The organism is Rhizobium sp. 21-4511-3d (genome assembly GCF_053522545.1).
On the sequence record NZ_JBNWCF010000010.1, the window covers coordinates 170,152 to 226,386 of the forward strand.

Annotated in this window: 54 protein-coding genes (1 of these 54 only partly in view); 28 read left to right on the top strand and 26 right to left on the bottom strand. The window is 58.1% G+C overall.

All coding sequences use genetic code 11. The annotated features are described in order from the left end of the window. The 3 genes from ACQZ5H_RS22005 to ACQZ5H_RS22015 all read right to left on the bottom strand — a co-directional run. A protein-coding gene (locus tag ACQZ5H_RS22005) for an alpha-1,4-glucan--maltose-1-phosphate maltosyltransferase (protein WP_203431239.1) crosses the window boundary here: on the bottom strand, nucleotides 1-2,379 show its 5' portion. Its footprint begins 828 nt before the window's first position; the window shows 2,379 of its 3,207 coding nt (coding positions 1-2,379); its start codon is at nucleotides 2,377-2,379; its stop codon lies beyond the left edge, outside the window. 724 nt (nucleotides 2,380-3,103) lie between these two features. Then, the gene (locus ACQZ5H_RS22010; protein ID WP_449099009.1) at nucleotides 3,104-3,352 is read right to left on the bottom strand and encodes a hypothetical protein; all 249 of its coding nucleotides are present in this window, start codon (nucleotides 3,350-3,352) and stop codon (nucleotides 3,104-3,106) included. 43 nt (nucleotides 3,353-3,395) lie between these two features. Beyond that, the gene (locus ACQZ5H_RS22015; RefSeq protein WP_203431632.1) at nucleotides 3,396-3,866 is read right to left on the bottom strand and encodes an Hsp20 family protein; all 471 of its coding nucleotides are present in this window, start codon (nucleotides 3,864-3,866) and stop codon (nucleotides 3,396-3,398) included. A 316-nt stretch (nucleotides 3,867-4,182) separates the two neighbouring features. On the opposite strand from ACQZ5H_RS22015, the gene ACQZ5H_RS22020 reads away from it, so the two are divergent. The 3 genes from ACQZ5H_RS22020 to treY all read left to right on the top strand — a co-directional run bounded on the left by ACQZ5H_RS22020 (nucleotide 4,183) and on the right by treY (nucleotide 8,263). Then, nucleotides 4,183-4,506: a hypothetical protein gene (locus ACQZ5H_RS22020; RefSeq protein WP_112715777.1), complete on the top strand. Its 324-nt coding sequence runs from the start codon at nucleotides 4,183-4,185 to the stop codon at nucleotides 4,504-4,506. A 264-nt stretch (nucleotides 4,507-4,770) separates the two neighbouring features. Beyond that, on the top strand, nucleotides 4,771-5,349 hold the full coding sequence (locus tag ACQZ5H_RS22025) for a hypothetical protein (RefSeq protein ID WP_203431240.1): 579 nt from the start codon (nucleotides 4,771-4,773) through the stop codon (nucleotides 5,347-5,349). A gap of 406 nt (nucleotides 5,350-5,755) precedes the next feature. Continuing rightward, entirely contained in the window at nucleotides 5,756-8,263 is a 2,508-nt protein-coding gene (gene treY, locus ACQZ5H_RS22030; RefSeq protein ID WP_203431241.1) for a malto-oligosyltrehalose synthase, read from the top strand. 284 nt (nucleotides 8,264-8,547) lie between these two features. Here treY and ACQZ5H_RS22035 read toward each other — a convergent pair whose 3' ends face one another. Together ACQZ5H_RS22035 and ACQZ5H_RS22040 are read right to left on the bottom strand one after the other, a co-directional pair. Next, nucleotides 8,548-9,030, bottom strand: a complete 483-nt coding sequence (locus ACQZ5H_RS22035) for a DUF2243 domain-containing protein (RefSeq protein ID WP_112715773.1) — start codon at nucleotides 9,028-9,030, stop codon at nucleotides 8,548-8,550. Beyond that, the gene (locus ACQZ5H_RS22040; RefSeq protein ID WP_112715772.1) at nucleotides 9,027-9,287 is read right to left on the bottom strand and encodes a DUF982 domain-containing protein; all 261 of its coding nucleotides are present in this window, start codon (nucleotides 9,285-9,287) and stop codon (nucleotides 9,027-9,029) included. Before ACQZ5H_RS22040 ends, ACQZ5H_RS22035 begins: the two co-directional genes overlap by 4 nt. A gap of 191 nt (nucleotides 9,288-9,478) precedes the next feature. On the opposite strand from ACQZ5H_RS22040, the gene ACQZ5H_RS22045 reads away from it, so the two are divergent. The 8 genes from ACQZ5H_RS22045 (at nucleotide 9,479) to ACQZ5H_RS22080 (ending at nucleotide 16,642) form a co-directional block, all read left to right on the top strand. Then, a complete protein-coding gene (locus ACQZ5H_RS22045; protein WP_449099010.1) occupies nucleotides 9,479-9,868 on the top strand; it encodes a DUF4142 domain-containing protein in 390 nt (129 codons plus the stop codon). A gap of 181 nt (nucleotides 9,869-10,049) precedes the next feature. Continuing rightward, a complete protein-coding gene (locus tag ACQZ5H_RS22050; RefSeq protein WP_203431242.1) occupies nucleotides 10,050-10,238 on the top strand; it encodes a hypothetical protein in 189 nt (62 codons plus the stop codon). Between the two features lie 302 nt (nucleotides 10,239-10,540). Then, entirely contained in the window at nucleotides 10,541-10,741 is a 201-nt protein-coding gene (locus ACQZ5H_RS22055) for a hypothetical protein (RefSeq protein WP_130279568.1), read from the top strand. 826 nt (nucleotides 10,742-11,567) lie between these two features. Then, nucleotides 11,568-12,110 (top strand): MOSC domain-containing protein, encoded by a 543-nt coding sequence (locus tag ACQZ5H_RS22060; protein ID WP_199629720.1) that lies wholly within the window; start codon nucleotides 11,568-11,570, stop codon nucleotides 12,108-12,110. Nucleotides 12,111-12,173: 63 nt separating this feature from the next. Continuing rightward, nucleotides 12,174-12,659: a hydrolase gene (locus tag ACQZ5H_RS22065; RefSeq protein ID WP_449099011.1), complete on the top strand. Its 486-nt coding sequence runs from the start codon at nucleotides 12,174-12,176 to the stop codon at nucleotides 12,657-12,659. A gap of 212 nt (nucleotides 12,660-12,871) precedes the next feature. After that, nucleotides 12,872-13,090, top strand: coding sequence for a hypothetical protein (locus tag ACQZ5H_RS22070; protein ID WP_130279569.1), 219 nt, complete (start codon nucleotides 12,872-12,874; stop codon nucleotides 13,088-13,090). A gap of 924 nt (nucleotides 13,091-14,014) precedes the next feature. After that, complete coding sequence (gene glgX / locus ACQZ5H_RS22075) at nucleotides 14,015-16,099, top strand: glycogen debranching protein GlgX (protein ID WP_203431243.1); 2,085 nt, start codon at nucleotides 14,015-14,017, stop codon at nucleotides 16,097-16,099. Between the two features lie 126 nt (nucleotides 16,100-16,225). Then, on the top strand, nucleotides 16,226-16,642 hold the full coding sequence (locus ACQZ5H_RS22080; protein WP_203431244.1) for a CBS domain-containing protein: 417 nt from the start codon (nucleotides 16,226-16,228) through the stop codon (nucleotides 16,640-16,642). A gap of 142 nt (nucleotides 16,643-16,784) precedes the next feature. On the opposite strand, the gene ACQZ5H_RS22085 is transcribed toward ACQZ5H_RS22080, so the two are convergent. Further along, nucleotides 16,785-17,972 (bottom strand): flavin-containing monooxygenase, encoded by a 1,188-nt coding sequence (locus ACQZ5H_RS22085; RefSeq protein ID WP_112718974.1) that lies wholly within the window; start codon nucleotides 17,970-17,972, stop codon nucleotides 16,785-16,787. Nucleotides 17,973-18,108: 136 nt separating this feature from the next. On the opposite strand from ACQZ5H_RS22085, the gene ACQZ5H_RS22090 reads away from it, so the two are divergent. Then, nucleotides 18,109-19,149: a phosphatidylglycerol lysyltransferase domain-containing protein gene (locus ACQZ5H_RS22090; protein WP_112718975.1), complete on the top strand. Its 1,041-nt coding sequence runs from the start codon at nucleotides 18,109-18,111 to the stop codon at nucleotides 19,147-19,149. Between the two features lie 205 nt (nucleotides 19,150-19,354). Here the strand turns inward: ACQZ5H_RS22090 and ACQZ5H_RS22095 are convergent, their stop codons facing one another. The 4 genes from ACQZ5H_RS22095 to ACQZ5H_RS22110 all read right to left on the bottom strand — a co-directional run bounded on the left by ACQZ5H_RS22095 (nucleotide 19,355) and on the right by ACQZ5H_RS22110 (nucleotide 22,062). Beyond that, nucleotides 19,355-19,555 carry a response regulator transcription factor gene (locus tag ACQZ5H_RS22095; RefSeq protein ID WP_112718976.1) on the bottom strand — a complete coding sequence of 67 codons (201 nt, stop codon included), beginning with the start codon at nucleotides 19,553-19,555 and terminating at the stop codon, nucleotides 19,355-19,357. 107 nt (nucleotides 19,556-19,662) lie between these two features. Beyond that, complete coding sequence (locus ACQZ5H_RS22100) at nucleotides 19,663-20,640, bottom strand: magnesium transporter CorA family protein (RefSeq protein WP_199629725.1); 978 nt, start codon at nucleotides 20,638-20,640, stop codon at nucleotides 19,663-19,665. A gap of 240 nt (nucleotides 20,641-20,880) precedes the next feature. Beyond that, a complete protein-coding gene (locus tag ACQZ5H_RS22105; protein WP_203431245.1) occupies nucleotides 20,881-21,633 on the bottom strand; it encodes an exonuclease domain-containing protein in 753 nt (250 codons plus the stop codon). A 210-nt stretch (nucleotides 21,634-21,843) separates the two neighbouring features. Next, entirely contained in the window at nucleotides 21,844-22,062 is a 219-nt protein-coding gene (locus tag ACQZ5H_RS22110; protein ID WP_112719044.1) for a YMGG-like glycine zipper-containing protein, read from the bottom strand. A gap of 456 nt (nucleotides 22,063-22,518) precedes the next feature. On the opposite strand from ACQZ5H_RS22110, the gene ACQZ5H_RS22115 reads away from it, so the two are divergent. Then, the gene (locus ACQZ5H_RS22115; RefSeq protein ID WP_203431246.1) at nucleotides 22,519-22,824 is read left to right on the top strand and encodes an ArsR/SmtB family transcription factor; all 306 of its coding nucleotides are present in this window, start codon (nucleotides 22,519-22,521) and stop codon (nucleotides 22,822-22,824) included. A 50-nt stretch (nucleotides 22,825-22,874) separates the two neighbouring features. Here ACQZ5H_RS22115 and ACQZ5H_RS22120 read toward each other — a convergent pair whose 3' ends face one another. Beyond that, complete coding sequence (locus ACQZ5H_RS22120) at nucleotides 22,875-24,149, bottom strand: cation:proton antiporter (RefSeq protein ID WP_203431247.1); 1,275 nt, start codon at nucleotides 24,147-24,149, stop codon at nucleotides 22,875-22,877. Between the two features lie 282 nt (nucleotides 24,150-24,431). Beyond that, nucleotides 24,432-25,307, bottom strand: a complete 876-nt coding sequence (locus ACQZ5H_RS22125; protein ID WP_203431248.1) for an alpha/beta fold hydrolase — start codon at nucleotides 25,305-25,307, stop codon at nucleotides 24,432-24,434. Nucleotides 25,308-25,553: 246 nt separating this feature from the next. Between ACQZ5H_RS22125 and ACQZ5H_RS22130 the strand changes: the two genes are divergently transcribed. The 5 genes from ACQZ5H_RS22130 to ACQZ5H_RS22150 all read left to right on the top strand — a co-directional run bounded on the left by ACQZ5H_RS22130 (nucleotide 25,554) and on the right by ACQZ5H_RS22150 (nucleotide 30,213). Beyond that, nucleotides 25,554-26,429, top strand: a complete 876-nt coding sequence (locus ACQZ5H_RS22130) for an SDR family oxidoreductase (protein ID WP_246777766.1) — start codon at nucleotides 25,554-25,556, stop codon at nucleotides 26,427-26,429. A gap of 1,037 nt (nucleotides 26,430-27,466) precedes the next feature. After that, nucleotides 27,467-27,643, top strand: a complete 177-nt coding sequence (locus ACQZ5H_RS22135) for a DUF3606 domain-containing protein (protein WP_203431250.1) — start codon at nucleotides 27,467-27,469, stop codon at nucleotides 27,641-27,643. 3 nt (nucleotides 27,644-27,646) lie between these two features. Next, on the top strand, nucleotides 27,647-28,447 hold the full coding sequence (xth, locus tag ACQZ5H_RS22140; RefSeq protein ID WP_203431251.1) for an exodeoxyribonuclease III: 801 nt from the start codon (nucleotides 27,647-27,649) through the stop codon (nucleotides 28,445-28,447). Further along, nucleotides 28,444-28,662, top strand: a complete 219-nt coding sequence (locus tag ACQZ5H_RS22145) for a hypothetical protein (RefSeq protein ID WP_148194603.1) — start codon at nucleotides 28,444-28,446, stop codon at nucleotides 28,660-28,662. Before xth ends, ACQZ5H_RS22145 begins: the two co-directional genes overlap by 4 nt. Nucleotides 28,663-29,610: 948 nt before the next feature. Beyond that, nucleotides 29,611-30,213, top strand: a complete 603-nt coding sequence (locus ACQZ5H_RS22150; protein WP_148194602.1) for a J domain-containing protein — start codon at nucleotides 29,611-29,613, stop codon at nucleotides 30,211-30,213. On the opposite strand, the gene ACQZ5H_RS22155 is transcribed toward ACQZ5H_RS22150, so the two are convergent. Beyond that, entirely contained in the window at nucleotides 30,210-30,911 is a 702-nt protein-coding gene (locus tag ACQZ5H_RS22155) for a DUF72 domain-containing protein (protein ID WP_203431252.1), read from the bottom strand. The two genes, ACQZ5H_RS22150 and ACQZ5H_RS22155, sit on opposite strands and share 4 nt — an antisense overlap. 137 nt (nucleotides 30,912-31,048) lie before the next feature. On the opposite strand from ACQZ5H_RS22155, the gene ACQZ5H_RS22160 reads away from it, so the two are divergent. Next, nucleotides 31,049-31,264 carry a DUF3072 domain-containing protein gene (locus ACQZ5H_RS22160; protein ID WP_203431253.1) on the top strand — a complete coding sequence of 72 codons (216 nt, stop codon included), beginning with the start codon at nucleotides 31,049-31,051 and terminating at the stop codon, nucleotides 31,262-31,264. A 244-nt stretch (nucleotides 31,265-31,508) separates the two neighbouring features. On the opposite strand, the gene ACQZ5H_RS22165 is transcribed toward ACQZ5H_RS22160, so the two are convergent. Further along, nucleotides 31,509-31,688 carry a DUF3309 family protein gene (locus tag ACQZ5H_RS22165; protein WP_112719047.1) on the bottom strand — a complete coding sequence of 60 codons (180 nt, stop codon included), beginning with the start codon at nucleotides 31,686-31,688 and terminating at the stop codon, nucleotides 31,509-31,511. 1,124 nt (nucleotides 31,689-32,812) lie between these two features. Between ACQZ5H_RS22165 and ACQZ5H_RS22170 the strand changes: the two genes are divergently transcribed. Further along, a complete protein-coding gene (locus ACQZ5H_RS22170) occupies nucleotides 32,813-33,103 on the top strand; it encodes a hypothetical protein (protein WP_130279572.1) in 291 nt (96 codons plus the stop codon). A 683-nt stretch (nucleotides 33,104-33,786) separates the two neighbouring features. On the opposite strand, the gene ACQZ5H_RS22175 is transcribed toward ACQZ5H_RS22170, so the two are convergent. After that, complete coding sequence (locus tag ACQZ5H_RS22175; RefSeq protein ID WP_130279573.1) at nucleotides 33,787-34,209, bottom strand: hypothetical protein; 423 nt, start codon at nucleotides 34,207-34,209, stop codon at nucleotides 33,787-33,789. Between the two features lie 344 nt (nucleotides 34,210-34,553). Between ACQZ5H_RS22175 and ACQZ5H_RS22180 the strand changes: the two genes are divergently transcribed. Continuing rightward, nucleotides 34,554-34,751 carry a hypothetical protein gene (locus ACQZ5H_RS22180; protein WP_112718990.1) on the top strand — a complete coding sequence of 66 codons (198 nt, stop codon included), beginning with the start codon at nucleotides 34,554-34,556 and terminating at the stop codon, nucleotides 34,749-34,751. Between the two features lie 154 nt (nucleotides 34,752-34,905). Here ACQZ5H_RS22180 and ACQZ5H_RS22185 read toward each other — a convergent pair whose 3' ends face one another. From ACQZ5H_RS22185 to ACQZ5H_RS22195, 3 genes are all read right to left on the bottom strand, one after another. Then, nucleotides 34,906-35,331, bottom strand: coding sequence for a sulfocyanin-like copper-binding protein (locus ACQZ5H_RS22185; protein ID WP_112718991.1), 426 nt, complete (start codon nucleotides 35,329-35,331; stop codon nucleotides 34,906-34,908). Nucleotides 35,332-35,481: 150 nt separating this feature from the next. Further along, the gene (locus tag ACQZ5H_RS22190) at nucleotides 35,482-36,795 is read right to left on the bottom strand and encodes a sensor histidine kinase (RefSeq protein ID WP_449099012.1); all 1,314 of its coding nucleotides are present in this window, start codon (nucleotides 36,793-36,795) and stop codon (nucleotides 35,482-35,484) included. Nucleotides 36,796-36,841: 46 nt separating this feature from the next. Further along, nucleotides 36,842-37,504 (bottom strand): response regulator transcription factor, encoded by a 663-nt coding sequence (locus tag ACQZ5H_RS22195; protein WP_203431255.1) that lies wholly within the window; start codon nucleotides 37,502-37,504, stop codon nucleotides 36,842-36,844. Between the two features lie 133 nt (nucleotides 37,505-37,637). On the opposite strand from ACQZ5H_RS22195, the gene ACQZ5H_RS22200 reads away from it, so the two are divergent. From ACQZ5H_RS22200 to ACQZ5H_RS22215, 4 genes are all read left to right on the top strand, one after another. Beyond that, entirely contained in the window at nucleotides 37,638-38,138 is a 501-nt protein-coding gene (locus tag ACQZ5H_RS22200) for a hypothetical protein (RefSeq protein WP_449099013.1), read from the top strand. Nucleotides 38,139-38,221: 83 nt separating this feature from the next. Then, on the top strand, nucleotides 38,222-39,379 hold the full coding sequence (locus tag ACQZ5H_RS22205) for an efflux RND transporter periplasmic adaptor subunit (protein WP_203431257.1): 1,158 nt from the start codon (nucleotides 38,222-38,224) through the stop codon (nucleotides 39,377-39,379). Then, nucleotides 39,376-42,513 (top strand): efflux RND transporter permease subunit, encoded by a 3,138-nt coding sequence (locus ACQZ5H_RS22210; RefSeq protein ID WP_449099014.1) that lies wholly within the window; start codon nucleotides 39,376-39,378, stop codon nucleotides 42,511-42,513. Before ACQZ5H_RS22205 ends, ACQZ5H_RS22210 begins: the two co-directional genes overlap by 4 nt. Nucleotides 42,514-42,532: 19 nt before the next feature. Further along, nucleotides 42,533-43,780: an arsenic transporter gene (locus tag ACQZ5H_RS22215; protein ID WP_449099015.1), complete on the top strand. Its 1,248-nt coding sequence runs from the start codon at nucleotides 42,533-42,535 to the stop codon at nucleotides 43,778-43,780. A 34-nt stretch (nucleotides 43,781-43,814) separates the two neighbouring features. Here the strand turns inward: ACQZ5H_RS22215 and ACQZ5H_RS22220 are convergent, their stop codons facing one another. Beyond that, nucleotides 43,815-44,147 carry a hypothetical protein gene (locus ACQZ5H_RS22220; protein ID WP_203431260.1) on the bottom strand — a complete coding sequence of 111 codons (333 nt, stop codon included), beginning with the start codon at nucleotides 44,145-44,147 and terminating at the stop codon, nucleotides 43,815-43,817. A 164-nt stretch (nucleotides 44,148-44,311) separates the two neighbouring features. Here ACQZ5H_RS22220 and ACQZ5H_RS22225 point away from each other — a divergent pair, with 164 nt between their 5' ends. Then, nucleotides 44,312-44,755: a PRC-barrel domain-containing protein gene (locus tag ACQZ5H_RS22225; RefSeq protein WP_199629738.1), complete on the top strand. Its 444-nt coding sequence runs from the start codon at nucleotides 44,312-44,314 to the stop codon at nucleotides 44,753-44,755. Between the two features lie 499 nt (nucleotides 44,756-45,254). Beyond that, on the top strand, nucleotides 45,255-47,075 hold the full coding sequence (locus tag ACQZ5H_RS22230; protein WP_246777767.1) for an ABC transporter ATP-binding protein/permease: 1,821 nt from the start codon (nucleotides 45,255-45,257) through the stop codon (nucleotides 47,073-47,075). 250 nt (nucleotides 47,076-47,325) lie between these two features. On the opposite strand, the gene ACQZ5H_RS22235 is transcribed toward ACQZ5H_RS22230, so the two are convergent. The 4 genes from ACQZ5H_RS22235 to ACQZ5H_RS22250 form a co-directional block, all read right to left on the bottom strand. Next, nucleotides 47,326-47,871: a response regulator transcription factor gene (locus ACQZ5H_RS22235; protein WP_449099016.1), complete on the bottom strand. Its 546-nt coding sequence runs from the start codon at nucleotides 47,869-47,871 to the stop codon at nucleotides 47,326-47,328. A gap of 73 nt (nucleotides 47,872-47,944) precedes the next feature. Continuing rightward, nucleotides 47,945-48,871: an SDR family NAD(P)-dependent oxidoreductase gene (locus ACQZ5H_RS22240; RefSeq protein WP_348652531.1), complete on the bottom strand. Its 927-nt coding sequence runs from the start codon at nucleotides 48,869-48,871 to the stop codon at nucleotides 47,945-47,947. Nucleotides 48,872-49,131: 260 nt separating this feature from the next. Next, nucleotides 49,132-49,524, bottom strand: a complete 393-nt coding sequence (locus ACQZ5H_RS22245; RefSeq protein ID WP_246777682.1) for a hypothetical protein — start codon at nucleotides 49,522-49,524, stop codon at nucleotides 49,132-49,134. A gap of 424 nt (nucleotides 49,525-49,948) precedes the next feature. Continuing rightward, nucleotides 49,949-53,068, bottom strand: a complete 3,120-nt coding sequence (locus ACQZ5H_RS22250) for a response regulator (protein WP_203431634.1) — start codon at nucleotides 53,066-53,068, stop codon at nucleotides 49,949-49,951. A 158-nt stretch (nucleotides 53,069-53,226) separates the two neighbouring features. Here ACQZ5H_RS22250 and ACQZ5H_RS22255 point away from each other — a divergent pair, with 158 nt between their 5' ends. Then, on the top strand, nucleotides 53,227-54,225 hold the full coding sequence (locus tag ACQZ5H_RS22255; protein ID WP_203431263.1) for a sensor histidine kinase: 999 nt from the start codon (nucleotides 53,227-53,229) through the stop codon (nucleotides 54,223-54,225). Between the two features lie 135 nt (nucleotides 54,226-54,360). On the opposite strand, the gene ACQZ5H_RS22260 is transcribed toward ACQZ5H_RS22255, so the two are convergent. From ACQZ5H_RS22260 to ACQZ5H_RS22270, 3 genes are all read right to left on the bottom strand, one after another. Then, complete coding sequence (locus ACQZ5H_RS22260; RefSeq protein WP_203431264.1) at nucleotides 54,361-55,353, bottom strand: sensor histidine kinase; 993 nt, start codon at nucleotides 55,351-55,353, stop codon at nucleotides 54,361-54,363. 136 nt (nucleotides 55,354-55,489) lie between these two features. Beyond that, nucleotides 55,490-55,765, bottom strand: coding sequence for a hypothetical protein (locus tag ACQZ5H_RS22265; RefSeq protein ID WP_112719002.1), 276 nt, complete (start codon nucleotides 55,763-55,765; stop codon nucleotides 55,490-55,492). A 66-nt stretch (nucleotides 55,766-55,831) separates the two neighbouring features. Next, nucleotides 55,832-56,212, bottom strand: coding sequence for a DUF6481 family protein (locus ACQZ5H_RS22270; RefSeq protein WP_112719003.1), 381 nt, complete (start codon nucleotides 56,210-56,212; stop codon nucleotides 55,832-55,834). Between the last annotated feature and the right edge of the window lie 23 nt (nucleotides 56,213-56,235).

Here is a 56,235-nt window from a genome sequence, read left to right on the forward strand (position 1 = left end):
GAGCTTGACGCCCTCGTCCACCCAAAGCTGGACGATATCGCGCAATTCTTCCCAAAGCGCTGGCACGGCATCCTGAGAGTAAAAGTCGACATTGACAATGTCCTCGTATTTCTTAGGCGGATTTTCCGCGTAGCGGATCGTTCCGTCCGGTCTCCACTCGAACCAGCCAGGGTGCTCGGTCAGCCAAGGGTGATCAGGAGAAGCCTGGATTGCGAGATCGAGTGCCAGTTCCAGCCCTTCGTTACGCATTGCTTCAACAAGACGCCGAAACGCGTCAATCCCGCCCAGTTCCGGATGGATTGCATCGTGACCGCCATCCGGCGAACCGATCGCATAGGGACTGCCTGGATCACCAGGGCCCGCTACCAAGCTGTTGTTTCGGCCTTTACGATTGGTGGTGCCAATTGGATGGATCGGTGGGAAATACAAAACGTCGAAGCCCATCTCGCGGATCGCCGGCAGTCGGGCAACAACGTCGTCGAAGGTTCCGTGACGATGAGGATCTCCACTTTGTGACCGAGGAAAGACTTGATACCAGCTTGAGAACGCGGCCTCCGCGCGCTCTGAATCGACGCTATAGGTGCCCGACCGAGTTCGGAACGGTCGCTCGTCAGCCTGCGACATCAGTACCGAGAGATGAGGTGACAAGAGCAGCCGGGTCTTTTCGGCCGCGTCGCTGCGCTCTATCGCTTCCAGCAGTTCCACAAGTTTATCATGAAGGCCGGGGTCGGCATTCCCCGCGGTTCTCTCGGCCGCGCGTCGTACCAGCGCTGCCCCCTCGGTCAGTTCCAGGCTGAGGTCAAGCCGGGCTTCGGCTTTTTTCGACAGCTCGTAGCGGAATATAGCAAACGGGTTCTTCCAAGCCTCGATGCAGTAGTGATAGCGGCCGATCCTTTCGAGGGAAAAGGCACCGGCCCAACGATCATTGCTGTCGGAACTCAGCGGCACCTCATGCCACTCCGCTTCATCTATTGCCCGGTACAATATCGCCGCCTCCAAGCGGTCGTGCCCGTCGGCAAATATATCGGCCGTTACGGCAACCCTGTCCCCGACGACGCGTTTGACAGGGAAACGCCCAAGGTCGACCGACGGCTCGATATTTTCAATCGCGATACGTCCGGACGGGTCGGTTGCCGTCCCTGGTGACGTCAGGCTTTGTGTTGCGATCACGGCGCCCGCCGCGACAGCGACCGTTCTAACCTCTCCGGGAGCAAGTCGGTTCGACCGGAGATGCGACTCGGAAACAAGGAAGGGTGCGGCAGCACGCGAAATGATGTCGTCTGGAAAAGCACACGGCCGGCGCAGGTCCCGGTTAACCACAAGCAGACGCTTTCGCTCCGCAACACGTGGGTCTGGTGCGTCAGTTAGGGTCATGACGATCACCTGCGCCGCGGCCTCATATGCCGTCGGCGTCAGCGCATCTTTAGCAGCAATAGCCGCGTTGGCTTCACGGACCGCTGCCGAAAGATCGAAAGCACCATTCGACCGAATCATGCGCAGGTCTTGACCTGAACCGCGGGTGGCATCCAGTGGCAGGACCGCGCCAAACTCGAAGCCCATAGGAATGAGCATTCCATCGCCAAGCTCGGCCGAAAGTCGCAGCGCCCGGATCGACTTCCGCTCGCGGATCTCCCGGCTCTCGGTCCCATGGGCGAGCCGCCTTGCGAACGGAGCTTCGGGAAAGGCGACCTGCAGCCCAAGTGCTCGCTGCAGACGCAGCTCCTCGAAAAGCCACGCTTCCTGCAAGTCCCACCAGGCAAGCGATGAAAATGTGCCATCAAAGCCCAGGCCGGCGAGCCGTCGGCGAAATGAGAAGTCGGTCCCCGGGGTGTAGACCAGCCGTAAAGGATCCGCACCGCCCGTCTCAGCCACTGCCAATCGCCTCAGATCAGCCTCGCCCAGGGCGTCAAGCCCCAGATAACGGAATCCTGAGACTCCAAGGGTGGTTAATTTGCGCAACAGTTCACCGAAACGGTCGATGTCGCCGCCGGCTGCGCCGTTTCGCGCGGGCGCGGATGGTGAAGGACGGGGATCGAGCGCATCACTTTCACCAGTGGTTTCTGCCTGCCCTGCCGGAAGCACGACGTCGATCATGAAGTCCATCCCTTGCGATTTCGCTCTTTCGCACAGGAATGCGACACCCTCTTCCAATGGACGCTGGAGCCCGAAGGCGGGATCTATGGAACTGGCATCGAATGCTTTGAAAATGCTGGCGTCCTGGAAGTGGCGCCGAAAGATCGGCGCGGACATGACCGTGTCGAAATTCAAAGATGCGGCGTGATCGAAGATCTCCAGCCAACGTCTTTCCGTTGGCAAATCGAGAGGATTGACATAATAGATGCGGGGCCTTGAGATCTTCGAGCGACGCGCAGGCATCATCTGTATTTCTCCACGCACGGGCAGGTCGAGCCGCAGGTTCTTTACGCAGGAGCGATAGAAACTTTCGGACCTGGCCGTTGTTCCCGACAATCTGCGGTTTGTGATTGACGAGCAAACGCGGCAGCAGGCCCCGCGGCTAACCCCGGAAATCGATCGAGCAACTTGCTCGGCGGCCGGTTGCCGAGTCCTCGGGATTGCGATCGTTATCGGCCAAGTTTCAGCCCGCCCTTCGCCGAGGCGGTTCGGCGGACGGCGCATAGCGCGCCGGCGAGGTCACGCGCTCCCGCCGCTTCCTAGATCAGCGCGCTGCATACGACGTTAGTCAGGGTTTGCCGCCCCGGCACCCGGTCCCGCCAAGCATCAAGACGTGGCAAGCCGCGTCGCGCCTTGCAATGCCATGGGTCAGGACTTTAAAGCTTCGCGTGCTGCCTTCAGCCGCTCGGTCTTTCGCCGGCGCGCCTCCGCTTCGGCTTCGATCGTTGATATTGCTATGACATGGGTCTCTTCCGCACGAGACCGGCGCTCGGTCATAGTCATCGATTTACGGCGGCGTGATATCGGTCGTTCTTCGTTTTTGCTCATGCCTGCTAATTGCGTCGTGAAGCGCTCAAGGCAACACTACCGTCCGGAAACGTACACGATTGGCAACCACACCCGTTGTCACTCGCGTACGTTCATCGCCACCGTCCAAACAGGATCGGACCTGCAACAGACCCGGTCTAGCCTATTGCTTGGAGGGCTCGCGCTTTGCAAATATACCGCGGGCAGCACTCACCATCGCGTCAAGGTGTTGAGGATCGTGCACGCCTTGCCGATAAAGCTGCACCAGGATCGAAGCGATCCGCTCGCCTTCTTCCGATCGACGGTCAACGCCGGCCTTGGACGCGACGGCATCGAAGACACGTTGACAGGCCTCCAAGTCGCCGACGTAAAAGCCGTCGTGCTTATCAATTTGAAACGCTTCCATAGCCATTGCAGACGGCGCATGCTACGCCGCCCGCTCCCCTGTGTTGAAATCAAGCGACCTGCTTGTCGCCTTCGATCTGGAGCGGAGCCGAAGCCTCGCTGTCACCGCCGATCGAGATCTTGCGCGGCTTCATAGCTTCGGGGATTTCCCGTTTGAGATCGATGGAAAGCAGCCCGTTTTTCAGGCAAGCGTTCTCGACGCTAACATGATCTGCAAGTTCGAACCGACGCTCGAAGCTGCGCGCCGCAATGCCCCGATGCAGGTACTCAGCCTTGCTGTCATCGGCCTTTCCACCCTTGACGACGAGAAGGTTGCGCTCCTGCGTAATGTCGAGATCGCCATCCTCGAACCCGGCGACAGCCATCACGATCTTATACTCATTGTCGCCGTTCTTGATGATGTCGTAAGGCGGCCACGCGTCGACTGGCTGGAGACGCTGTGAATTATTGAGCAGCGAAAATACCCGATCGAAGCCGATGCTGGACCGATAGAGTGGCCCGAAGTCGAATTCTGTTCTCATGACCAAAACCTCTTTAAAGCGAGTTGGAAGCGGAACGCTGAGAAAGGGCGTTCCCTGTTCTCCGGCCCCCATCTGGGCTACCGGCGTGCGCAAATCTGGTTTTTTTGATTTTTGTTTTCAAGGCAGCCGAACAAAATTTTTTGCACACTCCTGGAGCGACGTTTGCATATGCGATCGCCGGGCTTCACGCGAAAAGAGGCGGAGGTTCAGAGGCGTTCAGCGGCGCGCATCGCTCCTTGGCGAACCGGGTGAACGAGCCGTGGAACCATTTCCATATTCTGATGTTAGACGGCGTCACCAACAGGATCAAACTTTCATGCGCGCAGTTTTATTGACTTTGGCCGCCCTCCTCGCCGGCTCGCCGTGCTACGCAATTTCGAGACTAAGCCCATTGTCCATGACCTGTGAGCAGGCCCGAGAGGCAGTCCACTCACAGGGAGCAGTCATCTTCCGATGGAAGTCGCCGCGGGGTCTGCCGCTCTATGACCGCTTTGTGCGCAATAGTCGGTTCTGCGAGGCCAACGAATACGCTGAGTGGAAGAGCATACCGACCAGAGACAACAGGAGCTGCCGGGTACTGAATTGCCAGAACATCGACAACCTGGATGGCACCTTTATTGTTCCCGATCACTCCCTTTAGACTGAGCGCCATTTTAGCCGAAGGGAGGCGCGGGATTGGAGGACGAAATGAGAGACCATTGCGTTGTAGGCCTCCAGGCCGTCTCAGCCGGAAAGCCGTCCTCTTGAGCCCTCGTGTGATCTGGCTTGGCAGGCTAGGCAAATGCGCTTCTCGGCGTCGAGGACGCAGGCGCGACAGCCTAAGTCACGTCGTTGCCGATTGTGTGTTTGTCAGGGAACTTGTCTCAGAAATCAGCGTTCGATCCAGTTGCTTGAGGAGTGGGACATGCAGCCGGCTGACTTTCGAATGGCTTTTCTTGAGACGCTTCAGGAGCTCTCTGACCTTGCGGGCGACGATCCCGTGGATGGCCGGGCCGCTTGGAGCGTTGATTACCTCACCAGGCGCAAGACGTGGTTCAGCTTTTCCGGCACCAGCCGTGCGGGTATGCTTTTTGCCAGAGGACGAGCGCTTGACACGATCAGCGGCGCAATGATCGATGACGAAGCTATTATGATGACGTTCCGGCTTCTGGATTTTACGCACAATCAGCTTATTTCGGCTTATATGGGGAAGAAGCGCCTTGCCACGCAGATTGCAGGGGATCTTTCCAGAGGTTTCATTCGCGCCCCCGAATTCGTGAGTGTCCAGATCGACCACGAAGTTAGCACGTGCCCAGACACGATCCACCGCTCTTCGACGCGTTTCATCTTTGTGGGCTTTGAGCGAATGGATGATGCAGACGATGTCGGCTCGGGGAAGGGCCTGGCCGGATCCCGAGACAGCATTTCCCCTCACTGGTATCGCAATCGGATACGTTTCCCTGAAAAGCGAGGCGTCCGCTTAACGCCAAAAAGGGCGGCCTGAGTGGCGCTTGCATTAATCGTCCGTCGGAAAGATGCTCCAGTTAAACGGGCTTTGAGGGCTTGGACAACTCAAGCTCAATCATGTTGCGCAAGCGTCCGCGGAAGCGAGGGACAAACCGCATGCTCTTTTCGTCAGGGCGGGTTGCCTCAAGCCATACCCGTGGACGGAAAACTCCACTTCAGACGCATAACGGCACCGCGACCCGTTCCAAGCCGTTCAACTCAAGAGATATTGGGACGTCGCGTACAAAATCTGCCGAAGCCAGGTCGGCCAGGGTGAGAACGGGGTCGGTGACTGGAACCGGCGGTGGTCTTCGGAGTTTAAAGGGCGCCTTTCAAACGACGGCGCTCTCGAGTCGTCATGCCAGGCGGGCGATCCAGAGCCTATACAACAGCCGGAAAGATCTATGAGCGTACCAACAGCAACCTATCGCATTCAGTTCCGCAACGGCATGACGTTCGATCGTGCTGCCGAACAGGTGCCCTATTTGAAGCGTCTTGGGATCAGCCATCTCTACGCCTCACCCATCTTCACCGCGACATCCGGCTCCAGCCATGGCTACGATGTCACGGATGCCACTGAAATCGATCCGGCGATCGGTGGTCGGATCGGGTTCGACCGAATGGTGAGAAGCTTAAAGGGAGCCGGCCTCGGTCTCATCCTCGATATCGTACCGAACCATATGGCGGCATCGCTTGAGAATGCGTGGTGGCGCGACGTCGTCGAACACGGCGCAGCCAGCCGCTACGCCGGGCACTTCGATATCGACTGGTCGCGCAAACTCACGCTTCCCTTTCTGGGAGGCTCATTCGATGAGGCGCTGCATGCAGGCGAGATCACGATTGAGCGAGATCCGAAAACTGGAAACCCTGCGTTCGCTTTTTACGAAGCGTTCTATCCCCTGGCGCCCGAGACCTATTCCGGTCGCAAGGACGAGATCCTGAGCCTCTCCGACAAGACCGAGATCAAGAGACTGCACGATCTTCAGCCTTACCGATTGATGTCGTGGCGTGATGCTCCACGAGATTTGTCCTATCGCCGGTTTTTCGAGATCACTGGCCTGGCCGGTGTTCGCGTTGAGGACGCTACAGTTTTTGCAGACACCCATCGTCTTATCCTTGACCTCGTCCATTCTGGCGCCGTGGATGGTCTGCGTATCGACCATGTCGACGGCCTTGCCGACCCAAAGAGCTATCTTGAGCGACTGCGTGAACAAACCGGGCCAGCGTGTTACATTACTGTCGAAAAAATCCTCGGTGAAGGCGAGATGCTTCCTCCAGACTGGCCGGTCTCCGGAACGACGGGCTACGAGTTCATCGCAGCTCTGAGCGATGTTTTCGTGGACAACGACAAGATGGAGGTTCTAAGGGGCGCCTACCAGAAGCTTGTCGGCCCCCTCGACATGAAAGAAGAACTGCGTTCGGCTAAAACGCTGATGGTAGACAACAACTTCGCGGGGGAGTTTGCTGTACTGATACAACTCGCTCGCCGGATCGGGGAGACGGATGATAGCCTCGCCTTGCCGGAAGAAGCGCTTGCGGAAGCCCTGCGCGAATTGCTGATCTGCTTCCCGGTGTACCGCACCTATGGCACGGGCGCAGGGTTGCCGGGGGAAGACAGACTCAGGCTAGCGTCAGTCATGGCGACGGTCCAAAACGCCACCAATCGCCCCGATGCCCGGGCGCTCGCTACCCTCGAGCGCATACTTCTCGGTGACGTCGATCACACTGTTGGTGAGCTCGCTTCGACATTTCGAACGCGCTTCCAGCAGCTGACTGGTCCGCTGATGGCAAAGTCTGTCGAGGACACGCTCTTCTTTCGCCAGGGCGCGCTACTCGCGCTGAACGAGGTTGGAGCAGACCCCCTTCCCCGCACCTATCGGCTGGATCGATTTCACGAGGAGATGAAGTCTCGCCTTTTGCGCCAGCCCGATGCACTTTCCGCATCGTCCACACATGATACCAAGCGCGGAGAAGACGCTCGCGCACGACTCTACGCGCTCACCGAGGCGCCGGAGGCCTGGAGCCGCGGCGTTGATCGTTGGCGGGAGATGAATAGAACGTTCGTTCAGAAGCTCGACGACGGTCTTGCCCCCGAGCCTTCCGTCGAGTGGATGCTTTACCAGGCACTTGCCGGCGTGTGGCCAGCAGATCTGGAGCACGAAGACGCCGCTTCTTTGGGTGCCATCGAAGATCGCTTCGTTGCCTACACGGAAAAAGCCTTGCGCGAAGCAAAACTTCGTACGACGTGGAGTGAGATTGACGAGGCCTATGAGAGCGCCGTCATCGCCTATGTGCGCCGCCTACTGTCACCAGACAACCGTGCTTTCCTTGACGATTTCACCAAGACCCTTCGTCCCTTCGTTCGTTCGGGCCTTGTGAATAGTATTACCCAGGCGATCATCAAGCTGACTGCTCCCGGCGTACCGGATATCTATCAGGGAAGCGAAGGCCTCGACTTCAGTCTCGTCGATCCCGACAACCGGAGGGAGCCGGACTTCGAGACCCTCCAGAGGCACCTACTGGGAGCTGGAGATGAGGTCTGGGCCGAGGACAATGGGCGACTGAAGCAGCATGTCATCACCACTCTTCTGCATGTGCGTCAGCAAGTTCCGACGCTCTTTCGCCGGGGAGATTACCTGCCACTCATAGCTTCCGGTCCTCGAGCAACTAATGTTCTCGCTTATGCTCGCGCTGATCAGACAGATGTCGTTGTAGTCGTTACGCCCCGCTTGTGGCTCGGCGTTGACGACCTGAGCGCTCCCATTCCATGGGCCGGAACGCGCATAGCCCTTCCGGCGGCCTTTCAAGATCGTTCATTCATCGATCTGTTGACGGGGCGACTTGTTCATGTGCACGATGCGCTTCAACTCGAAGCGTTCACGAAGCCTTTCGTGGTTCTCAAGTCCACCTGAAGCAGGCATCGCTCAGTCGCCAGTGACCGTCTGTGCGGAGCTTGTGAATAGTGTTGCGCCATTGCGGCAACCAGATGGTTACGGCTGGTCGCAATCGAGGGCGGCCAGCAGGGGCGATGCAGACGGAGGGTCAGGTTGGCAGTCCAAAGCACCGTAGCGCCAAAATATCGTCCAGCGTGACACTGGATCCAAACATCAGATAAGACCAGACCGGTCGAGTGGCGAAGACGAGCGCAGCGCCAAAAGCGACCCAGATCACTGCCGCTCGGAGCTCACGAAATACCTCAGCCATGCCGCCGGATCCAGATAAAGGCTCCCGCAGCGACCATCGTTCCGCCCGCTGCGAGAAAGCCGAGATCCCAGAGCAGCCAATAACCGCGAGCGACCGTTTCGTTGACGTGGTGGAGCCCCAGAATCTGATGGTCGACGATCCCCTCGACAAGATTGAAGCCCCCAAAGCCGATAAGCATTAGAGCCGCGAGCTCCGCCGTCGACCAGCGGAAGTGACTAAGCCTGCTCGACCTCCAGAGAATGAATAGCCCGGCAAGGACCAGGACATAGGTTGCCGAATGAAAAACCCCATCCCACAGCGTGTTGAGCTCGAGATTTGCGATAGTGTTGATCGGATACCAAGAGCTTATCATGTGATGCCACTGAAGCAATTGATGCAGCACGATTCCGTCGAAAAAGCCCCCGAGCCCAATTCCAAGCAGCAAGCCCGCAGATAGCGGGACGCCACTTCTGACGTTGCGTCTGATTATTGTCATGCGAGAACTTTCGCTGCGGCTGCAGCCTCTACAAACGCGCTTCGCGCGAGCGCGGGGCTACCGTGCCGAGACACTGCATTCATGCAGTGGCGCTTGGCAGCGAGATATTCAGAGTTATTCCCGGTAGGCCATCGGTGGAGCAGTGCAGAAAGCGCTGCATCAGGCCCACCGATCCGTTCGCGCATCCCGCTGCCTATTCTTATAAAGACCGGTGACGGCCAGATAACGTGAAAGTCGACATCGATAACATTTTCCATTGAGGGCCTCCTGCTTCCCATAACAATAAGCGTATCGCAGGGTTCCACTGGCCTTGGCTGTGTGCGCTAGCGAACCTTCGCTGGGCGTCTGGAACTTCTAGCCGAGGCTGTGGTTGTGACCCGCTCTGCCCTGGAAGGGCAACTTCAACATTTTCGGTGGGCTGCAACCACCCTCGCCCGGAGGCTTCACGATGAAAAGACTGGCTCTCAGCCTAGTTGTCTGCCTGATCACGCTTCCAGTACGCGCCGGCGACGGGGAGGGCGCGAAGCAGGATTTCGCGCAAAAAGCCGCGGTGTCGAACATATTCGAGATCGAGGCCGCGAAAATCGAAATCTCCCAAGGGCGAGCGGTCGCCGCTAAGCAATTCGCTCAGGATATGCTGCGGGACCATGGCCGCGCCGCAGGGTTGCTATCATCGGCCGCCAGAAACGATGGCGTCACCGTTTCACAGTCGCTCGATGCCCAACATCAGCAAAAGATCGACGCTCTTAAAAACAGCGATCCCGCAAATCTCGACCAAGCTTACCTGTCGACACAGGTAACCGCGCATCAGCAGACATACGAGCTGTTTGTGGCCTAAGCGAAAGAGGGTCCTGATGGCCCATTGAAAAACGCGGGTGTGACGATGTTACCCGACCTCCACATGCACCTGACCCGTGTCCAGGGCATTTCTAACAAATAGCCGACAGCCTGCCGCCCACGCCGCTGCCAAAATCGCTCGCAATAGGATGGCTATGCCAATCTTCTGCGGAAACGATAATGTGAACGTCGCTTCTGTCGCCGGGGCAAACGCCTTCTATTTTAGCCGCCGTGGCCAGCCTGCAGCTTCGAGAGCTGGCGCAACCTCTGCACTCGTCGCACTCGGAGCCGCCTTGGCTATCTCCCGTCCTAAAGAAAAGATCGCTCTTCTTCTCGACATCGAAGACATCGCCTTGAAGAAAGCCCGCTGACGATTGGAGATTAGCTTCGTTCATCACTCGTACGCCAGTTCCCCCTTTCAGCATTGCCACATCGATAGGGCCGCCCACATTTCATCTCTAAATCCCCGGGACGCGGGAACTCTTGCACTCTGGGAATGTTCGGGCCCGGTCGCCCGGCACGTGCTTACTTGCAAAGCCTTCTGTCTCCTGGTCGTGTTGGGCGACACCTGTCCAATAGTCTGAGCAAGCGGCGAAAAAAGCGGAACAACATCGCCGCACGCAGGTTAAGTTTGCGAGGCATCTGGGCCTCTTCAAACAATGGAGACTATGTCATGGCAAATCAGGGCGGCTCGCACGAGCAGCACGTAAAGGCAGGCCAGCAGAGCCACAAGAATTCTGGCTCGAAGCAGGCTTCTTCGAGCAAGACTTCCGAGGCTTCTTCTTCTGCCAAAAGCGCCTCCTCTGGCAAGCAGGGCGGCTCGCACGAGCAGCACGTCAAGGCTGGCCAGCAGAGCCATAAGAACAGCCACTGATAACAGCTTGTTCTACGACGAGGAGGCCGCCACGGCGGCCTGTTTCTTTTTTATGCTCGCCTTTTGCGCCATTCCTTCCACCTGACGGTTGCGCAAGTCGCCAGCTATGAAGCCCGTTCTTACCCCCGAGTCTCGGCTGCTGAATTTGCGCTATCAACGACCAATCGTCTATTCGGCGTTCTCGATGTGGAAAGATGCGCCGCGACGAATTTCCTTGCAGGGTCACCCGATCACAGGTCCGATGGTCATGGTGTGAACACAGCAGTCGTTGAGTGACCGCCGCTATACTCCGCCCAGGCAGAAAAGTTCTCACTGATCAAACCATAGGTCAAAGCTTCCGACGGAATCTCGTGCGTCTAGTCGCTGGAACCGCATATCGGGCAAGCCGTGACGACAGACGCGGGAATGGCCCTTCCACTTTCTGTGCGACCGGCAGCATGAAGGCATATTATGCCGGCCCGATGAACCCAGCCGTGGACGTTGTTGGTCCTCCGGGCCTGGCGGCGCAGCTCGCATTTCCACGCCTGGGAAACAACGAGGGCTTCGGCCGTTTAGTCGGCAGACAATCGCTCACGTCCATAATGACCGGCGCTAGCTCCGCGTCGTGAACCAGCTCGACGGTCGGGTCCACATTCTAAGGAAAGGCCTCGCCAAGAAACGGCGAGGCTTTCTCGCTGGTTGCTTGAGTTGAAACAGGGGAACGCTAAGGGAGCAACGTTCCAGCCACCAACGAGAGCGGCAATCGACGCAGCCATCTTAGGTCGTGCTTTACATCCGGGCAAACAACGTTATGAACACGCCACGAACGAATGCGAAGGTTGGCCCTATGGGCGGCGTGGTTATTGCGGTCGCCTGCGACCACCAACATCGATTTTCAAAGATGCTTGTACCAAGGATAACTATGTTGCAAGGCTTGGGCGTTGAAGGCGACGCCCATCTTGGCGTCACTATCAAACATCGCTACCGCGTGAGGACCGATCCAAGCCAGCCGAACCTTCGTCAGGTGCATTTGATCCAAGCGGAACTTCTGGACGAACTGGCCAGTAGTGGCTTTGCCGTCGCTCCGGGCGACCTCGGCGAAAATGTCACCACCCGCGGGGTCGACCTCCTTGCACTTCCTCGCGGGACGATCCTCAAGCTCGGCGCAGACGCGGTATTGCATGTAACCGGCCTTCGCAATCCATGCTCCCAGATCGAAAAGTTTCGCTCCGGTCTTCTCAAGGCGGTTCTGCTAAAAGCGCCGAGCGGCGAAGTCGTCAGGAAGACTGGTGTGATGGCCGTTGTTTTGGCGGGTGGCGTTGTCGTTCCCGGTGATCCTGTCGTGGTCGAACTCCCCCAACCTCCACTTTTTGGGCTCGAGGCTGTGTAAGATTTCGTGCACTGCGGATACGCCGCCCCTAGAAATTCCGGCAAGAGCCTGCAGATAACGCTGATGATCCATTTTACCGCTGACACGCATTTCGGCGACCCGCGCGTTTTGCGCCTCGATCGGCGACCGTTTTCAAGTACAGCCGAGCATGACGCGGCGCTTGTTCGCAGCTGGAATGAAACCGTTGGCCCCAGCGACGAGGTCTGGCACCTGGGAGACGTCATGTCGGCAAACGCGGGTGATTGCACAGTGCTTCTGTCAAAGCTGCATGGGCGCAAGCACCTGATCATCGGCAACAATGACCCGCCGACGACGACCAGTTCTTCCGCATGGGAAAGTGTGCAACACTACGCTGAAATCAGGCATGATGGGCATCACCTGGTCCTATGCCACTACGCTTTCAGGACATGGAACCACATGGGCAGGAAGTCGATCAATCTACATGGCCATTCGCACGGCAGGCTGAAACCCTATTTCCGCCAATTCGACGTCGGCGTCGATGCGCGCGGCCTGCGTCCCGTGACACTCGCGAGCATCTTGGGGCAGTAAGCCCGTCACTTCCGGCGGCGTGGCATTCGCTGAAGATCAGCGCCTGCCAACTTTTATGGCTCTCAAGAATTTCCCTCGGGTTTTGATTGGCCTTGCCAACCTGCCCCGGGCCCGAACATTCCTACAAGAAGATACACACCAGATCCAGACGGACACAAAGGCGATACACCAGCGTGCGATCTGTCGCCGCGATCACCTTTGAGGAATTCAACATGCTTCAGCTCGCGCAATTGGCCGTTCTGGCCGCTTTCGTCGTTTTGTTTGCCGCCTTAAGCCTAGCGGCCTCACCGATGATTTTCATCGCTCACCATCGAATGCCTGTGATGATGGCCGGTATTGCGGCGATGGTCTGTCTAACTTTGCTCACCGCGATCCTGCTTGCGGCATCGTCGGTCCTGGACCGGGTCCGCAAAGCGAGAAATTCAGCTTAGAAGCCGCTGGGCGGAGCTTGATCTCCAATGCCATGGAACCACAACTGAGCTTCCACGTCAGCCTCCAATGGCGGTTCGGTTCCGGCCCTTCCGTTCACCGCAGATGTCCGGTCCAGGCGATTATCTGGTCCGCCGGCATCATGACAGTCTGTTTTCAGCTAGGAATGAGCAACGCAGTAGCAATGGTCAATGTTCTCGAGAGCGTGGAGGGAACAATCTTTGGATCAGGAGGTTCTAACTCGCAGGCAGCACTCGATTCTCCCATCGGGCAACCGCTCTCCGCGGAGGCTGCGACAGCATGCAAACCCCCGGTCTCCTCCCTCCCGGACCGGGGGTTTTCATGTGGGCGCTCTTCGATTTCATCTGTTGTGACCAGGCTAAGCGCTCGCGGCTCGACGCTGTCCTGCTGAGCAGAGTTCAGTCAAATCCTTGAGGCGCTGGCGCTGTCGGGAGAAGCCCCTTAGAACTGGAAGCGCAGCGCTCCTTCTTGTGAAGACTGGCGCCGCCCGTCAGGGACCAAATCTCCAAGTCTGCAATCTGATACAAGCTGGCGCGTCACCGTGGTGCGACATCCAAAGGTGCTGTCTGCAATTGCAATATCTTCCGACCGCTCGCCGGAACGACGAGCGTTGCGACGGCTATCAGTCGAGACACGTTTCGGCCGCCATGGCACGGAGCCTTGTAAACAGCGCTTATCGACGCTGTCTGAGCCCGGTCATCCTTTTATCCTCCCCGACATAGGCCATCGCCCAACCACCGGTCCACCTTGGACGAAGATCAGAACAGGCGCAGTTGGATCCTCGCTCCTCCGACCCAATCCGCTGATGGCCTGTTCGTGATGCAGCGTCGCGATAATTGCCGGACGGAACTGGAACCATTCACGTGCCTCCAAGTTTTCATCGCGCCATTGCTTTGGGGTTTGACATGACAGCTTCTCATAACAGTAAAGACGTGCTTGCCGGCGACTGGACGCGTCTTGGTGCAACCGTTGACAAGGACGGCGTGAATTTTTCGATTTTCAGCGCTCATGCAGAGCGCGTCGAGCTTTGCCTGTTTGACGAGAGCGGCAAGGTCGAGACCGACCGGATCACGCTTCCGGAGTTTACCAACGAAATCTGGCATGGCTATGTTCCTGGCCTCAAAGCCGGGTCGCTCTACGGGTACCGGGTTTACGGACCATATGATCCCGAAAACGGGCATCGCTTCAATCCAAACAAGTTGCTGGTCGATCCCTACGCTCGCGAACTCGTCGGGGACATCCGGTGGGGGCAGGAGCAATTTGCCTACCAGATGGACAGCGAGGACAAAGATCTGTCGTATGACGAGAGCGACAGCGCAGCAGCGATGCCGAAGTGCCGCGTCATCGACACTTCCGCCGCAGAGTGGAAGCATGCGAAACAGCCCCAGATCCCCTGGTCGAAAACGATATTTTATGAAACTCATGTGAAAGGCTTCACCAAGCTCCACCCCGCGGTTCCCGAAGAGCTGCGTGGGACTTACGAGGGCCTCGGACACAAGAAGATCGTCGAGTATATCCGCAGTCTGGGCGTCACGTCCGTCGAGCTTCTTCCGGTCCACTGGTTTCCAGACGATGCGCATCTTCTCGACAAGGGGCTAAGAAATTACTGGGGCTACAACTCACTCGGGTTTTTCGCCCTCGCCTCACGCTATTACGGCCCCCGCGGCATGGCCGGCTTTAGGGACATGATCCGTGCGTTTCATGATAACGGCATCGAGGTTATTCTGGATGTCGTCTACAACCACACCGCTGAAGGCAATGAACTTGGGCCAACGCTGTCGTTCAAAGGCATCGATAATTTCTCCTACTATCGGACGATGCCCGGAGAGCCTCGCTATTATATCAACGACACAGGCACGGGAAATACGGTCAATACGTCGCACCCTCGCGTCCTCCAGTTGATCACCGACAGCCTACGGTACTGGTCGGACGAAATGCACGTTGATGGCTTCCGCTTTGATTTAGGCACAATTCTCGGTCGCGAACCGGAAGGCTTCGACCAGCGCGGCGGCTTTTTCGACGCGGTAGGCCAGGACCCGGTACTGTCTAAGGCGAAGCTCATTGGTGAGCCATGGGATATCGGCCCAGGCGGATATCAGGTCGGCGGCTTCCCACCGGGCTGGGCCGAGTGGAACGACAAGTATCGTGACACAGTACGCGACTACTGGAAGGATACAGACGGCACGACGAGCGACTTCGCCGCACGCATGCTCGGCTCCGGGGACGTCTACGATCTTCGTGGTCGCAGGCCATGGGCTGGCGTCAACTTCCTGACAGCGCACGACGGCTTTACCTTGAACGACCTTGTATCGTACGCGCAGAAGCACAACGAGGACAACGGCGAAGACAATAATGACGGCCACAGCGACAATCGCAGCGACAACTACGGTGTCGAAGGTCCGACCGACGATGAAAACATCAATGTCATACGTGAGCGCCAAAAGCGCAACTTCCTCGCCACACTCTTCCTTTCCCACGGCACTCCAATGCTTCTTGCCGGAGACGAGTTTGGCCGCAGCCAGATGGGAAACAACAACGGCTACTGCCAGGACAGCGAGCTCAGCTGGATTCACTGGGATGATTTGCCCGATACCGCCAATCAGCTTCGCGAGTTCGTTACCAGGCTGATCAAACTCCGCAACGACAACCCGATCTTGCGGCGAGAAAGCTGGCGTGACGGCATGACAGTCGCCTGGCTGAATCCAGGCGGGGGTGAACAGACCGAAGAGCAATGGGCCGATGCCGGAAGCACGACAATCGGCTTGCGATTGGCGTGCGACAGCCAAGCGTGCGAGGGCTTGACGGACGTCATCATTCTGTTCAATCCCCATGATGGTGACATAGAGTTTTCTCTCCCAGATAGCCCTGGCGGCGGCTGGGCTGTCGAACTGGCGACTGACGAGCCCGATCGGAGCGACGAAGACATTGGGGATGCGCAAACCTACGTTCTCGCACCGCGCAGTCTGGTGGTGTTGTCGCCACGCGCCTAGTGCGCCGCGCGTTGCTCCGTAAGCCTGGATCGTGCATCCAGCAGTCCGCTGGGATGCGTATAATCGTTGGGTTTCGGAAAGGAACTTTGGCTTGGCATGGGACGTCCTCGACAAAAGGAGAAGGCGATGCAGGTAAAAGACGTGATGACACGGCAGGTGGTAACGGCCGCTCCCGCTTCGAGCATCAGGGAGGTCGCGAGGCTTATGTCGGAGATCGATTCCGGGGTTATTCCGGTCGTCGACGGAGAAGTGTTCGGTGTCGTGACGGACCGCGACATCGTCATTCGAGGCGTTGCCGAGGGGATCGGATATGATGAGGCGGTATCGTCGATCATGACCGAAGGCGTGGAAAGCTGCCTCGAAGGAGACAATCTGCGAGAGGCGGCGGATCGGATGTCCGAATTGCAAATGCGCCGGCTTCTGGTCTTCGATGATGACGGGAAAATCGTCGGCATTTTGTCTCTGGGCGACGTTGCGGGCATCAACGAAGAACTTGCCGGCGTTGCCCTGGAGGAGATCAGTGACGACGTTTCCGCTCGGTAGGTCAGGAGTGCGTGACGTCGGCTGGCGTCCTGCACCTTCCACACGGGCTGCCTGTTGATGCGTGGTCTGATAGGGGCAGCGCAGTTGCGCCCTGTCGTTGGCTCGACCGCCTCCAGAATGCCTGCTCGGACCTATGCAAAATTCAGTCCTCGGCCCATTCATCCAACCGGCTGACCGCTGTCCTTGGCCTTTGCGGCTCTGCAGCCACGGCTGCCGCAATCTTCCCAGCCTCTCGATCGACACTTCTGAAGTAGCTGACAAGGCCTGGCGTCATCCCCGAAAACCACAAACCCGGAACACTTGATGACACATTGTCGGAACCGAGGATTGGATTACCTTTGGCATCCAGTACGGAAAGATCGCCAAGAGTACATCCCAGTCGTGGGCCGTAGCCGGTCGCTGCGATGAGAATGTCTGGCTCGACAATGTCGCCGCCGGCCAGATAAACCGTGCCGCCAACTACGCGGTCGACCTCGCGGACGACCGCAATCCGGCCCGCCTTTATCGCGCCCATTGCTCCGTCGTCGACAGGGATGGCAATGTGATCGCATCTGAGCCGGGTCGCTGCTCCCCGACCGGGCTTCGGAAAGCCGAAACTTTGAATGTTTCCGAAAGCGAGCCGCTGAGTGAAACCGATCGCAAGGTCGGCAAACGCTGATGGCAACATGTCCATGAGCGGGGACAGTCGATGCACAGCGATACCCCTCAAGCGCTTGGGAAGAACCGCTGACCCCGATCTAACGGAGAGCCAAACTTCTTCAGTATCAACCCGGCAAAGATGGTTCAGGATGTCAAATCCTGAGTTTCCCCCTCCCACAACGAGGACGCGTTTTCCCGCATATTGCTTCACGTCGCCAAAGTCGCTCGCGTGGATGCGTTGGCCGGTGAAGGTTTCAACACCACGAATTTGTGGCCATCGTGGATCGTGGTCCCTCCCTGTTGCAATAACTACATGCTCGGCAAAGACAGGACCGGTGCTGGATGTGATCACGAAGCAAGAGCCGGCCTTGCTGATCCCAGTGACATCTACGTTAAAGCGTATTGGGAACGCATGGCGCTGCGCGAAACTCTCGAGATGGCGCACAACGTCATCTCGCCTCGGAAACGCTGGCGTTCCACTTTGATATTGCAGACCCGGCAAGTGTGACACGCTCCGGTGAGTATTGAGGGTCAACTGCTGGTGGCGCGCAGACCAGGAGGCGCCGATCTTGCCGCCTTTGTCCAAGATAAGACTTTTAATTCCCAACCTTTTAAGGTGATAGGCAACCGTCAGTCCTGCCAAGCCGGCACCGACGATAACGACTCGTTCTACATTCGCTTGCGCTTCCATCCGACAACCATGACTAAAACAGAATACGGGCGCAACGCCGCCCGCTGACGATTGTACGGTATCGGACGAAGGATGCTTTCGCGTTTGGTAACGACTCTAAACTGTGCGCAAGGTGCGTGACCACCAGGGGAACGCAATGCCGAACATCCGCAGGGTCTTCGATGATCTACTCGACCGACGCGTATCTCATATCCCGGACGTTCGATTTTCCGCGAGCCAGAAGCTGGAGCTCTGTCGTAGGCACGGTGACTTCGCCCTCGCCTACTCGACCGCCGTTCAGCGGGACCTGAAACACTTCGGGGACGACGAGGGATATGTCGCCTATGCGACCAAGATGGGCCACACGTTCGCCCTGGGCGATCCCGTTGCACCAAAGAGTGAGCACGAACGATATGTACGAGACTTTGTTCAAGCGGCCGGAAATCCTTGTTTCGTCCAAATCGGGCCGCAAACGGCGGGGGTTCTGTCAACGATGGGATATCGCGTCAATCACATGGGGATCGATACACATTTGACCTTCGATACCCACAGTTTCAGCGGCAAACGGAACGAAACGGTCCGCTATTCCGAGAGATGGCTGATCAAGCAAGGCTACACGATCGCCGAGTGTGACGGCACCAGGACCCAGGCCGACCAGATCAAGACCGTTTCGGAAAGCTGGCGTGCTGGGCGGATCGTCAGCCGGAGGGAAATGCGCTTCCTGAATCGACCCTTCTTTCCGGAACTATCACCGCATATGCGTCGCTTTGTGATCCTGAGCCCACAAGGCGATCCAGTTGCAATCCTCGATTTCGATCCGATGTTTGAAGACGGCGTGGTGACAGGCTACACGGCAGCTTTCAAGCGAAAGCTCGAGGGAACGACACCACATGCCGAGGTCGGGCTGACAAAATTTGCTGCTGACCGTTTCCGCGAAGAGGGACGCGCGCGCATTACCCTTGGCCTATCGCCGCTTGCAGCGATCGCCGCGAGCGGGTTTGCCGAGAGCCGCCTCTGGCGCACCTTGTTCGAGAAGGCCTTCCTGTCTGAAAAGGTCAACACTCATATATTCAACTTGCGTGGTCAGGCGGCGTTCAAGCGCCGGTTTCATGGGGAAGAAGTTCCCACCTACATTGCGTTCAAGAGGCCGACCCCGATAGAGATGATCGCGTTACTCCGCCTGCTCAAAACGCTTTAGTCGTGTCACTCCGCGATGAACATGTGCGATGAGCCGACCGCGACGTGCGATCCCAAGACCGAACCGGTTCAAACCGCTCATCGGATTATCTTCGAATGTCATCCCTGCAATGTCGAATCGAGGCTTATGCGCCTCCCCCTGAAGGTTCGGCGTTCAGTGCGCAACAAGCCAGCACTGCCCGGGTTCGCAAGCCAGCCCCGGCCAGTCAATGTATCACGCCAGTTCTGAACGCAGCAGCCACCAGCGCCGTGTCTTTGTAGACGCAGAACGTGTCCTTCAGTCGATCGATATGCGTGCGCACGGTGTAGACCGATATCCCCAGGATGTCTGCAATTTCCTGGGCGCTCTTGCCATCGCACATCAATGTCAGCACTTCTCGCTCACGCGGGGACAGATGGTATTCCATAAGATCGATATGGTGACTCTTTCGCGCGGTTCACCCTCTGGTCAAAGCTTTTTTGCGAAACAGCAGGCCGTGAGAACATTCCCATGACAGACCACCCTCGGTCGGCATCAAAACCACCCTCTCCGCCAGAACCATAATAGCGGCAGTATGGCACTCAAGGCGATGACCGCCCAGGCAAATGGGTAACCCCAAGTCCAGCCAAGTTCAGGCATGAACTTGAAGTTCATCCCCCATATGCCAGCCATCAGGGTGGGCGGGACGCCCACCACCGATGCGATGGTCAATACCTTGAATATGTCGTTCTGCTCGATGGTGATGAAGCCAAGAACGGCGTCGAGCAGAAACTGTGTCTTGTCAGAAAGGTGGGTCTCATAGTCACTCAAAGAAGCGACGTCTTTGGTAACGGCGTGGAGCTGGTCACGGAATTCGTCCGACAGCATGTCATGACACACATCGAGTGTGAACGACGCCATCCTCCCGACACCGAGGAGAACATCTCTTGCTTTCGATGATCGGTCGCCCAGCCTGCCAACTTTCGAAAGCGCCAGGCGCAAGGTGAAATTGGCGTTTCGAGAGGACGTAGATCCCCTAAGGTTGCCTTTGAAGACCGAACGGGACACGTGGTCGACTGCAGTGGCCAGATGCTCAAGGGCATCTGCACCACGATCGACCATCGCCTCAAGCAGCGCGACAAAAACTCCCATTCCACTGGACAGGCTTTCATCATGTTTTATGCGATCGGCCACCGCGTCGAAAGCGGGCAAGGCTTCGAAGCGTACGGTCACGAGAAAGTCAGGACCGACGATAAACCCAGCTGGCGACAGTTCAGCATGCTCGATGCTGGCGTGGGCAACGACAGGCGCGCTGAGATAGAGCCGGTTACCTTGTTTGGAGAGCCTGCTGGACGCCTCGATTTCGCTCAGCGCTTCCTTTGTCGGAACACGCACCTTCGCCCGATGTTGGACAAACGCTATTTCCTTTTCGTCGGGATCGATCAGGTCCATCCAGATTACCCGACCAGGCAATGTGTCTTGAGGTTGGCCAGCCCTGACAGTTCCGTCAATGTCACGATAGATTTTTAGCACTCTCGGTTCCTCAAAATTCCAGCATATCGTGATATGACACGCATCCCTTTTGCGGCCAGGTGCCATATCGTCGCTCGTGGGTGCTTTGCCCGGTCGTCTCGGTGACCCGTTGCCGAATGTTCGACCGGATGCCTCACCGTTCCTCTCCCCTCAACTTGAAGTCCAGGAGATCATAGCAAGCGCATAATTCCTCTGTCTGGACGGGTCCCGCCATGCGGCCCGTGGCGACCGAAACGAGTGCTAAAGCAGGCGTGGCTGGATGGGCGGCTCTTTTACCGTGGAGGATTTGTCTTCCCTCCGGGCCAATTCCATTTCGGCAGTAAACCGGATGTCGGCGTCTCGATCCTTGAGGAATCCCTGAAGGAGTTGCAAATCGACTTGGCTCCAAGCCTTGCCGCGTTCGGATCCTGCGGGGACGCGGGGCAACAGGCCCGGTTGAGCGCTCCATGCCAGCAACTGCTCGAGTGAAGCTTCATTCAGCATGTCACGCAGATGATGAGCTGTCACATATGCATCTGGCATCGCGCGGTGGGCGGGCAGACCGATCTCGTGCACAAGCCCAACCGGCATGCGCTGGTAACGCAGCATCTGGTTCGAGAACCGCGGCAGATGCGGCCATAGCCTCAGGGCGCACTTCCATGTGCAGATCCACGGCGCCCCTGCGCAAAGCCGGGGCGTGCAATAGCGTCGTTCGAAGGCGGCGCGATGTGCAGCAAGTGCCGCGACTGGTTGCCGCGGCTGAAGGACGGAAGCTGCGGCCTGCTTCCACAGAGGCGCGCCGATCACGTCTCGGTCGAGGATGTGATGGATCGCCATTGTTTCCGGCGATATGGGACGACCTGGGTCAACCAGGAACGAGCCGCGTTCGGCATCCAGCCCCCAGCGTCCGTCTGGCGCCTGGACGACGTCCTGCCAGCCGATCTCGCATACATCGTTGGGGCCGTTTCCCGCGGTCTCCAGGTCAATGACCCGAACTCTCGCTGCCTCGGCCACCTGCTCACCTCTCGCAATTTCCGACGCGTCGACATTAGTCCTGCCCACCCTGCTCGCGATCCAGCAGCTAGGCGGCTCCAGAGTGGCTTCAGCTTTTGACCTGCGAATCTAGCGGTCCTGGTTTTCTGCGCAGTTGTTCGGGAACCAATTTCTCGCGAGCGAGCAACGGTCCCCGTACAAGCTGGAGCGGATACCGAACGACCCGACGGCCTAGCGGCACCGCGCCTCGTACTTGCGGCCATACTGATCACGATAGATGCAATAGCCTCTATGTTCGGTCGAACGGCCGATCAAAGCGCCTGCGACGCCACCGGCAACTGCACCAACCGCGGCTCCTCCCCAGCTATTCGTGACGGCTCCGCCGATGACGGCACCCGTTCCCGCGCCAATTGCGGTCCCCTTCTCGGTGGCTGTGCAAGCCGTCAACATCGGCAAGGTCGCGGTGAAAGCCAAAACAAGTGATAGGTTTTTGAACATGACGAGTTTCCTTGGTTGTCCGCAGCCCCACGACGCGAGGCGTTTGGTCTCCCTCAAACCGCACCAGTCAGGTTTTGTTCCGTCCGCGTCGTCGCATCGGACCAAGGTCCGACCTCTGCCTACCGCAGGCATTGTTTCGATGCGCGCCTTCGCAGAGATCGATTCGATCATGAGTGAAGTCGCCGCAACGGGTTTGTCTCGACGTCAACGCACCCGCGCGCGCCAATTAAGGGCGAAACGCCGATGTCGGTATTCTTGGAGATCTCGCCAAACACCCTGCGCCATTTGATTCTAGCTTATCGTGCGGCACGAAAAACATAGCGTTGTTAGAATATTTAATTGCATTGCCTGAGAGCCGATCTACACTGGCGGCGCCACGCATCGTGACCAGCATTCTCGGATCCCTCGATGACCTTAGAACCGGACGACGCCCTTGAGGACAAAGCCGCCTTGCTGTCCGCGATTGCTAACGAAAATCGCTTGAAGATACTGCTCGTTCTGGCCCACAAGGAGATATCGGTCGGTGACCTGATGCTTCATGTGGACCTCTCACAGTCGGCGCTCTCACAGCACCTGTCCAAACTGCGCGCGGACAAGCTGGTAAAAACGAGGCGGAGCGCTCAAACGGTCTTTTACCGGACCGACGACCAACGGATCCTCAGTTTGCTGCGAGCCCTCGACGAGATCTTTGGATCCCGCCCGCCGGGCGCGTAGATTTCCGGTGATCGGGGTTGCGCCCAGCTGGCAGCCCGGCAAACAGGTAATCAATCGGTCGCGCCAGGCGTTGGCGCCGGCTTCATCTTGTGGACGCCGCGTCGCCGGTCGATCCACCGCATCACCGGCGTCACCGCAATGCCGTGCAGCACAATTGACGCAAGGATAATGACGAGAACTGTTGCCCATATTGTCTCTATTCCTTCGAACTGCACTTTCCCGGATGCGTAGGCGAGATAGTAGATCGATCCTAATCCACGGATGCCGAACACTGAAACAATCGCCTTCTCCGCAACGGAATGCCGGCAGCCCATCAGGCTGATCCAACCCGCCAGCGGTCGCACAAGCGAAAGGGTCACAACAGCGACCACTGCCACTCGCCAATCCACCTTTTGCAGAAGCGATCCTTCAGCGACGATTGATCCGAAGCAGACGAGCAGCACCATCATCAGCATTCGCTCTATTTGTTCGCCGAAATCGTGAAGCTCGCCATGAAAGCTGCTGTGTCGTTCGACACTGCGCAACGCCAGCGCAGCAACAAACACCGCCACGAACCCATATCCATGGACGAGTTCGGCGATCGCATAGGCCACGCAGGTGAAACCGAGCGCTGCAAGCCCGTCGCCAGTTCGTGCGATCCGGCTTCGTTCCGGAACCTTAAAGGTGAGGTATCCAAGCGCGCGGCCGACAATCCATCCCGTTCCGGCGCCCACGGCGAGCTTCCAGACAACGTCGACAGCCAGCCAGGGCAAGACCCAGTCCGAATGACCGGCCGTGCTGCCGGCGATTGCCATCGCCGCCATTACAAAAGGAAAGCTCAGCCCGTCATTCAGGCCGGCCTCCGACGTCAACGCGAAACGGATGTCGTCTTCCTCACCTGTCTGCGGCGGCCCCACCTGAACATCTGCTGCAAGAACAGGATCGGTGGGTGCGAGTGCTGCACCGAGTAAAAGAGCAGACGCTGCTCCAAGACCGAGGACGCTCCACCCAAGAAGCGCGATCGCGGCAATCGAGATAGGCATGGCGATCCCCAGCAATCTCCAGGTGATCATCCATCGTGCCCAACCGAGCGGCCGGTCGATCTTCAGGCCAGCCCCCATCAAGGCAACGACGACCACGAACTCCGTCAAGTGCTCGGCCCATTTTACATTCTCCAGCGGGTTGAACTGCGGCAGAGGCGTGAATGGAGACCAGGCGAGTGCCATTCCGATGGCAATGCAGCAGATGGGCAAAGAAAGAGGGACCCGCCTCAGCGCCATGGGCAGCCAGGCGGTCAACAAAACCACGGCGCCGAAGATCAGGAGCGTAACGACGTAGGTGTTCACTCCGGTCATCTCTCCCACGCGGGTATGATGGCGGATCCAGCCGCGACGTGCTTGTCTGCATCCCGGGCTGCATCGAAGACCTTTGCGAGCTCCAACGACAGCTTTTGATGCGCTGCGTCCCTACACTGGCTCATGAAGCGGCGCTTGATCTTCCCCTCAGGTCGCCGGGCGCTCGGGCTGCCACTGCGCGGTTCGAGATCGGCGTCGGAAGTTTTGAACATGAACATGGTCCCTTCGGCCAACAAGATAAACGTCGACTGCAGCCTACCTGTTCCTAGGGCCCTATTGCTCAAGGAATATGGCAAGTTCTCGCGCTACGGTTTGCGGATCCTCGCGTTGCGGAAAATGTCCGACATTCTGAAGAATGATCCTTTCAAAGGGGCCCGAGAACTTTTCGTGCAAGTGTTCGGAGAGCTCAGGCGGATTGACGCCATCTTCCAGCCCCTGGAAGTAGACCGTCGGCAGCGAGAGCGACTGTGTCTGCCTGACGCGGTCTTCAAGCCATGCGCTTTGCGGATCGGGCTCGGCTTCCCCCCAACGAACCCTATAGCTGTGCAGCGTGACAGCGACCCAGTCCGGATTATCGAAGGACTTCGATACCGAGGCAAAAGTTGCCTCGTCAAACCAGCCGTCAGGCCCCCAGTTTTCCCACTGGATGCGGGCAAAGCCATGCGGATCGTCATGGATCGCCTCAGCTCCGCGCTTCGTCGCCATGAACCAATGGTACCAGTATCGCTCGGCCTGCCGAAATGAAGGGGTCTTCAAACCGCCCATGCGCGGCAGCGACGAAAGCAGCGCCATCCGGTCGACGCGCTCGGGCCAGCCAATGGCGAGGGCTTCGGCGATGTTTGAGCCCCAGTCGTGGCCAACGACGGAAAACCGCTCAATGCCCAGGCCGTCCATGAGGGCTATGGCGTCCATCGCAAGGGCGCCACCGTTCGCGCTGCGCAATGCACTGTCGTTGCGAAATACGGTCGGACCGAACCCCCGCAAGTATGGCGCAATCAGTCGAAGATCCCGGTTCCCCAGCAGCGACGTGACAGACGACCATGTGGAAGCGTCGTCGGGCCATCCGTGAAGAAGGAGAACCGGCTGGCCATGACGCACTCCAGTTTCGTCGAAGACTATTCGCAGGCTGTCCGTTTCAAGGTGCGGCATGATGGTACTCCGGTTCAAGGACGCAACACCATAAGAGCACTCTTGGTTCCGAAGCAGGGAACCTCGCAGCGTTACCTAAGTTGGTGGGCGACCGAAGCCGCGAACGCTGAAAGAGCTGTCATCACACCCAAACACTCCGTCCCCATGACCCGGCGATCGGTGATTGCTGCGGCAAGCGTAACGCTCGCAGCCTCGGCTTTCCAAGGCTTCGCCTGGTCGGCCTCGAACACGCAGGAGAATGCACAGATGGACGATCCTACAACAAAGTACCCGAAACCGCCATTCCAGAAGCAGAGTCAGCCATTTCCAGGCCTTGCCGGCAGGATGGTGCCCAAGCCCGATCACGGGGAGGCTTCCTATAAGGGTTCTGGCCGTCTTGCGGGACGCAGGGCGCTGATCACCGGGGGCGATTCCGGCATGGGTCGCGCGGCAGCCATCGCTTACGCCCGCGAAGGCGCTGATGTCGCCATCAACTATCTTCCGGATGAGGAGCCCGATGCACGGGAGGTGATCGCGCTGATCCAGAAGGAAGGCCGTAGAGGCATATCGCTTCCCGGCGACCTGCGGGATGCGGCCTTCTGTGAAAAACTGGTAGAAGATGCGGTGGGTGCACTCGGCGGCCTCGAGATACTGGTCAACAATGCCGGCCGCCAACAGCAAGCAAAGTCGATCGAAGAGATCACCTACGAGGCGTTCGACGCGACTATGAAAACCAATATCTACGCAACCTTCCTCCTGACAAGTGCAGCGCTCAAGCACATGCAGCCAGGTTCCGTGATTATCCAGACAACCTCGGAGCAAGCATATGATCCTTCAGAGAACCTCGTCGACTACGCCATGACCAAGGCCGCGATGATGAATTTCACCAAATCGATGGCCAAGCAGCTCGGCCCCAAAGGCATCCGCGTCAATGGTGTCGCGCCCGGCCCAATCTGGACTCCGCTGCAGGTCAGCGGGGGCGCCACGATGGAAAAGCTGGAAAAGTTCGGAGGCGACACACCGATGGGGCGCCCGGGACAGCCGGCAGAACTGGCGTCCATCTACGTTCAGCTCGCAGATCCTGAGGCCAGTTACGCCACCGGACAAATTTATGGCGCAGCAGGCGGCGGCGGGCAACCGTAAGAGAGCGGCTTAACGCCGATGCGGACCAACAGACACGCCATCCAAGCGCTCCATTGTACGGCAGCAGCGATGTCGATGCGAGAAATCTCATGATGGCGAACAATCGATGACGGGCATCGGCTCGAACATGAAACTCGGAGAATGTGTCGTCGTGCTGATCACAGTCCCGCTGGGAAATGCCGCGAGTGGACTTGGCGTATTGGGCTTGCGAGGGTTGGTATCCGGTGGCGAAAAAGATCTCGGCAGGTGAGCCATCTAAGGAAGAGGTTTTGGCCATCCGAGCGACAAGGCGCAGCAGCCGGCACCGTTCCTGCCATACGCCCATCGCAACGTCCCGCATTCACGCGTGATCGGTCCGTCTCTAAACTGCGCGAGATAAGCAAGCGGTTAGCCGACAGAGTGCGTCGAGGAGGCCGTGGAACGGGAGCAGGATCGCCGGGGCAGTCACGGGCCTGCCCGAAGAACGCTCGCAAGCCGCGACAGCTCGTCTGCCTCGGCTCGCTCGATGCCGATCATATGGTTACCGGCATCGCTTGATCGGATCCAGCTCGCCCACTTTCACTTGAAGCGCCGCTATACCGCGGTTCTGCGAGTGCTGTATGATGAGCAGGATAAAAGGGTGACGAGGCTTCCGATCATGTTGGACAACATGCACCATTCCTTCGGCAGGCCGCCAATCCATCCACCAACTGACCAGACCGTCACAGCGCCTAATGCCCCCGCCAAGACCAATCGATGTCCCGTCAGCCAGGCGACGGGTTGCGAAATAATGAGGAAAAGGCTTCGCGTTTGCATGCGTCAGAAATGGCCTACCCGGCAAATCGGTTCCACGGCCGGGGGTTGCTTGCAGCCGGAGCCTTAGTATCCTGCATCCGCATCTGCAGCAACAACTGACGCGATGGCTGTGTCTGTCCCGCCCCAGGTTGTTCGACGATGATGGCTGCTCCATCCTTCAAACCATCATGCTCCCGGCCCATGGAACTTACTGATTCTTTGATCGTTTCTGCATACCGAGGCAATAAATCTGGAGACTGTCCATGGCAACCACTTCGAGGGGACGTGCTCAGGACCGAGAAAGAGTAGCGGGCGGTCAGGATTACGAGGTTCGATATGAAGCAAAGAAGCAGGGCGTTTCTGCAGACGCGGTTAAGAAGGCCATCAAGAGCGCTGGAAACTGTCGCAAGAACGTGGAAGCAGACATCAGTCGCCGCTGAGCCGTGAAGATCGCGACGTATAATGTCAACGGCGTCAACGGCCGGCTGGAAGTCCTCCTACGGTGGCTGCAGGAGGCGGATCCCGATATCGTTTGCCTGCAAGAGCTCAAGGCGCCGCAGGATAAGTTTCCCGTCAAAGCCATCGAGGCAGCTGGCTATGGCGCCGTCTGGCATGGCCAAAAGTCCTGGAACGGTGTGGCGATCCTTGCCAAAGGACAGCACCCGCATCTTACGAGGAGAGGGCTTCCAGGGGAGCCGGCTGACGAACACAGCCGGTATATCGAGGCCATCGTCGACGGAATGGTGATCGGGGGTCTCTATCTTCCCAACGGCAACCCCTATCCAGGACCGAAATTCGACTACAAGCTACGTTGGTTCAAGCGTTTGCAGGACTATGCCAGGGAACTGCCGGAGCTGGATGTTCCAGTCGTGCTTGCCGGCGATTATAACGTCATGCCAACGGAGTTGGATGTCTATAAGCCGGAGCGCTGGACGAATGACGCGTTGTTCAGGATCGAAGTGCGGCAGGCCTATGAGGATCTTGTTGATCAGGGCTGGACAGATGCCCTGCGCCATCTCTACCCGGGCGAGCGCATCTATACATTCTGGGACTACTTCCGAAACGCTTTTGCCCGTGATGCGGGTCTTCGGATCGACCACGTCCTCCTGAGCCCTGGGGCGGCGGACCGTCTGTCGGCGGCGCAAGTCGATAGAGACGTGCGCGGTTGGGACCACACAAGCGATCACGCGCCCGTATGGATCGAGCTCAGCGACAAGATCGTAAAGAAGAGGAGGAAATCATGACCGAGACATGGAGAGCGCGGTTGCGCGACCGGCTGGAAGATTTTGTCGACACCTTCGTGGTTGCCGGAGCGAGGCATGAGGATGTCTTGCGGGCGATCGTCGAAGAGGTCGATGAGCTGCGGATGGCGCTTGATCGTGACCCCGACCCTGCGGAAGATGGCAGTGCGGTGGTCGAGGAACCTGCAAACGACTGGCCGTCCGCTGACAAGAATTGAACCGTGGCGGCCAGCTGTCGACCGCGCAAAGCCTCGGCTGCGGTGCAGCAGTGGGTCCAACGGTCGCATCGACGTGTTACCATATCGCCAATCCTGACGGCACTTGTTCGACAGGAGAGCTGGGCCTTCATCACCGTCGCGCCTCCTGGCGCGCGCATTTGATATGTCGTTGCGTCTGCGTCTCCTCAGCCGATGGTCTGCGCGCTTGATAGGCATGGTTAGGCGATGGGATGTTTCAAGCATTCGGCAGGCGCGGCAAGCAGCCGATTGAACCTGACGAAATCTCCATGGTTCATGGCCTCATCAAAGATTACTGCGGCAAAAGAGCATTGGAGACCGAGTGCCGGGAGGCTCTGGAAGCAGGGAATGGGACACCGGTCAGCACAGACTGCGCCCGCTGCTCAGCGAGAACGACAAGAATTGCTCCGAGCGTTGCTGAGGATGGCCTACAGTTCAAAGGGCGAGATCTCTTCGGAGGGCCGGTCCGCTACAACCTACCGGTTGGTGAACTACGTCTTTCGGATGAATTGCCCTACAGCTTAGAGCTGTTACTTTATGTCAGCTGGGGTAGTAGAGTAAGATGATCGAGACCCCTGCATGTCAAAGGCTCGTCGTACCGGAATGCGACGAGCCTTTTCTTTTATCCATTCTCCGGCCGAGCCCGCCGTCTTTCAGTGTCCATAGCACAATGATCCACGACGAGAGGACGCCAGGGATGTGAAGAGAGCTCGAACCTGGTCCTTCACCCGAACAGACCGGTGCAATCTCGTTTGCGTTCAAGAACGTCACCGCCGGCCGCGAGAGCGGAGGTCAAAGGGGGAGACGAGGTCGTAACTGCCGGCCGAACCGCCGTCACACTATGCCTTGAGGGCTCGCGAGGTTGCCGTCAGGATACGATGATCGATCGCACGCTTGCCCTGCACAAAGTGTTCGCCATATAGCAGTCCAATGAGCGATAATAAGATCTTCGTTGGCATCCGGCCAACACGCAGTGGACGGCGCAGCGCAACTCAGGAGCAGACTGGCCCTAAGTGTCAGTGGGAAGGGTGCGAAAGCGCCGGCACTCACCGCGCACCGGTTGGGGGCGCCGCCGATGGGCTCTACCTGATGTTTTGCGCTGGACACTCGAGACAGTACAGCAAGGGCTACGACTACTCGCCAGGCAAATCAGACCCCGTCGTCGCGAGATATCAGCTCGACGCCGCCGCTGGCAGAATTCCGGCGCGTGGCGTCAGAACAAATCACCAGGCTTTGGAGACGCCACTGCCCTCGTCGATACCCTCGGGTTCGGCAAAGTCACTGAAAGCGCGCGGAAAAGCCGTCCAGCCGACCGGCACTATTTCGTTGCGAAAGCTGAGGCCACTTGAAGCCCAGGCCTTTGACACGCTCGCGCTCCCGCGTGATGCCACCGCAGACGACATAAGACGTCGATATAAAGAGCGGCTTAAACTCGACCATCCGGACGCCAATAGCGGGGATCGGCAGTCGGAGGATCGCCTTAGGGCCACGATCAATGCCTATAGAATCCTCAAAGGCAGCGGCTTCTGTTAGGATGGCTCGCGGAGCTGGCGCATCGTCATTGCGTTTTCGATTGCAGCGCCCGAAGCTGTATTGTCGAAAACGCACCAGCTGTCCGACGCCAGCAGATCGCAGAATGAACGGATTTCCTCCTTGCTGTAGCTTGAACAGTAAATTTTTGGCGTGCCATGCAGACGAATGTATCTTGGTCGCCTGTCAAAATCGTTTGCTGGCCAGACCGGCGCAGGATCTGCAAGAACACGGTCCATCGCATATGTCTTTAATAGATCCAATGCCTCGCTGCACGAAAAGCTCGCGTGTCGTGCCTCAACAACAACCGGTCCATCATCGGCGTCGCGCATTATCCTGAAGGCCGGTGCGAGCACCTCAGCATTAAAGGCAAGCGACGGCGGCAGCTGGCAAAGAAGAGGTCCGCGCTTTTTGTCCAATGGTGCGATATCGCCAAGGAACGTCTGGAACGGCGCAGCGATGTCTCTCATCGCTCGCTCGTGAGTGACCTCCTTCGGAAGCTTTACCGAGAACAGGAATGCATCCGGTACTGCGTCGACCCATCGCGCGAAGGTGGACGGCCGGTGTCGGCGGTAGAAGGTCGAATTGATCTCTACGCCGTCGAAGATGGAAGCATATCGTGTCAGGGCGCTTCCTTCTTCAGCGAACCGATCGGCGTTTTTCTTTGGAATGGACCAGCCTGCCGTAGCGATGGTCGGCAAATCGATGTCCTCGCAGCTGACAATCATCAAGGCGAAACGGAGCAGACCTGGGCCTGGTTCCACGCCAACCAACATAGATTGGAACCACCGCGCTTCCGGAACGTTTGGGGAACGACTTCAGTTTTCAGGAGATCGGCATGCGTGAAAATTCAAAACCGGACAGTTCGTCGAACACACAGAAGGACCCGGACGACTGGGTGAGTGGCGACGAGCCAATGACCGGGGCGCAAAGCTCCTACCTCAAGACCTTGTCGGAGCAGGCCCACCGCTCTGACGCCTTCTCGGAAGACCTGACAAAAGCAAAGGCCTCCAAGCGGATCGAGGACCTACGCCGCTCACTCGACCTGGAATGACGAAGGGGCGCGCCGGCGCACAAGGTGCTTTCGACGCGGCTGACTTGCGTCGGGTGCAAACGGCATTGGCAACGATCGACTATCGTGCTCTGGAGGTCTCGCCGCCGTAGCCGTCATGACATCGAAGTTCAACGCGATCGCCATCGGCCGGGTCTCATTAGGGCCATGCGCGCCGCCTCTGCTCGATCGAATTGTCCAAGGCATGGGGCGGGTGGCGACCTCTGCCGCCACCCAACCTGGCAGATCACACTGGCGGGGCAGCGCCTCCATGCAGCGCACCAAGCAGCCAAAGTACCAACAGGATGACAACGACAAGGCCAAGCACGCCCCCCAAGCCGCGCCCGCCATATCTGCCATGGGCGTAGTAGCCGCCGCCGCCGCCGAGGAGGAGTATAAGAACAATGATGATTATGAGTGTTGTCATATGAGCATCCTTCGTCATTGATAGTTTTGCCATTACGGCACTGCAATCAGTTAGTTAGGGCCCAGAGTCCTTATGTCTAGGTTGCCTCCAACTTGATGCGCGAGCGAATCGGGCTCGCCTTACAAAGCCGTTCTGATAGGAGTGGCAGCTGACCCTCAAGCCTCTTGATCGCGGTGGCACCGACGTTATTTTGTCTTCACAATGGATCATTTACGCTACCAAATCTCGAAGAACCCGTTTGATCGGAATTATTCCGTCATCGACATATTTACGGGATGGCCGGCAGAGTTTCATGGCGTCACGCTCGACTGCTTGGACGGACCAGAAGCCGACCGGATGGTCGACGTCCTCAACTTGCAGGACTTTGACCGCCGGGGGCAGTTGCGGCCATTGCGGTAGTGCCTAGCCCACCTGCCGCTTTCAGACTGCGTCGCAACACCCCGGCAGCGAGTGACGGCATACCGGGGCGCTGCTTGACGGGCTAGACCGACAGAATGCTCACCACCTTCATTCGTGTCATTCTTCGCTTACGGCGCTTGCAGGAACATTCGCGCCGATCGGTCGGATTGCCTCTTCGCATCCCACGCGTCCTCTACCGAGACCACACATCGGAAACGATCCGTCATGTCACGACGTCCGCCTTCCATCCCGTCGCAGGTCGACGTTGATGTGGGCGCGCGTTTGCAAAGCCGGAGAAGAATGCTGAAAATATCTCAGCCGCTCTGCCTGAGAAGCTGGCCATTGTGTTTCAGGACGTGCAACAATACGAACTAGGTCGGACCGGATTGGGTTGGCCGATTGCAGCAGTTGCGGGCATACCCGGGACCACTCCGGTAGTGCCTTTCGGTGAAGAAATATCCACACTGACGATCACGACGCTGCACTTCTTGCAGTCAAAGACCCGCCGCCTCCCCAAGAGGCAGGCCCGCTGAATAAGCATTCGTCATGATCACAAAGCCTGTTCGAATTGATCAAGACCCTCGCCGGCGAGGCTTGAGCAGCAGAACCGACATTGTGGGGTGCCTCCTTAAGTACGGCGGGCTTTTCGTAATTGCAATTTTCGTTTAAACGTCTGACCGAATTTAAGTGTCTTACCAGCTTGGAGCGCGGATCGTCCCTGTAACATGGTGGAAGAAAGCACAGAATCTCCGTTGAGCGAAACCTGTCTCCAGATACTGCGCGAGCTGGAGGAGGATCTGCCGATCTCATCAGAGGATGAATGGTTCGAAATTCGCGCCCTGCTTCACGACTTGTACAGCCATGGCGTCCGAGGCCATGCGCGTCTCAAGCGTCTGCTGTTTTCGTCCGTCATCAACCGCCGCCTTGCCCCGCAGCCCCGAAATCCGGTTCGAGCATCTTATCACTCCTGGGGCAACGGCAAGCTCAATCGCCTGATCGAGCGCAACAGTCGGTGAATTGCCCATCGTCAGGATTGGCGCCTCGGCTCAAGCAATCATCGACCGCGATACGCCTCCGCCGGGAGTTGCAACTGCATCGGCCGATCGTCAACAAAATTGTGGTACACACCATGCGGGACGGTGTCGTGAGCTTCGTGCGCACGGTTTGCCGGTGTCCGTCGCGAAAGGACGCGCCTGTTGGGCGAGCGGCGCCCGCCTCGATGGACGAGCTCCGCGCAATTGTCGAGGCTTCTTTGCGGTGTTCTATATCCCCGCAAGAGCTCGCGCCGAGGCCTCAGCGACGTCAACCCCGGCCGACAAGACTGCAGAACTTGGAAATCTTAGAAAGACGTCGGACCTAAGTCCGATTGTTGCGTGTCGCTACTGCGTTAGCTCTGCGCTATGAAAAAACGAACGGCGCTGCTCAGCTTGGCAATTTTTGTCCTGCTCGGAGTGGTCTTCTTCAGCATGTCTGAGCTCCTTGATATCGTCAGCTTGGGGCCAAGCGCCAATAGTGTGGTCAGTGGGACGCGTTGAAGACACCGCTGGAGCAGCTGACACCTAAAGCGTACAACCAAGGCGTGAGGAAGGTCGTGATCGATGAGCGTAGTCGCCGCGAGTTTCTAAAGATATTGAGAGGTCGACGGTCCCGCGACAGCCGAACTGCACGCCACATGCCACCCCGGCCTGTCAAGGCACGGTCAGCGCTCCGACGACGAGGCACGAATGGGTTCTGGGCTCGTTAATTTTGTGATAGCCTCAACTCTCGCGTCGACGATTTTCAGCGAGCGGAACACGTTTCGGAGCACCGTCTCGATCTCACGCAAAAGATTGGCGACCTGGCGCGGTTGTTCCATGGTCTTCTTCATCGACCCTTCCACCAAGGCCACTCCAATGCCGATCAACTCTTTCAAGTCGTTGCCGCGAAATGTCGAGCGCTTCAGCGCATGTTGATCCGCCTCTAAGACAAGCTCTGCTGCTTCGTGAACTGTCTTCCAGGCACGTGCGACCGCTGCCTTGACCTTCGCGCTGCCAGCATTGTCGTGCACCGCTGTATATGCCGCAGCCGTTGGCTCCAGTGCTGCATTTGCTGCGGCCAGAATTTCGTCATAGCTGACTGACACATCAATCCCCTGGGCACTAAGGCAGACGATCTTTAGTTGCATGGCGGCAGAAGAAAGTCGAGATATAAGTAGCGAGGTGACGAGGGTTTCACGCGGCAAAGACCGCCGCTTGCACCGCGCCGCAATGACCGAGCAAGTTGCGACGCAAAAGGACGATTGAAGACCTAATATCATCGAGGCTGCCGGGCAGTGCCCGGCCTCCTGCGAAAGCCGGACGTTGAGATCGGCTGATGCACGTCTGCTGGCCGCGCTCTACCGCTTTCGGATGAGTTGACTAACACCTTGCTCCTCCTACTTCCGAAGGATCGCGCGCACGCCTGAGCGGGCGCAGCGAGGGAGACGTCATGATTTTTGCAAAAGCGACCGAAATCTATCGTCGAGGCGGACGAGAAGATCTCATCAATGCCATCGAGGCGTTCTCCATTGCGACGAAAGCACAAATTCTTGCCGACATCGGATTTGCAGCACCAGCGACAATCGAACCTGATGGCCCACAGGAAGAAGCAGCCGATCCGTCTTGCGACGAGATCCACTGCTTCTAGACCAGATGCTCAAAGACCCAAACGGCTTACGATTGCGTGACAAGTTGGCGAGAAGCCTTCTTCTCTCCGCAAGTGTTATGCGCAAGGATGCCGCAGAGTGACGCATCATGCCCCGAATAAAATGTCTGGCGGCGCCACGCCGCCCGACGGCGGCTTATTTGACTGCAGTCAGCGTGGCATGCATGCCCGCTTCGTAATGCCCCTTGATGTTGCAGAGCAAGAGATAGGAACCTGGAGCGAGCTTGGCCTTCAGTGTGCCGTCGGCCCCAGGCTTGAGGTCGGACACTTCGCCTAGGCTCTTGAGTTGCTTCTCATCCACGCGATGCTTGCCCTTGACGACGGAGACCTGCTGGTCGGCACTCTTGAGCTTGACCAGAACCATTTCATGTTCCTCGGTCATCGCATCATTGTGGACCTTGAACAGCACGTCGCCTGCCTTCACGGTCGGCTGGTCGACGGTCAGGGTCATTGGTCCGCCGCCCTCTCCGCCTTCTGTCACCGTCACCGTTGTTGCGGCAAGCGCTGGCGTCGCGAGACACAGCGTTAAAAGCGTAGCAAAAATGCTCTTGTTTTGCAGCATGCGTTCAGGTCTCCTGGATTGAACAAAACCAGAGGCACATAGGGGCGAAATCTGACAGTTACCTGAAATCAAGAAATAACAGAAATATTCGCGTCATCGTCCAGGCGCGAGTCAACGACAGTATTCCTGCGGCACAGAGCGTCTGGCTGATCAGCGCATGGCGACCGGAAGCCTGATCGTCACCACCAGGCCATGGCTTTGTCGCACGGCCAGTTCGACCGAACCGCCGTACATTTCAGCCAGCTCTGCCGCGATAGTAAGCCCGAACCCATCGCCTGGCTTCGTCTCATCCAGCCGGCGTCCGGGAGAAAGGACGTCACCGATAAAGGCTTCCTCGATGCCCGGGCCGTCATCCGCGATGACGACGGCGACATTGTCCTGCTCGATTGTGGTTGAGATTTGAACCTCCGAAGCGGCCCATTTGAAGGCGTTATCGATGATGCCTGCCAGTATCTCGTCTGCATCCTCCGGAGAACAGTTCAGAAAGGTTCCACTCGAAACGCTATTCCTGATGACGATCTTGCGGTCCGCGTAGATCCTCGACATCATTTCCAGAATATCGTCGATCCTTGGAGCCAGCTCGATCGAAAAGTAATGACCTGCATCGGCAAAGCTGGACCGTGTCCTACCGAGGTGATGTCGGATGTTCCGGTCAATGCGCGCCACGAGCGCCCTCGACGCTCCGCTTGGATCGTTATCATCATTGAGAGCAAGACCAAGGCCTGCCACTGGTGTTTTCAGCCCATGGGCCAGGTTGGCAAACTGAAGCCTGGTCTGGGCCAGACGAAGTCTGTTGGCTTCGACCAGATGGTTGATTTCCTCCACTATTGGAAAAAGCTCGGCAGCTTGTGCTGGCGGCAGGGCGGATCGCTGCGCCGTCGCGATCTCAGCGATTTGACCGGAAAGCCTGCGAAGCGGAGAAAGTCCAAAGCGCACCTGAAGAACACTTCCGATGATCAAGCAGGCACCCAGTATCAGCATGGCGGGAACCAGAAAGACCAATGCCCTCTTCGAGGGCACGCTCAACGCAGATGAGGGGGCAGAGGCGACAATCTCCATACCGGTTCCGCCGACAAAAGTCCTCGCGACCCGGAAGTGCAGATCCCCGCCGCGGCCGTCACCTCCGTCGGCTGCTTGTGAGGTGCCTGTCAGCAACCGACGCCAGTCAAACGGCGACGGTGGGCTTTCGATCGTTTCGCTGCCAAGAGAACGCGACGACAGCCTTTGGCCCTTTGCCTCGACCTGCCAGTACCAACCGGAACCTTGCCGGTCGAAAGGAGGGGCATCCACAGATCCTCGCAAGCCGACACCGCCATCAGCGCCGATAACGATTGCATTGCGTATGGTCTCGATCTGAAGGTCCAGGCGTTGATCGACCTGCTCTCTGACAACGCCGGCAATGACGAACCAAAGTACAAGCGACGTGACAATCACCGCCAGCGAGGCGTAGGCGACCGAGAACATATAAGCCGGCCCGCCAGTGTCGACTGGTTTCGCATAGCGTCCCGAATCAAATCCCTTTCGTCAGCCTGTAGCCGCGCCCCCGCTCCGTCTCGATCCGGTCCGCCCCGATCTTGCGCCGCAGCCGTGCAACAATGACTTCGATCGAATTGGAATCGACATCGGCGTCGCCTTCATAGACCCTCTCGAGCAGCTCGCGCTTGTCGATGATGGTTTCCTTGCGCAGCATAAGACAGGAAAGCACGCGCCATTCAAAGGCTGTCAGCTTGAGAGGAAGTCCCGACTGCTCGAACGTCCCGAGCTGTGCATCGTAGGATATGTCGCCACATTGCACGATCGAAGCTGCGTGTCCTGCCGCGCGTCGGACCAGAGCCCGCAAGCGAAGAACAAGCTCTTCGAAGCGGAAGGGTTTCGTCAAGAAGTCGTCGGCCCCTGCCTTGAATGCCGCAACCTTGTCTGGCCATCCTTCACGCGCCGTCAGGACCATGACCGGAAAGTTACGTCCCTGGCTTCGCCACGATTTAAGAACCGTGACCCCGTCACTCTTTGGCAGACCGAGGTCGAGCACCACAACGTCATAGATTTCCGTCAAACCGGCATGCTCACCGTCCTCACCGTTTCGGGCGATATCAACCACAAAATTCTCCGCACGCAAACTGGCTGCAATGCGGGCCGAAAGATCGACGTCGTCTTCCACCAAAAGAATGCGCATGTTTAATCCACATCATCCTATGCTCCATCCGAAATAGGGCGTTTTCGCTTAACTCAAACTGAACATGGGCGTTCAGGCTCTGTCGGGCGGTCAGGACTATAGTCGGCACGTCAAAACAACCTGGAGACCGAACATGTCGAATGACCCAGCGACCCACGAAGCGGCGCATCTGGAACGACCACAACGCGGACGGAGAGGAGCAGCACACGTAGCCGCGTTTGGCATCGCAGCCTTTGCCGTGCTCGCCATAGGAGCGGTTGGCGGAGCGGCAGCAATGAAATTCACCCGCCCAAACGTCGATCTCGCACCTTTGACACCGACATCGATCTCCAGCTTGAAAGATGATTGGAGCACCGTCACGGTCAAAGGGACGGTAGCAGAAATTTACGGCAACAAGTTCATCGTTCAGGACGAGACAGGTCGCGCGCTCATCGAGACGGGGCCTGCCGGTGAGAGCGGAAGCATTGTCGCCATCAGCGAGCCTGTCAGCGTCCAGGGCCGCTTCGAACATGGCTTCCTGCACGCTAGCTACGTCGTCCATCAGAATGGGAGAACCGACGCACTTCGTCCCCCGCCTGGTCCCCCGCCTCATGGCGGGCCAATCGGCGAAGCGCTGCGTGAGTTGCGCCGTTGAAGGGCGGACTATGACCTGACGCGCGCCGATGAAACCAAACTCGTCGGCGTGCGTTAACCGGCGGCTTTCACGGAGTGGCGGGCATGATCAAATCCTTGGCTCAACCGCTTGCCGCACCGGGCAAGCTCGGCTGCGCGCTGATTACCTTCAGCATTCTTGTCCAGATGACCTGTCCCTTGATGGCGGACGAACAGCCTGCGATCCCGGTCACGGCGATCGCAGCGCGAACGGCCATCCTTGACCGTGTGATCAATGGTATCGGCACGGTTTCACCTCTCCAGTCAGTGACGATCAGGCCGCGCATCGACGGCCAGGTCGTCGCAATCCTGTTCGATGAGGGGCAAATGGTGGAAAAGGGTAGCACTCTCGTTAAGTTCGACGACCGCGAACTTTTGTCATCGCTTGCCTCTGCGCGGGCCAAGAAGGCTCAGGACGAAGCACAATTCAATAGCGCGCGAACCGACGCCCAGCGCTATGCTGCACTTGCTGATAAGGGCGTAGCCTCCGCGTCAACCCTGGAGCAAAAGACGGCATCGAGCCAACAGTCATTAGCAGCCGTTCAATACGATGATGCGCTCATCAAAAATGCGCAGACCCAGCTCGGCTTCGCCACCATAACCGCGCCCTTTGCCGGGCGAGCCGGCTTTCGACAGGTCGACGTCGGCTCGGTCGTCACCGCCGCCTCCACCGGCGGCGTCGTCACAATCACGCAGATGGACCCGATCGGCGTATCCTTTGTCGCTCCCGGCGACCGGTTCGGTGAGATTCGAGCGGCGCTCGAGCGTGGCATCGCGGCCGTCAGATTGACAAGTACCGACGGCAGCAAAACCCTGGCGGAGGGCAAGCTGACGACACTCGACAATTCTGTCGATGCGTCCAATGGTTCGATTCATCTCAAGGCCACGTTCGACAATGCCAAAAGCATTCTTTGGCCAGGGCTTCCTGTCGCAACGCGACTGACAGTCGAAAGGCGCACAGGGATCGTCGTGCCTGACAAGGCCCTCGCCCGTGGACAGGACGGCCTTTATGCCTATGTCGTTGAAGCGGATGGCAAGGTGGCCCGTCGTAGCGTCAAGACGGCATTTGTCACCGACGCCATGGCGCTCGTCAGCGAAGGTATCGGCGACGGCGAGGAGGTTGTTATGGACGGCCAATCGCGTATCGGTGACGGCGCAAAGGTTGTCGTCACCCCATGGAGCGGTTCGCCTACCGGCCAGCTATCCGGAGCGACCAAACCATGACAATCGAGGAGAACAGCGACACTTCGAGGTCGGGGGGCTTTTTCGACTTCTTCATCGCTCATCCGGTTGCAACCGGTCTGATCATGAGCGGTATCTTTCTTCTCGGGGCAATATGCTACCCGTTCATGCCGGTATCGGCACTACCACAAATCGACTTCCCGACGATCCAAATTGAAGCCAATCTTCCCGGCGCTTCGCCTGAAACGATGGCCGCCAGCGTTGCGCAGCCGATAGAGGACGCCCTATCGCGCGTGTCCGGCATTAGCGAAATGACCTCTAACAGCTCTCTCGGCACCAGCTCCATAACCGTGCAGTTTGGGCTCGACCAGAATATCCAGACAGCGGCAAGCGATGTGCAGACGGCCATCAGTGAAGCCGCAGGACAGCTGCCCAAAGACATGACGTCGCTGCCGAGGGTTCATAAGGCAAACCCGGCCGATGCACCTGTCATGCAGCTCTCAGCAACGTCGGACGTGCTTCCTCTTCCTGAACTCGACGAATATATCGAGCGCAACGTCGCATCGAAAATCGGCCAGGTCGACGGCGTCGCCTTCGTCAACATTGGCGGCAAGCAAAAGCCTGCAATTCGGATTTCAGTCGATCCTGGGAGGTTGGCGCAGGCTGACGTGACGCTGGAAGACGTTCGAAGCGCGATCGGCAATCTCAGCCTTAGTGCACCCAAAGGCAATATCGACGATCCAACCCGAACCTTCCCGATCTACACGAACGATCAGATCGGGAGCAGCGCTGAATGGAATGATGCGGTCATAGCTTACAGAAATGGCGGCCCCGTACGTATCCGCGACATTGGCCTGGCCATTGATGGCGCAGAAGATAACAAGATGGCGCATTGGACGAACGGCACGCGTGGCATTGCGCTCGACGTCTTTCGACAACCAGGGGCCAACGTCATCGCCGTGGTGGATGCGGTAAAGGCGCAGCTGCCAGCGTTGCAAGCCTCGCTTCCAAAGTCGATCCGGCTGGAGTTGGTGACTGATCGAACGACAACGATCCGTGCATCCGTGGACGACGTCCAGTTCACCTTGATGCTGACCATCGGTCTCGTCGTCGCCGTCATTTTTCTCTTCCTGAGGAGCCTCAGGGCGACCATCATACCCGCCCTGACCCTGCCAATCGCGCTTGCGGGCTCGCTCGCACCCATGTGGGCCCTTGGCTTCAGCTTGGACAATCTTTCCCTGATGGCTCTCGTCGTGGCGGTCGGCTTCGTTGTCGATGATGCCATCGTCATGCTAGAAAACATCACGCGTCATATCGAGAAAGGCGTCGAACCGGAGGTAGCGGCCAGGCGGGGCTCTCGAGAGATCGGCTTTACGATTGTCTCGATCAGCCTGTCCCTGATTGCCGTGCTGATCCCGATCCTGCTGATGGGCGGTATCGTCGGACGACTGTTTCGAGAGTTCGCGCTGACCCTGACGATCGCAATCGCCATATCGGCGCTCGTCTCGCTGACGCTGACTCCGATGCTGGCATCGAAGTTCATTCGCCCGGTCAACCCGGCGCAGGAAGGATGGTTTCATCGCACCGGCGAGGCGCTGTTCGAGACCTTGACCGCCGGCTACGTCAGATCGCTCCGTCCCTTCATCCGCCATCGCTTCCTGACGCTGGCGCTGTTCTTGGCCACCCTGGGTGCGACGGCTTACCTGTTCATCACAATTCCCAAAGGCTTCTTCCCCGAACAGGACACCGGGTTTATCGGTGGATTGTCTCAGGCCTCGCCCGATATCTCATTCACGGAAATGGCCAAGCTGCAGGAGCGCGTAAGCGCCATCATCCTGAAGGATCCGGCGGTCTACTCGGTTTTCATGGACATTGGCGGGGGCAATGGCGGAAATGCCCTCAATCAGGGGCATGTCAACATCACCCTTAAAGCTCTGAATGAAAGAGACGCCAGTGCCAAACAAGTGATCGACAGGCTGGGCGAGGCGCTCAATGCTCAGCAGGGGATAAAGCTGTTCATGTCGTCGGCCCAAGACATCAATATCGGCGCACGTCCAGCGAAGACGCAGTATCAGTTCACGTTGCAGGACGCCGATATCGCTGAGCTCGGCAACTGGGCCAAAAGGGTCACCAGTCAGCTGCAAAGCCTTCCAGAACTGCGTGATGTCGGCAGTGACCAGCAGGCCGAGGCGCCCAACCTGTCCATCAAGATCGACCGGGCAGCAGCAACGCTTTACGGCGTATTACCATCGGCGGTCGACGATACCCTCTATGATGCCTTCGGTCAGCGTCAGGTCGCATCCTATTCAACGCAAACCGATACGTTCCGGGTCATCCTCGAAGTCTTGCCAAACCTGCAGCACGACATAGCAACTCTGGACCGGCTGTCGGTACGTGCGAGCAACGGCAACCTCGTGCCCCTGTCGGTCGTTGCCAAGTGGTCGACAGACGGCGTCTCGCCTGTCTCGATTGCCCATCAGGGTCAGTCGCCTGCGGTGACGATCTCTTTCAATCTCGCGCCTGATATTGCTCTGGGTGATGCAACAAAGGCGATTGAAGCCGCAGTCGCCGGCATGCATCCGCCTGCCTCTCTGGAAACGAGCTTTGCGGGCAGCGCGAAAGCTTTCAAAGCCTCGCTTGCAACCGTACCGTTATTGATCGTCGCTTCACTCGTTGTTGTCTATATCATCCTTGGGGTTCTTTACGAGAGCCTTGTTCATCCGCTGACCATTCTCTCGACACTGCCATCGGCTGGTCTTGGCGCGCTGCTCGCGTTGAAGGTGGCGGGTTTTGATTTCGGACTTATTGCGATGATAGGCGTCATACTGCTGATTGGCATCGTCAAGAAAAACGGGATTATGCTTGTGGACTTTGCCGTTCAGGCCGAGCGGGAGGGCTGTGGGAGCGAGGAGGCGATTGTCCAGGCGGCGCAAATGCGCTTTCGGCCGATACTGATGACGACGATGGCAGCCTTGCTTGGAGGCCTGCCCCTTGCTATCGGGCACGGAGTGGGATCGGAACTGCGTCAGCCGCTCGGCTACGCAATCGTTGGCGGCCTGCTGGTCAGCCAGTTGCTGACACTGTACACCACGCCCGTGATCTACCTCTTGCTCGACCATTTACGCCGGTCGAACTGGGCCGAGGTCAAGGAAAAACCCGCGCAGATCGCGCACTGACATACACTCCGGAATGCATATGAACCAGTCAGCTCTTACCCTTACAATTGCTGCAGGAACTGCGGCTGGCGTCGTCATTCGCCCTTTCCGGCTACCTGAAGCCGTCTGGGCCGTCCTGGGCGCAGGATTGATCCTTGTCCTTGGTATCCTCAATCCGGCGGAAATCTGGGCGGGCGTGGCAAAGGGAACCGATGTTTACCTGTTCCTGATCGGCATGATGCTGCTGTCCGAACTTGCTCGCAGAGAAGGACTTTTCGACTGGGTCGCGGCAATTGCCACATCCCGTGCCAAGGGATCGCCGAAAAGGCTGTTTGCGCTTATCTACGCCGTCGGAGTGGTCGTAACAGCTCTTTTGTCTAACGATGCGACCGCCGTTGTCTTGACACCCGCCGTATACGCCGCTTGCCGGGCCGCCAAGGTCAACGACCCGTTGCCTTATCTGTTCATCTGCGCCTTCATCGCAAATGCTGCGAGTTTTATCCTGCCAATTTCCAACCCCGCAAACCTCGTTATCTTCGCTGGCGGCGAAATGCCCTCACTGGGCCGCTGGCTGGCGACGTTTTTCGTTCCGTCGATTGCAGCGATCCTGATAACGTTCGTCGCGCTCTACGTCACGCAGCGCAAGGCGTTGTTGTCGGAGACCTTGGCCGCCGATATTCCAACACCTGCATTATCATTTCCGGCGAGGCTTGCGGGCATCGGCCTCGTTGCAACCGCCTTTGTTCTCGTCGGAGCATCGGCTGCACATCTGGACTTGGGGTTGCCCACCTTTATCGCCGCCACGGTCACCACGCTCATCGTTCTTACTGTTGCCCGGCAAAATCCATTTGGCATCGTCCGCGCGATCGACTGGAGTGTTATTCTCCTGGTGGCTGGACTTTTTGTCGTGGTAGAGGCTATCAATCAGACCGGGATGACCGCTTCCCTAGCAAGCGAGTTGACGGCGATCAGTGCCTATTCTGAGTGGCAGGCAGTAGCGATCACAGGCATCGGCTTGGCCTTCCTGTCAAACGTCGCAAACAATTTGCCGGTCGGATTGTTCGCTGGCGGCGTTGTCAATGCAGCCCATCTTTCCGACCGGCTGGCGGGGGCAGTTCTCGTCGGCGTCGACCTCGGCCCCAATCTCTCGGTCACCGGATCACTGGCAACCATACTATGGTTGTCTGCTCTCCGACGCGAAGGCATCACCGTAAGCGCGTATACGTTTCTAAAGGCGGGGGCGGTCGTGATGATCCCGGCGCTGATTGCTTCGCTGGCTGCGCTTTAGAAAGCTGGCGATGCCGTTGATCTGAAGGTAACCCTTATTGGGCCGTAAAGAACGTCAAAAGAACCTTGCCTTTTTCACCAAGCAGGCACACAAACCGGTCCGGCGCGCCCGTCTTATCTTTTCGGGCGATATACGCCTCACCGAGGACCACTGTCTTGACCGGAACGTCCTCGACACGGGTGTCAGCTTTACTGACGGCGATGCTTTCCATGTCGAGAACAAGATCGGTGATATCGGGAGCGCGCTCGCGCAACGCCAGCAGACCAGTTGACCTGCACGCATCGACAGCAGGATCTGTCACGGACTGGGCTGAGGCGCCTGACGCAATCAGGCAGATCGTGAACGTGGCAAACACTCTTTCAAGCATCTTATCTCCTTGCGTAAAATCTGCCAGCGCACGAGATTTTCAGTCCGGCAGCGCATAAATGCGTCGACGCGATCAATCGTTCCCGCGCCGTGGAACTCTTTCCGACGGAACACCGTTTATGGGCGCCAGGCGTCGACCTGAGCGCAGTTTTCATAGGAGTGTTCATGAAGCTTATCCCTATCGCCGCCGCCCTCTCGATCCTCTCCGCAGGCGCCGCCTTCGCGCAGCAGACCGTTGCCCCGGGCGCGGATGCGATGATGGCTGGCCCTGGCATCACCATGGGCAAGGCGGCGACCACGCCGCTGAAATATGTCGAGATCAAAGATGCCGACATTGTAACGTCCAAACTGATCGGCGTGGAGATCTACAACAAGGCGAACGAGGACGTCGGCGAAATTTCCGATATCGTCATTGGTGACGGCAAATCGGTAATTGGCGTGGTGGCGAGCGTCGGTGGTTTTCTCGGCATTGGTGAAAGCTACATCGTCATCGATCCGGCATCGCTGGCCCTGGCAGACGATAACGGCACTTGGAAGGCTTACGTGGACACCAACAAGGACGATCTGTCCAAGGCTCCGAAGTTCGACTATTCGAAGCTGAAAAAGTGATGTTTTAGGAAGTGGGGCACGCTACGCGAAAATCAGGCGTGCCCCGAATAGCGCCACGATATCTCAACCCCGTGACGCTATTAGAGTTGCGGGAAAATGGTAAAGGAATAATGAAAAGGGCTCGCAATAGGTTCGAAGGCGCGCCCTTATTGGCATTTAAGCCGCGGGTTCCCCACCAAACACGGCCGCATTGGGATATCGCAACACAGGATTGCCAGACCGCTTATAGCCGCTAGCGGCCGTTGGATCGGCCTAGGCTCAAAGACCCTGTGGCGTGTGCGTGACCGGCCGAGCCTAATACAACCACATCTTTATGCAGGCATTTCGCACTTTTGATATGCTGCGGGACGTCGCAGCGACGACAGACGGTGCATTTCGCTAGGGAGCTGGCTCGGACCGCACCCGAGCCTGAGCATCGACCAAACGGGAGGGATCGACATTGGATAAAACGCCGGCCAAAGAAGCGCATGAGGCTGAAACCCGTTTGACCCCCGAGCAGATGGAAGACGCGCGCAAGGCGTATCTGCTTCGGCGTTTCTGGATCAGTGGCCGCGAGTACTGGGGTCGCAACGGAGACCGGCTGGCCTGGGCCTCATCGATTGGTCTCCTCCTCCTCATAGCCATCAACGTTGCCTTCCAGTATGGGATCAATGTCTGGAACCGTGGCCTCTTCGACGCCATTGAGCAGCGCAATGCGTCGACAGTCTACTTTCTTGGGGCGGTGTTTCCGCCGCTCGTTCTGGGGTGCGTCGCAGTCGTCACCATCCAGGTTTACGTGCGCATGCTCATACAGCGACGCTGGCGATCCTGGCTTACGAAAGCGCTGATTGCTCGCTGGTTGGCAAACGGGCGCTATTACCAGCTCAATCTTATCGGCGGCGATCACCAGAACCCGGAAGCGCGGCTATCGGAAGATATGCGCATCGCTACCGAATCCCCCGTCGACTTTGTCGCCGGCGTGATCGCTGCGTTCGTCTCGGCGTCCACCTTTATCGTCGTGCTATGGACGATAGGCGGCGCCCTGCGCCTGCCTATTGCGGGGATGACCATCACGATTCCGGGCTTTCTCGTCGTGACAGCGGTTATCTACGCGCTCGTAACTTCCGGTTCGATCACATTTATAGGAAGGCGGTTCGTTCGTGTCTCCGAAGCAAAAAATCAGGTCGAAGCGGAATTTAGGTATACCCTGACCCGTGTACGCGAGAATGGTGAGAGTATAGCCCTTTTGGGTGGCGAGGAAGAAGAGCGCAACGATCTCGACAAAACATTCGCCAATGTGCGCCAACAGTGGCGGCTGCTCGCCCATCAGCATATGCGCACAACGCTTGTTTCGCACGGCTCCATGCTGATCGCGCCGGTGGTCCCGGTGCTGCTGTGTGCACCCAAATTTCTCGATGGCAGCATGACGCTTGGGCAGGTCATGCAGGCAGCGTCGGCCTTCACCATCGTCCAAAGTGCGTTTGGGTGGCTGGTCGACAACTACCCGCGGCTTGCCGACTGGAACGCCAGTGCCCGGCGCGTGGCGTCGTTGATGATGTCGCTGGACGGGTTGGAAAACGCTGAAAAGAGCCAATCCCTGGATCGGATCAAGCGCGGCGAGACAGAAGGCGAGACCATGCTCAGCTTGAACGACGTCTCGGTCGCGCTCGGAGACGGGACCGCTGTCGTCAAAGAGACGCAGGTCGAAGTCGGACCGGGTGAACGCGTGCTGGTCGCCGGAGAGTCGGGATCAGGAAAAAGCACCCTGGTGCGAGCGATCGCAGGCCTGTGGCCGTGGGGCGGAGGCAGCGTCAATTTCCATCCCGGCAAGCAGCTATTCATGTTGCCGCAGCGGCCTTACATCCCCTCGGGCACGCTCCGACGTGCCGTATCCTACCCGCAGCCCGCGGACAGCCATACGGAAGACGAATTGCAAACCGCTCTAGAGAAAGTCGGACTGGGTCATTTGATCGAGAAAATCGAAGAAGATGCTCCGTGGGACCACACCTTGTCCGGCGGCGAAAAGCAGCGGCTAGCCTTCGCGCGCCTGCTGCTCAACGACCCCGACATTATCGTGCTTGATGAGGCAACCTCGGCGCTTGACGAAAAGACACAGGACAAGATCATGGAAATGCTGATCGACGAGCTGCCGGACGCAACAATCGTAAGCGTTGCCCACCGCGCCGAACTGGAGGCCTTCCATAGCCGTAAGATCACGCTTGAGAAGCGGGAAGGCGGAGCGAGGCTCGTCAGCGACGTCGACCTAGCACCCTACCGAAAACAACGCAACGTCCTGACCAAGCTCACCAAATATTCTCGCAAACTGAAGAAGGTCCCTTAGGCAGCGAAGCTTAACCGCATGTGCCGGCATCGCAAAGCCAGCCGGGAGCGCGCGGGTGCCATCAAAAGCAAACTGCCAGGGATCGATTCCGCCACACGGCCCCTGCATTCGCGGCAGCAAGGGGGACCGGCCGCAGGAGGGCGGAGCGGCCGGTCCCGCGTCGCAGCACGAGCGACGCATCGCGCAAACGCGCGTATCCGCCGTTGGCGGCTCGGCGGACTTTGCTGTTACGTTCGAGATCGTCCTTAGATCAGTTCTGCGGCCGCCCTCTCGCCAGCAGGCGCTGCAGCGTACGGCGATGCATGTTCAATTGCCTGGCGGTCATCGAGACGTTTTTTCCCGTCGCCTCGAAGACACTGTTGATGTGTTCCCAGCGCATCAGTTGCGGCGAGGTCAGCGGGACGTCAGTGCGCTCTGCAGTCGGTCTGGTGAAACCCAGAACTTCGAGGATCTCATCGGCATCCGCCGGCTTGCTCAAAAATTCAGTCGCGCCCAGCTTGACGGCAGTCACGGCAGCCGGAACACTTCCATAACCGGTCAGGACCAGGATTTTCGAGAAGGGGAATTCTCTTTGCATCGCCGTGACCAAGTCGAGGCCGCTTTCATCACCGATCCGCAAATCGGTGATCAGGACGTCGAAATCACGGGCGGACAAGGCGGCGTAAGCAGCATCGAGACACGTAGCGGACGCGGCACGGAAGCCTCGGTTGGACAGAGCAAGTGCAAGCCTCTGCGCGAAGACCTTATCATCGTCGACGATCAGAAAACGTGCCTTCGGTTCCTCGGCTTGGGCCATCCTAACCCTCCGTTTCAGTTACCCCGCTATTACGGTGAGATCACCCTCCCGGATCGCATCGCCGCAAAAGCATCTACCAGGCAATCGCGCTGCCGTCATAGGCGAAGAACCCACCATTTTGTGCAGACGTGAGACCGTCTGCGGTCTGAAGTATCAGCCTTGAGGCTCGATCCGGCGCTTGTCGCGCGTGGCCGCCCGAAAATGGCTCCGTCAGTGTCGTGGCGACAGTACCGGGGTGGATAGCGACGAGGATGGCATGTGGCTTCGTCCGCGACAGTTCGATAGACGTGGTTTTGACTATCTGATTGAGGGCTGCCTTTGCGCTTCGGTAAGAGATCCATCCGCCCAGTCTGTTGTCGCCGATCGATCCGACCCTCGCAGAGAGCACGACAAAGAGAGAGCGTTCCTTTCGCGGCAGCAGCGGCATAAAGTGTTTGAGCACAATGGCTGGCCCGATGGCGTTGGTCGAGAACTGCTTTGCCATAATGTCATGATCGATCTGCCGGATGGCCTTTTCCGGACCGTGGCCATCGATGGTGAGAGCTCCTGTGGCGCAGATCATCAGGTGGAATGTCCGTGCGCCGAGGGTGGCGGCATGCGCTTTTACCGTCCACTCCTTCTCGACTTCCAGCCCATCATCCGATCGAGACAACCTGACGATTTCGCCAGCCCTCGGATCCTGACGGATCGCTTCGGCAATTGCAGAACCAATTCCTCCCGAAGCGCCTATGACAATCGAAGCATATCCTTCGGGAAGCGAACGCATGGAAAACACGGATTGCCCTCTCACTGCATGTAAGGTCGCCGATGTCTCGCGGTGCTCGATGGTCTCATCGACGGAGGCCTTCTCGATATGCGCTATACGGTTAAGGAAAGTGCGCGGATCGACCAGCCACACAGAATTATTGACTTGACGGTTGGTACGCCTGACCTGACGTCCCTTCGTCTCATGATCGGAAATTGATCTGTCATGCGAGCGGCTGCTATGCGTCGCAACCAATCAAAGATGTCTTACGAAGGAACCCGGCGGCGGCGTCTTCGTTTGTAATGCTGTTATGAAGCTGAAGACGAAGCTATCGTTGGTGTGCACGGCCATCGCAGTGCTTATGGCGGCGATCGCTGCTGCATATGTGCTCCCTACGGTGACGGGCATGGAGCGTCCCAGAAACTTCGACGTCCCGTGATTGTCAGCCGTCCCATCATTCTCGCGCACGAGGTTTTGACCGGTCCAGAGGACGCCGGACCGGTCGATCGTCAGCGTTACTGAGCGGCAGGCGCGGCCGGCTTTTCCGGCGAGGCTGCGGGCTTCTCCGCGGCAGGCGCCTCGACTGCAGGAGCATTGACAGTAACGCTCGTGCCGCCGCCACCCTTTCCGCCGTGAATATCGATTACTCCGGTGAACAGCAGCAGAGCGCCGATGGCGACAACTGCAAGGACAACAGCAACCGCCCAGCCACCGTTGCCACCGCCTGTGTTAATAACTGTCGGCCCGCGATCTTCCATATCCAATCCTCCTCTTGAGCGATAACCCAGCACAGCATTCCCTTGAAATTCCAGTGCCTTAGGCTTGTTTCTGCCAACAGATAATTCGATCGGCGACTGTTTGTTCCAAATGCGGTCGCCGGTCAGACCAAGGTCCGGGGTGGGTCGCACCGATTGAATGATGCTTGGGATGGACGACCACCGCCCTGCGATCGCTCAGGCAATCTTTCCTCCAGACCAAGACGTCTCGAGGTTTGACTGTCGGATAAGCTACGCTTGCAGTGAGCCGCTCGTCGAAGCCGCGGACGGCGATCGAGACATGACCTGCGCTCTCAAAGATGTCGGCGCCCTTTCCAGGACAAATCTCGCCCGCCGCGGTCTCTGACCCAGCACAGGGAAAGCGGCGTCAACTCGTCGCCAGAGCATGCTCGCACGGGATCCGCTGGGCTGACGTTACCAGCGGTGATTGCCGGTGGTGTCCTGTCCACTTGTCAGACGCTCATCATGACGATCTTGCGCGCCGATACGCGATGCATTTGGCCATGCACGCGCGCCGACGCCGATCCTCACGACGCCACCATCCGTCGTCGAGACATCACGGGAGGGCCAAACATTTCGACAGGACGAGGGCCAAGCCATCGATCGTGAATGGCTTCGCCAGCTGAAATGCATCCTCGATGCCGGAGGCCGCCCTGGCGCTGTCGTCGCCGCTCGCAAAGACAATCCGCACTGTTGGCCATCGCTCTCGGACACGTTTGGCCAGATCCGTCCCTGCCATCCCGGGAAGCCCGACATCAGTCACCAAAATATCGATCTGTTCCTCTTCTAAAACGGCGAGCGCATCTTCAGCCGAGCCGGCTTCATGAACGGTATGGCCGAGCTCGCTAATCATGTCGACGGTCGCCATCAGGATCAGCGGCTCATCTTCGACCACAAGGACCCTCGTCGCTCCCGCCTCTTGATCCGGTTCGCCGTGTACAGGCGTTTGCTCCAGCCGTTCGATCCGCTCGACAGCGATCAGGTGCTGGCGGGCATTACTAAGGACATGTCGTATTTTCCGAGCAAGAGCCTCGCGGGTGTAGGGCTTTGACAGAAGTTCGACGCCGGCATCCAGCCGGCCACCGTGGACGATGGAATTTTCCGTGTATCCTGAGGTGTAAAGCACTGCCAGACCAGGCAACATTGCCTTTGCCCTGCGGGCGAGTTCTGTGCTGCGCATTGGCCCCGGCATTACGACGTCGGTGAACAGCAAATCGATCAGCATCCCGCTATTGACGATGGCAAACGCCGACTGGGCGTCATGCGCCTTGAGAACGCGATAACCGAGATCGGTTAGAAGAGCGACGGAAGTCTCCCGCACAGCCTCGTCGTCTTCGACCACAAGAATGGTCTCGGTGCCTCCCTCAACCGGCATGGCACTCAGGTTCGCCACGCCGTCCTCGACCTGCATCGTTCGCGGCATATAGAGCTTGATCGTCGTACCATGACCGACTTCGGTGTAAATCTTGAGATGGCCACCAGATTGCTTCAGGAAGCCGTAAACCATGGATAATCCAAGGCCGCTTCCCTTGCCTTCTGACTTTGTGCTGAAGAACGGTTCAAGCACATGGTCGATGATATCATCGGCGATCCCCGATCCTGTATCTGTTACCGCCACCAGTACATATTGGCCGGGCCGGACGTCTTCCTGCGCACGGGCGTAATCGTCATCAAGCACCGCGTTCGCTGTTTCGATTGTCAGGCGTCCGCGCCCATCCATGGCATCCCTGGCATTGATTGCCAGATTGAGAATCGCGTTCTCAAGCTGACCCGGATCAATTAAGGTGTTCCACAAGCCACCAGAAACGATGGTCTCGAGCTCGACCTCCTCGCCCAGCGCGCGCCGCAGCATGTCGTCCATGTTCTGGATTAACTTGCGGCAGTTGATGACCTTCGGTTCAAGCGGCTGGCGGCGACCGAATGCCAGGAGTTGGGATGCCAATTTCGCGCCTCGGGCAACGCCGGACAAGGCGTTTTCCAGACGCTGCTGCGCCCTCGCGTTTCCGTCGACATCCTTGGAGAGGAGCTGAAGGTTTCCGCTTACAACCTGCAAGAGATTGTTGAAGTCGTGCGCAACACCGCCCGTGAGATTTCCAAGAGCCTCCATCTTTTGCGCCTGCCGCAAGGCCATCTGCGCAGTTTCGCGTTCCACGGTTTCTTTTTCAAGCTGTAGCAGTGCGGTTCGAAGTTCGTGCGTACGCTGCTCAACCCGCTGTTCAAGAGTATGGTTGAGGCTCTGGAGCTGATCCTCCGCCCTCTTCTGGTGCGTTACGTCGAAGCCATCAACAAATATCCCTGTGACCTGGCCATCCGTCCCAACAATCGGCTGATAGATCAGGTTGATGAAACGTTCGTCCGGCTCCTTGTCGCCCTCTCGCTGCAAAAATACCTGCAGGTTCCGACCGATATAGGGCTTGCCCGACTGGAACACGCTATCCAGCAGCTCAATGAAGCCCTGTCCAGCAACCTCTGGAAGCGCGTCTTTGACACTCAAGCCGAGAAGCTGCCGGGGGCCAACCAATTGCAGGTAAGCATCATTGACAAGTTCGAAGACGTGATCCGCTCCGCTTAAAATGCACATGAAGCTTGGCGCCTGCTGGAACAGCTCTCGCATCCGGTCTCTCTCGGCGGTGCGAAGCTCGACTTCCGACGACAGCTGGCGATTAAGCAGCTCAAGAGCGATTGCCGCCTGCTCCCTCATCTGAGCTGCCTCGCTGAGAGCTTCCGCTCGCCGGCGCTCGGTTTCGAAGGCTTCGGCGCTTGCCAGGCGAGACGCAATCTGCCCCGCGATGAGCTTCAGGAAGTCGACATACTCGTCGCTGATCGCGCGGTGATAGTTGAGGCCGCTGATGAGTACGCCCTTGGGATTGTCCCCGCCCTGTCCGATCAGGGGGACGATAGCCGCCTTCTCGGGCGCCCTTGGCCATGGTCCGGATGGAACACTATCGGCTTCTGCCAGGTCAACCAGATCCACCACTTGATCTGTCCAAGCGCGTTTTAAATTCCAAAGCCCGGAACTGCCCGTGACGATGCAGGGCAATAAAGGATTGTCATCCGACCCGCCACTTATCCATTGCCGTCTGGCGTTGCCATGCTCATCGAACAAGTAAAGCGCACTAAACGGAAGATCCTGAAGATTTCCTGCGAGAGCGGAGAAGGACGCTTCGACGACCTCTCGCTGAGTGTCGGCAGCTGCAAGTCCCGAAGCCAGCGCTCGCATCGTCGAGATACGCCTTTCGCCGATGACCCTCTCGGTCTCCTCGGCCACCGCGCAAAACACACCCTCAACCTTGCCGCTGTCGCCAATTAACGGGCTGTAGGAGAACGTGTGATAGGTTTCTTCAGAATAACCGCTGCGTTCGAGCAGAAGCAACAAAGCGCGGTCCCAGGTCGACTGCCCGGTCTCATAAACGGTCTCCAGGCGCCCTTTGATATCGTCCCAGATCTCCGCCCAGAGAATTTTAGTGGGGACGGCAAGCGAATTGGGATGCTTGTTTCCAAGCGTTGGCCGGTAGGCATCATTATAGAAGAATGCGATCTCAGGTCCCCAGCCGAGCCACATCTCGAACTTCGACGTCAGCAATAACCGCAAGGCGACCTTCAGCGCTTCCGGCCATTGGTCGGGCGGTCCAAGCGAGCTACTCGCCCAATCATGCTGGCGCATCATTCGCGCCATTTCGCCGTCACCGACGAATATGTCCGAGTATCGGTCAAGAGCTTGTGTATTCATCACATTTCCCGGCAGACTATTGCAGGACCGACTTAGGCCATTGATAACGCTTGTCCAGCCCGCTAGTTCTGAAGGCCACGTTTTTTTGCAGGAAGAGATCTAAGATGGGTGAAGGGTCGCAGCCGGAATGGAGCGCGAATGAACTCAGGCTGGCGATCAAGTCGGCCGGCGTCGCACTCTGGAGCTGGATGGTGGATGATGACACGTTCGTTATGGATGCCAAGGCCTACGAGCTCTGGGACATCGCTGCAACAGAGCAACTTACCTTCGAACACCTTTCCGCCAAGGTCCATCCCGCCGACCGCGATCGGGTCAGAGCTGCCTTCGTAGCGACCCGTGCCATCGACGGTGCCTTTGAAATTGATTTCCGCATTCTGACCGATGCATCCGATGTCCGATGGATTTCCGCTAGGGGCCAGGGGAACGACGGCGATGCCGCCACGAAGAAAATGACTGGCATCTTTCTGGACGTGACAGGTCGCAAGCAGGCCGAGGAGGGTCATGAGCTTCTCGCGGGCGAGATGAGCCATCGCGTGAAGAACTTGCTGGCCCTAGCAGCCGGTCTGACGAACATTACGTCGCGGTCCGCCGAGACCAAGGAGGAGATGGCAAAGCAGCTGACACAACGCCTGACTGCGCTTGGCCGAGCCCACGAGCTCGTTCGGCCTCTGCCGAATGGGCAGGGCAACGCGGCTCTGCTGGGGGATCTGTTCAGCGTAATCTTGGCGCCCTATGACGATGTCGGTGCCTTTGCGGGACGCATCCGTGTGGCTGTCCCGCGCATGGGCATCGGGGAAAAGGCCGCGACAAGCCTTGCCCTTGTCGTTCATGAGCTGGCAACAAATTCCCTAAAATACGGCGCGCTGTCGAATGATGCCGGCTTGCTGGACATATCCGGCCGCGTCAACGATGACGAGGTCGAAATCGTCTGGACGGAAAGCGGAGCTAATCGAACCTCGACACCGGTGTCGGCAGAGGGATATGGCAGCAAGCTCCTGCAGCGAACCATTTCCGGTCAACTTGCTGGTTCGATCGACTACAACTGGATAGAGGGGGGTGTCGTGGTAACGCTGAGGATGAGAGAAGCTCACCTCACGGTGTAGCCCGGCAGCCCCGTTCGCGTCCTTTTTGAAGATGGATCCGGATTTCGTCGCTATCGGCTCGTGACGACTATGTTGACTGTCTGCGAGACCACCAGCTGTCCCGCACGAACCATCGCTCGATCGCGCCAACGATCATTACAGATGTGCCGGCGAACCCAGCCCAATCTGGATTCGTGCCAGCGGCGCCTTAAGCTTCCAAACAATCAGCCCGTCGGTGAAACTCCATTCCGCCTGACCAGACAGAGCCGAGGGCACCAGCTTGGCGAGAACGAGAGCTCCGAAGCCCTCTTCTTGCGCGAGCAGATCAGCATAGGCCGCTGCCGGCTCGGACCAAACGAGTTCGAGAACATCCCCACCTTCAGAACCGATCAGGCACCATCTCACAGATATGCTTCCGGCATCCGTTACCCCGAAACGCATCGCATTCATGATCAGTTCGTGAAAGGCCATGCCGAGATTGAGAACGGCATTGGCGTCCAGCACTATCTCGGGCCCGGCCACCTGGACTGGTTGCAGATCCTCAAAGGACTTGAGCTGATGCGTCACGAGATCAGCAAGGCTGACACCAGCCCAGTCAACATGGGAGAGCAGGTCATGAGAATGCGATAGCGCCATAATGCGCTCTCGAACCCGTTTCTCGAAATCTTCGATCGACCGCGAGCGTGTCGCCGTCTGCCTTATGACAGCAAGAACGACGGCATACTGATTTTTGACGCGATGATTGATTTCCCGCATGAGCAGGCGAAGCCGCCGGTCGGTCTCGCGCGTTTCTGAAATGTCCCGCGCGATACTCGATGCACCGACAAGTATACCGTCGCGGCTTTTGATCGGCGAGATTGTAATGGAAATCGGCACGATCCGTCCGTCTCGGGAGCGTCGCGTCGTTTGAAAGGGCTCTATCCGCTCCCCCAGCTTCAGCCGACGCAGAATATCGGCTTCCTCATCGCGCCTGTCATCGGGGATTATGAGATAAATCGGCTTTCCAATGGCCTCACTTTCCGTATAACCGAACATGCCTTCGGCAGCCTTGTTCCAGCTTACGATAATGCCTGAAAGATCCTTGCTGATGATGGCGTCGAACGACGATTCTACAATGGCTGCAAGGCGTTCTGCGCTGTGCTCTTCCATGGACGACCGATGACCTTTTATGAATTGCGCTACCGTGATTTAGGCAGTCGCCTGACAGATCAACCTCGCGAGCCATAAAAAAGTTCAATCAACGCATCGCGCCCGCACAAAAAAATCGCCTGGTTCTGCTCCACGTTCAGGCACGGTCGTAAGTAAATGAGGTGAGCAGTGTGGTCACGAAATTGCTTGCCCGTTCTTTGACGAGAACTTCCGTCCACTCATTCGTTCCTCTCAGCCTGAGATCGGTATGAATGCTGTCGACCGCGGCTTCTTCGATGCGCGCGATTTGTTCCTTGAAGTGGGACTCGCCGCCGGCTCGGTACATATCGCGGATGACCATCCGCAAGATCTCCTGAATAGCTATCTGCCAGGCGGTGTTGATTGCCTGAAGTTCGTTCGTGTCCGGTGCCATAGGTTGCCTTTCGGTTGATGGGCCAAGCATGACGCCGCGCGCTGATGGTCCGGGCGGGTCCGAAAACTAGGCCTGCCTTGCCTTGCGGTTGGCGTAACGCCGGTCGCGCTCAGCCTTTCGTGCGGCCTCGTCTTCGATCACCCGCGCGATGCGCGCGTTTTCGGCGGCTTCTTTCGCCTGGTTTTCGGCAACAGCTGCAGCCTCGAGTGCGGCCTGATGCGCTGCCATCTCGTTCCTGGTCCGCTCCTGTTCCTCAAGCTTGAGGCGCTCCCGTTCGACGCGCCGCTCTTCGCGCGCAGTCGCGACAGCCATTCGTTCGGCCTGCCTTTCGAGCTTGGAAGGTGCTGCCGCAGCCTGGGCTGCGCGATAGGCATTGAGAAGATCTGTCTTCGCGGCGGCGGATGCAGCCCGGCGATCGACGATGTCTGTATTCTTGGCGTTCTTCATTCTGGTCTCATGTCTCTTCGTAG

Bases quoted from the DNA above. Each gene is read 5' to 3' on its own strand.
- ACQZ5H_RS22205 (WP_203431257.1), top strand. From the start codon at position 38,222: ATGATCAAATCCTTGGCTCAACCGCTTGCCGCACCGGGCAAGCTCGGC.
- ACQZ5H_RS22215 (WP_449099015.1), top strand. From the start codon at position 42,533: ATGAACCAGTCAGCTCTTACCCTTACAATTGCTGCAGGAACTGCGGCT.
- ACQZ5H_RS22020 (WP_112715777.1), top strand. From the start codon at position 4,183: ATGCGCGCAGTTTTATTGACTTTGGCCGCCCTCCTCGCCGGCTCGCCG.
- ACQZ5H_RS22045 (WP_449099010.1), top strand. From the start codon at position 9,479: ATGAAAAGACTGGCTCTCAGCCTAGTTGTCTGCCTGATCACGCTTCCA.
- ACQZ5H_RS22235 (WP_449099016.1), bottom strand. From the start codon at position 47,871: ATGGCCCAAGCCGAGGAACCGAAGGCACGTTTTCTGATCGTCGACGAT.
- ACQZ5H_RS22250 (WP_203431634.1), bottom strand. From the start codon at position 53,068: ATGGCGCGAATGATGCGCCAGCATGATTGGGCGAGTAGCTCGCTTGGA.
- ACQZ5H_RS22180 (WP_112718990.1), top strand. From the start codon at position 34,554: ATGATTTTTGCAAAAGCGACCGAAATCTATCGTCGAGGCGGACGAGAA.
- ACQZ5H_RS22220 (WP_203431260.1), bottom strand. From the start codon at position 44,147: ATGCTTGAAAGAGTGTTTGCCACGTTCACGATCTGCCTGATTGCGTCA.
- ACQZ5H_RS22115 (WP_203431246.1), top strand. From the start codon at position 22,519: ATGACCTTAGAACCGGACGACGCCCTTGAGGACAAAGCCGCCTTGCTG.
- glgX (WP_203431243.1), top strand. From the start codon at position 14,015: ATGACAGCTTCTCATAACAGTAAAGACGTGCTTGCCGGCGACTGGACG.
- treY (WP_203431241.1), top strand. From the start codon at position 5,756: ATGAGCGTACCAACAGCAACCTATCGCATTCAGTTCCGCAACGGCATG.
- ACQZ5H_RS22090 (WP_112718975.1), top strand. From the start codon at position 18,109: ATGCCGAACATCCGCAGGGTCTTCGATGATCTACTCGACCGACGCGTA.
- ACQZ5H_RS22145 (WP_148194603.1), top strand. From the start codon at position 28,444: ATGACCGAGACATGGAGAGCGCGGTTGCGCGACCGGCTGGAAGATTTT.
- ACQZ5H_RS22110 (WP_112719044.1), bottom strand. From the start codon at position 22,062: ATGTTGACGGCTTGCACAGCCACCGAGAAGGGGACCGCAATTGGCGCG.
- ACQZ5H_RS22055 (WP_130279568.1), top strand. From the start codon at position 10,541: ATGGCAAATCAGGGCGGCTCGCACGAGCAGCACGTAAAGGCAGGCCAG.
- ACQZ5H_RS22150 (WP_148194602.1), top strand. From the start codon at position 29,611: ATGAGCGATAATAAGATCTTCGTTGGCATCCGGCCAACACGCAGTGGA.
- ACQZ5H_RS22270 (WP_112719003.1), bottom strand. From the start codon at position 56,212: ATGAAGAACGCCAAGAATACAGACATCGTCGATCGCCGGGCTGCATCC.
- ACQZ5H_RS22035 (WP_112715773.1), bottom strand. From the start codon at position 9,030: ATGACAATAATCAGACGCAACGTCAGAAGTGGCGTCCCGCTATCTGCG.
- ACQZ5H_RS22060 (WP_199629720.1), top strand. From the start codon at position 11,568: ATGGGCGGCGTGGTTATTGCGGTCGCCTGCGACCACCAACATCGATTT.
- ACQZ5H_RS22080 (WP_203431244.1), top strand. From the start codon at position 16,226: ATGCAGGTAAAAGACGTGATGACACGGCAGGTGGTAACGGCCGCTCCC.
- ACQZ5H_RS22025 (WP_203431240.1), top strand. From the start codon at position 4,771: ATGCAGCCGGCTGACTTTCGAATGGCTTTTCTTGAGACGCTTCAGGAG.
- ACQZ5H_RS22195 (WP_203431255.1), bottom strand. From the start codon at position 37,504: ATGCGCATTCTTTTGGTGGAAGACGACGTCGATCTTTCGGCCCGCATT.
- ACQZ5H_RS22010 (WP_449099009.1), bottom strand. From the start codon at position 3,352: ATGGCTATGGAAGCGTTTCAAATTGATAAGCACGACGGCTTTTACGTC.
- ACQZ5H_RS22160 (WP_203431253.1), top strand. From the start codon at position 31,049: ATGCGTGAAAATTCAAAACCGGACAGTTCGTCGAACACACAGAAGGAC.
- ACQZ5H_RS22190 (WP_449099012.1), bottom strand. From the start codon at position 36,795: ATGTTCTCGGTCGCCTACGCCTCGCTGGCGGTGATTGTCACGTCGCTT.
- ACQZ5H_RS22170 (WP_130279572.1), top strand. From the start codon at position 32,813: ATGGTGGAAGAAAGCACAGAATCTCCGTTGAGCGAAACCTGTCTCCAG.
- ACQZ5H_RS22065 (WP_449099011.1), top strand. From the start codon at position 12,174: ATGATCCATTTTACCGCTGACACGCATTTCGGCGACCCGCGCGTTTTG.
- ACQZ5H_RS22095 (WP_112718976.1), bottom strand. From the start codon at position 19,555: ATGGAATACCATCTGTCCCCGCGTGAGCGAGAAGTGCTGACATTGATG.
- ACQZ5H_RS22165 (WP_112719047.1), bottom strand. From the start codon at position 31,688: ATGACAACACTCATAATCATCATTGTTCTTATACTCCTCCTCGGCGGC.
- ACQZ5H_RS22260 (WP_203431264.1), bottom strand. From the start codon at position 55,353: ATGGAAGAGCACAGCGCAGAACGCCTTGCAGCCATTGTAGAATCGTCG.
- ACQZ5H_RS22085 (WP_112718974.1), bottom strand. From the start codon at position 17,972: ATGGAAGCGCAAGCGAATGTAGAACGAGTCGTTATCGTCGGTGCCGGC.
- ACQZ5H_RS22130 (WP_246777766.1), top strand. From the start codon at position 25,554: ATGGACGATCCTACAACAAAGTACCCGAAACCGCCATTCCAGAAGCAG.
- ACQZ5H_RS22185 (WP_112718991.1), bottom strand. From the start codon at position 35,331: ATGCTGCAAAACAAGAGCATTTTTGCTACGCTTTTAACGCTGTGTCTC.
- ACQZ5H_RS22210 (WP_449099014.1), top strand. From the start codon at position 39,376: ATGACAATCGAGGAGAACAGCGACACTTCGAGGTCGGGGGGCTTTTTC.
- ACQZ5H_RS22135 (WP_203431250.1), top strand. From the start codon at position 27,467: ATGGCAACCACTTCGAGGGGACGTGCTCAGGACCGAGAAAGAGTAGCG.
- ACQZ5H_RS22125 (WP_203431248.1), bottom strand. From the start codon at position 25,307: ATGCCGCACCTTGAAACGGACAGCCTGCGAATAGTCTTCGACGAAACT.
- ACQZ5H_RS22225 (WP_199629738.1), top strand. From the start codon at position 44,312: ATGAAGCTTATCCCTATCGCCGCCGCCCTCTCGATCCTCTCCGCAGGC.
- ACQZ5H_RS22070 (WP_130279569.1), top strand. From the start codon at position 12,872: ATGCTTCAGCTCGCGCAATTGGCCGTTCTGGCCGCTTTCGTCGTTTTG.
- ACQZ5H_RS22255 (WP_203431263.1), top strand. From the start codon at position 53,227: ATGGGTGAAGGGTCGCAGCCGGAATGGAGCGCGAATGAACTCAGGCTG.
- ACQZ5H_RS22265 (WP_112719002.1), bottom strand. From the start codon at position 55,765: ATGGCACCGGACACGAACGAACTTCAGGCAATCAACACCGCCTGGCAG.
- ACQZ5H_RS22200 (WP_449099013.1), top strand. From the start codon at position 37,638: ATGTCGAATGACCCAGCGACCCACGAAGCGGCGCATCTGGAACGACCA.
- ACQZ5H_RS22040 (WP_112715772.1), bottom strand. From the start codon at position 9,287: ATGGAAAATGTTATCGATGTCGACTTTCACGTTATCTGGCCGTCACCG.
- ACQZ5H_RS22230 (WP_246777767.1), top strand. From the start codon at position 45,255: ATGGAAGACGCGCGCAAGGCGTATCTGCTTCGGCGTTTCTGGATCAGT.
- ACQZ5H_RS22015 (WP_203431632.1), bottom strand. From the start codon at position 3,866: ATGAGAACAGAATTCGACTTCGGGCCACTCTATCGGTCCAGCATCGGC.